56 protein-coding genes and 2 pseudogenes (2 of these 58 cut by a window edge) are annotated in these 57,671 nt (G+C 39.1%); 31 read left to right on the forward strand and 27 right to left on the reverse strand.

Features of this window, described 5'->3' with window-relative positions:
* Together ACU5DF_RS15085 and glyA are read right to left on the reverse strand one after the other, a co-directional pair.
* Positions 1 to 2,586 carry the 5' portion of an SslE/AcfD family lipoprotein zinc metalloprotease gene (locus tag ACU5DF_RS15085; protein ID WP_446713431.1) on the reverse strand. 1,809 nt of this gene lie to the left of the window's left edge, so 2,586 of the gene's 4,395 nt are visible here — the first part of the coding sequence; its start codon is at positions 2,584 to 2,586; the stop codon falls past the left edge of the window.
* A gap of 280 nt (positions 2,587 to 2,866) precedes the next feature.
* Positions 2,867 to 4,117, reverse strand: a complete 1,251-nt coding sequence (gene glyA / locus ACU5DF_RS15090) for a serine hydroxymethyltransferase (RefSeq protein ID WP_045101444.1) — start codon at positions 4,115 to 4,117, stop codon at positions 2,867 to 2,869.
* A 328-nt stretch (positions 4,118 to 4,445) separates the two neighbouring features.
* Between glyA and ACU5DF_RS15095 the strand changes: the two genes are divergently transcribed.
* A complete protein-coding gene (locus ACU5DF_RS15095; RefSeq protein WP_446713432.1) occupies positions 4,446 to 5,054 on the forward strand; it encodes a YitT family protein in 609 nt (202 codons plus the stop codon).
* A gap of 83 nt (positions 5,055 to 5,137) precedes the next feature.
* Here ACU5DF_RS15095 and ACU5DF_RS15100 read toward each other — a convergent pair whose 3' ends face one another.
* The 13 genes from ACU5DF_RS15100 to ACU5DF_RS15160 all read right to left on the reverse strand — a co-directional run bounded on the left by ACU5DF_RS15100 (position 5,138) and on the right by ACU5DF_RS15160 (position 19,498).
* Positions 5,138 to 5,464, reverse strand: a complete 327-nt coding sequence (locus ACU5DF_RS15100; RefSeq protein WP_446713433.1) for an MliC family protein — start codon at positions 5,462 to 5,464, stop codon at positions 5,138 to 5,140.
* Positions 5,465 to 5,546: 82 nt separating this feature from the next.
* Entirely contained in the window at positions 5,547 to 6,515 is a 969-nt protein-coding gene (locus ACU5DF_RS15105) for an ABC transporter ATP-binding protein (RefSeq protein WP_446713434.1), read from the reverse strand.
* A complete protein-coding gene (locus tag ACU5DF_RS15110; protein WP_446713435.1) occupies positions 6,512 to 7,519 on the reverse strand; it encodes an ABC transporter ATP-binding protein in 1,008 nt (335 codons plus the stop codon). The genes ACU5DF_RS15105 and ACU5DF_RS15110 overlap by 4 nt, the downstream gene beginning before the upstream one ends.
* Positions 7,520 to 7,605: 86 nt before the next feature.
* Positions 7,606 to 9,444: an extracellular solute-binding protein gene (locus ACU5DF_RS15115; RefSeq protein WP_446713436.1), complete on the reverse strand. Its 1,839-nt coding sequence runs from the start codon at positions 9,442 to 9,444 to the stop codon at positions 7,606 to 7,608.
* Positions 9,445 to 9,525: 81 nt separating this feature from the next.
* A complete protein-coding gene (locus ACU5DF_RS15120) occupies positions 9,526 to 10,569 on the reverse strand; it encodes an ABC transporter permease (protein WP_446714254.1) in 1,044 nt (347 codons plus the stop codon).
* 11 nt (positions 10,570 to 10,580) lie between these two features.
* Positions 10,581 to 11,609 carry an ABC transporter permease subunit gene (locus tag ACU5DF_RS15125; RefSeq protein WP_045101438.1) on the reverse strand — a complete coding sequence of 343 codons (1,029 nt, stop codon included), beginning with the start codon at positions 11,607 to 11,609 and terminating at the stop codon, positions 10,581 to 10,583.
* Between the two features lie 319 nt (positions 11,610 to 11,928).
* Positions 11,929 to 12,096 (reverse strand): hypothetical protein, encoded by a 168-nt coding sequence (locus tag ACU5DF_RS15130; RefSeq protein WP_446713437.1) that lies wholly within the window; start codon positions 12,094 to 12,096, stop codon positions 11,929 to 11,931.
* A 165-nt stretch (positions 12,097 to 12,261) separates the two neighbouring features.
* The gene (locus ACU5DF_RS15135; RefSeq protein WP_446713438.1) at positions 12,262 to 12,993 is read right to left on the reverse strand and encodes a DUF3726 domain-containing protein; all 732 of its coding nucleotides are present in this window, start codon (positions 12,991 to 12,993) and stop codon (positions 12,262 to 12,264) included.
* On the reverse strand, positions 12,990 to 14,675 hold the full coding sequence (locus ACU5DF_RS15140; protein WP_446713439.1) for a hypothetical protein: 1,686 nt from the start codon (positions 14,673 to 14,675) through the stop codon (positions 12,990 to 12,992). The genes ACU5DF_RS15135 and ACU5DF_RS15140 overlap by 4 nt, the downstream gene beginning before the upstream one ends.
* A 121-nt stretch (positions 14,676 to 14,796) precedes the next feature.
* Complete coding sequence (locus ACU5DF_RS15145) at positions 14,797 to 16,389, reverse strand: BCCT family transporter (RefSeq protein WP_446713440.1); 1,593 nt, start codon at positions 16,387 to 16,389, stop codon at positions 14,797 to 14,799.
* Between the two features lie 99 nt (positions 16,390 to 16,488).
* A complete protein-coding gene (locus ACU5DF_RS15150) occupies positions 16,489 to 17,478 on the reverse strand; it encodes a membrane dipeptidase (protein ID WP_446713441.1) in 990 nt (329 codons plus the stop codon).
* Between the two features lie 56 nt (positions 17,479 to 17,534).
* Positions 17,535 to 18,998, reverse strand: coding sequence for an aldehyde dehydrogenase family protein (locus tag ACU5DF_RS15155; RefSeq protein WP_446713442.1), 1,464 nt, complete (start codon positions 18,996 to 18,998; stop codon positions 17,535 to 17,537).
* Positions 18,999 to 19,087: 89 nt separating this feature from the next.
* Positions 19,088 to 19,498 (reverse strand): RidA family protein, encoded by a 411-nt coding sequence (locus ACU5DF_RS15160; protein WP_446713443.1) that lies wholly within the window; start codon positions 19,496 to 19,498, stop codon positions 19,088 to 19,090.
* 142 nt (positions 19,499 to 19,640) lie between these two features.
* On the opposite strand from ACU5DF_RS15160, the gene ACU5DF_RS15165 reads away from it, so the two are divergent.
* The gene (locus tag ACU5DF_RS15165) at positions 19,641 to 20,525 is read left to right on the forward strand and encodes a LysR family transcriptional regulator (RefSeq protein ID WP_060993591.1); all 885 of its coding nucleotides are present in this window, start codon (positions 19,641 to 19,643) and stop codon (positions 20,523 to 20,525) included.
* Between the two features lie 68 nt (positions 20,526 to 20,593).
* On the opposite strand, the gene gmhB is transcribed toward ACU5DF_RS15165, so the two are convergent.
* Positions 20,594 to 21,145, reverse strand: coding sequence for a D-glycero-beta-D-manno-heptose 1,7-bisphosphate 7-phosphatase (gmhB, locus tag ACU5DF_RS15170; protein ID WP_446713444.1), 552 nt, complete (start codon positions 21,143 to 21,145; stop codon positions 20,594 to 20,596).
* 241 nt (positions 21,146 to 21,386) lie between these two features.
* Between gmhB and metN the strand changes: the two genes are divergently transcribed.
* Genes metN through ACU5DF_RS15185 form a run of 3 tightly spaced genes read left to right on the forward strand, consistent with a single transcriptional unit; the run spans position 21,387 to position 23,950 of the window.
* On the forward strand, positions 21,387 to 22,421 hold the full coding sequence (metN, locus tag ACU5DF_RS15175; RefSeq protein ID WP_045101429.1) for a methionine ABC transporter ATP-binding protein MetN: 1,035 nt from the start codon (positions 21,387 to 21,389) through the stop codon (positions 22,419 to 22,421).
* Complete coding sequence (locus ACU5DF_RS15180) at positions 22,411 to 23,088, forward strand: methionine ABC transporter permease (protein WP_446713445.1); 678 nt, start codon at positions 22,411 to 22,413, stop codon at positions 23,086 to 23,088. The genes metN and ACU5DF_RS15180 overlap by 11 nt, the downstream gene beginning before the upstream one ends.
* 52 nt (positions 23,089 to 23,140) lie before the next feature.
* Positions 23,141 to 23,950 carry a MetQ/NlpA family lipoprotein gene (locus ACU5DF_RS15185; RefSeq protein WP_045101427.1) on the forward strand — a complete coding sequence of 270 codons (810 nt, stop codon included), beginning with the start codon at positions 23,141 to 23,143 and terminating at the stop codon, positions 23,948 to 23,950.
* A 59-nt stretch (positions 23,951 to 24,009) separates the two neighbouring features.
* Here ACU5DF_RS15185 and ykgO read toward each other — a convergent pair whose 3' ends face one another.
* Both ykgO and ACU5DF_RS15195 read right to left on the reverse strand, forming a co-directional pair.
* The gene (gene ykgO / locus ACU5DF_RS15190) at positions 24,010 to 24,147 is read right to left on the reverse strand and encodes a type B 50S ribosomal protein L36 (protein WP_012549672.1); all 138 of its coding nucleotides are present in this window, start codon (positions 24,145 to 24,147) and stop codon (positions 24,010 to 24,012) included.
* Complete coding sequence (locus tag ACU5DF_RS15195) at positions 24,147 to 24,404, reverse strand: type B 50S ribosomal protein L31 (protein ID WP_045101426.1); 258 nt, start codon at positions 24,402 to 24,404, stop codon at positions 24,147 to 24,149. Before ACU5DF_RS15195 ends, ykgO begins: the two co-directional genes overlap by 1 nt.
* Before the next feature lie 146 nt (positions 24,405 to 24,550).
* On the opposite strand from ACU5DF_RS15195, the gene tsaA reads away from it, so the two are divergent.
* The 18 genes and pseudogenes from tsaA (at position 24,551) to ACU5DF_RS15285 (ending at position 39,668) form a co-directional block, all read left to right on the forward strand.
* On the forward strand, positions 24,551 to 24,934 hold the full coding sequence (gene tsaA, locus ACU5DF_RS15200; protein WP_446713446.1) for a tRNA (N6-threonylcarbamoyladenosine(37)-N6)-methyltransferase TrmO: 384 nt from the start codon (positions 24,551 to 24,553) through the stop codon (positions 24,932 to 24,934).
* Entirely contained in the window at positions 24,927 to 25,250 is a 324-nt protein-coding gene (locus ACU5DF_RS15205; protein ID WP_446713447.1) for a hypothetical protein, read from the forward strand. The genes tsaA and ACU5DF_RS15205 overlap by 8 nt, the downstream gene beginning before the upstream one ends.
* A 149-nt stretch (positions 25,251 to 25,399) precedes the next feature.
* Positions 25,400 to 27,115 carry a proline--tRNA ligase gene (locus tag ACU5DF_RS15210; RefSeq protein WP_061013624.1) on the forward strand — a complete coding sequence of 572 codons (1,716 nt, stop codon included), beginning with the start codon at positions 25,400 to 25,402 and terminating at the stop codon, positions 27,113 to 27,115.
* 472 nt (positions 27,116 to 27,587) lie between these two features.
* Positions 27,588 to 29,192, forward strand: coding sequence for an ABC transporter substrate-binding protein (locus ACU5DF_RS15215; protein ID WP_446713448.1), 1,605 nt, complete (start codon positions 27,588 to 27,590; stop codon positions 29,190 to 29,192).
* A complete protein-coding gene (locus ACU5DF_RS15220; RefSeq protein ID WP_446713449.1) occupies positions 29,183 to 30,166 on the forward strand; it encodes an ABC transporter permease in 984 nt (327 codons plus the stop codon). Before ACU5DF_RS15215 ends, ACU5DF_RS15220 begins: the two co-directional genes overlap by 10 nt.
* A gap of 16 nt (positions 30,167 to 30,182) precedes the next feature.
* The gene (locus ACU5DF_RS15225; RefSeq protein WP_446713450.1) at positions 30,183 to 30,950 is read left to right on the forward strand and encodes an ABC transporter permease; all 768 of its coding nucleotides are present in this window, start codon (positions 30,183 to 30,185) and stop codon (positions 30,948 to 30,950) included.
* A 76-nt stretch (positions 30,951 to 31,026) separates the two neighbouring features.
* On the forward strand, positions 31,027 to 31,713 hold the full coding sequence (locus ACU5DF_RS15230) for an ATP-binding cassette domain-containing protein (RefSeq protein WP_446713451.1): 687 nt from the start codon (positions 31,027 to 31,029) through the stop codon (positions 31,711 to 31,713).
* Entirely contained in the window at positions 31,697 to 32,284 is a 588-nt protein-coding gene (locus tag ACU5DF_RS15235) for an ATP-binding cassette domain-containing protein (RefSeq protein ID WP_446713452.1), read from the forward strand. Before ACU5DF_RS15230 ends, ACU5DF_RS15235 begins: the two co-directional genes overlap by 17 nt.
* A gap of 372 nt (positions 32,285 to 32,656) precedes the next feature.
* The gene (locus ACU5DF_RS15240; RefSeq protein ID WP_446713453.1) at positions 32,657 to 33,520 is read left to right on the forward strand and encodes an urease accessory protein UreD; all 864 of its coding nucleotides are present in this window, start codon (positions 32,657 to 32,659) and stop codon (positions 33,518 to 33,520) included.
* 15 nt (positions 33,521 to 33,535) lie between these two features.
* Entirely contained in the window at positions 33,536 to 33,838 is a 303-nt protein-coding gene (locus ACU5DF_RS15245; protein ID WP_446713454.1) for an urease subunit gamma, read from the forward strand.
* Positions 33,839 to 33,848: 10 nt separating this feature from the next.
* A complete protein-coding gene (locus ACU5DF_RS15250) occupies positions 33,849 to 34,202 on the forward strand; it encodes an urease subunit beta (protein WP_446713455.1) in 354 nt (117 codons plus the stop codon).
* Positions 34,202 to 35,906: pseudogene (gene ureC, locus ACU5DF_RS15255) on the forward strand (urease subunit alpha). Before ACU5DF_RS15250 ends, ureC begins: the two are co-directional and overlap by 1 nt.
* A 63-nt stretch (positions 35,907 to 35,969) precedes the next feature.
* Positions 35,970 to 36,461 (forward strand): urease accessory protein UreE, encoded by a 492-nt coding sequence (gene ureE, locus ACU5DF_RS15260; protein ID WP_446713456.1) that lies wholly within the window; start codon positions 35,970 to 35,972, stop codon positions 36,459 to 36,461.
* A gap of 15 nt (positions 36,462 to 36,476) precedes the next feature.
* Complete coding sequence (locus ACU5DF_RS15265; RefSeq protein ID WP_023603686.1) at positions 36,477 to 37,142, forward strand: urease accessory protein UreF; 666 nt, start codon at positions 36,477 to 36,479, stop codon at positions 37,140 to 37,142.
* A gap of 12 nt (positions 37,143 to 37,154) precedes the next feature.
* Complete coding sequence (gene ureG, locus ACU5DF_RS15270; protein ID WP_446713457.1) at positions 37,155 to 37,775, forward strand: urease accessory protein UreG; 621 nt, start codon at positions 37,155 to 37,157, stop codon at positions 37,773 to 37,775.
* 84 nt (positions 37,776 to 37,859) lie between these two features.
* Positions 37,860 to 39,128, forward strand: coding sequence for a Rid family hydrolase (locus ACU5DF_RS15275; protein ID WP_446713458.1), 1,269 nt, complete (start codon positions 37,860 to 37,862; stop codon positions 39,126 to 39,128).
* Between the two features lie 145 nt (positions 39,129 to 39,273).
* Positions 39,274 to 39,480 carry a YaeP family protein gene (locus ACU5DF_RS15280; RefSeq protein WP_045101423.1) on the forward strand — a complete coding sequence of 69 codons (207 nt, stop codon included), beginning with the start codon at positions 39,274 to 39,276 and terminating at the stop codon, positions 39,478 to 39,480.
* A complete protein-coding gene (locus ACU5DF_RS15285; RefSeq protein WP_446713459.1) occupies positions 39,480 to 39,668 on the forward strand; it encodes a DUF4250 domain-containing protein in 189 nt (62 codons plus the stop codon). The genes ACU5DF_RS15280 and ACU5DF_RS15285 overlap by 1 nt, the downstream gene beginning before the upstream one ends.
* 77 nt (positions 39,669 to 39,745) lie before the next feature.
* On the opposite strand, the gene ACU5DF_RS15290 is transcribed toward ACU5DF_RS15285, so the two are convergent.
* Entirely contained in the window at positions 39,746 to 41,092 is a 1,347-nt protein-coding gene (locus ACU5DF_RS15290) for a sodium-dependent transporter (RefSeq protein ID WP_446713460.1), read from the reverse strand.
* Positions 41,093 to 41,585: 493 nt separating this feature from the next.
* Between ACU5DF_RS15290 and ACU5DF_RS15295 the strand changes: the two genes are divergently transcribed.
* The 3 genes from ACU5DF_RS15295 to ACU5DF_RS15305 are packed head-to-tail and all read left to right on the forward strand — an operon-like array spanning position 41,586 to position 43,985.
* Positions 41,586 to 42,026 (forward strand): ATP-dependent zinc protease family protein, encoded by a 441-nt coding sequence (locus ACU5DF_RS15295; protein ID WP_045101420.1) that lies wholly within the window; start codon positions 41,586 to 41,588, stop codon positions 42,024 to 42,026.
* On the forward strand, positions 42,026 to 42,931 hold the full coding sequence (gene rimK, locus ACU5DF_RS15300; RefSeq protein ID WP_446713461.1) for a 30S ribosomal protein S6--L-glutamate ligase: 906 nt from the start codon (positions 42,026 to 42,028) through the stop codon (positions 42,929 to 42,931). The genes ACU5DF_RS15295 and rimK overlap by 1 nt, the downstream gene beginning before the upstream one ends.
* Entirely contained in the window at positions 42,891 to 43,985 is a 1,095-nt protein-coding gene (locus ACU5DF_RS15305; protein WP_446713462.1) for a succinylglutamate desuccinylase/aspartoacylase family protein, read from the forward strand. The genes rimK and ACU5DF_RS15305 overlap by 41 nt, the downstream gene beginning before the upstream one ends.
* Positions 43,986 to 44,055: 70 nt before the next feature.
* On the opposite strand, the gene ACU5DF_RS15310 is transcribed toward ACU5DF_RS15305, so the two are convergent.
* From ACU5DF_RS15310 to purL, 4 genes and pseudogenes are all read right to left on the reverse strand, one after another.
* A complete protein-coding gene (locus tag ACU5DF_RS15310) occupies positions 44,056 to 44,541 on the reverse strand; it encodes a GreA/GreB family elongation factor (RefSeq protein ID WP_045101417.1) in 486 nt (161 codons plus the stop codon).
* A gap of 98 nt (positions 44,542 to 44,639) precedes the next feature.
* Entirely contained in the window at positions 44,640 to 44,966 is a 327-nt protein-coding gene (locus ACU5DF_RS15315) for a DUF3622 domain-containing protein (RefSeq protein WP_045101416.1), read from the reverse strand.
* A 169-nt stretch (positions 44,967 to 45,135) separates the two neighbouring features.
* Positions 45,136 to 45,645, reverse strand: coding sequence for an RNA methyltransferase (locus tag ACU5DF_RS15320; protein ID WP_045101415.1), 510 nt, complete (start codon positions 45,643 to 45,645; stop codon positions 45,136 to 45,138).
* Positions 45,646 to 45,868: 223 nt separating this feature from the next.
* Positions 45,869 to 49,782 (reverse strand): annotated as a pseudogene (gene purL / locus ACU5DF_RS15325) (phosphoribosylformylglycinamidine synthase).
* 363 nt (positions 49,783 to 50,145) lie between these two features.
* On the opposite strand from purL, the gene mltF reads away from it, so the two are divergent.
* Positions 50,146 to 51,639 (forward strand): membrane-bound lytic murein transglycosylase MltF, encoded by a 1,494-nt coding sequence (gene mltF, locus ACU5DF_RS15330; RefSeq protein ID WP_446713463.1) that lies wholly within the window; start codon positions 50,146 to 50,148, stop codon positions 51,637 to 51,639.
* A gap of 118 nt (positions 51,640 to 51,757) precedes the next feature.
* Complete coding sequence (locus tag ACU5DF_RS15335) at positions 51,758 to 51,916, forward strand: hypothetical protein (protein WP_446713464.1); 159 nt, start codon at positions 51,758 to 51,760, stop codon at positions 51,914 to 51,916.
* A gap of 84 nt (positions 51,917 to 52,000) precedes the next feature.
* Here the strand turns inward: ACU5DF_RS15335 and tadA are convergent, their stop codons facing one another.
* Together tadA and ACU5DF_RS15345 are read right to left on the reverse strand one after the other, a co-directional pair.
* Positions 52,001 to 52,522, reverse strand: coding sequence for a tRNA adenosine(34) deaminase TadA (tadA, locus tag ACU5DF_RS15340; protein ID WP_446713465.1), 522 nt, complete (start codon positions 52,520 to 52,522; stop codon positions 52,001 to 52,003).
* On the reverse strand, positions 52,523 to 53,395 hold the full coding sequence (locus ACU5DF_RS15345; RefSeq protein WP_045101411.1) for a LysR substrate-binding domain-containing protein: 873 nt from the start codon (positions 53,393 to 53,395) through the stop codon (positions 52,523 to 52,525). It lies immediately after the preceding gene.
* 186 nt (positions 53,396 to 53,581) lie between these two features.
* On the opposite strand from ACU5DF_RS15345, the gene ACU5DF_RS15350 reads away from it, so the two are divergent.
* Positions 53,582 to 54,730 carry an S-(hydroxymethyl)glutathione dehydrogenase/class III alcohol dehydrogenase gene (locus tag ACU5DF_RS15350; RefSeq protein ID WP_446713466.1) on the forward strand — a complete coding sequence of 383 codons (1,149 nt, stop codon included), beginning with the start codon at positions 53,582 to 53,584 and terminating at the stop codon, positions 54,728 to 54,730.
* 94 nt (positions 54,731 to 54,824) lie between these two features.
* On the opposite strand, the gene ACU5DF_RS15355 is transcribed toward ACU5DF_RS15350, so the two are convergent.
* Positions 54,825 to 55,421 (reverse strand): thiol:disulfide interchange protein DsbA/DsbL, encoded by a 597-nt coding sequence (locus ACU5DF_RS15355; protein WP_446713467.1) that lies wholly within the window; start codon positions 55,419 to 55,421, stop codon positions 54,825 to 54,827.
* 121 nt (positions 55,422 to 55,542) lie between these two features.
* Complete coding sequence (locus ACU5DF_RS15360) at positions 55,543 to 55,890, reverse strand: hypothetical protein (protein ID WP_446713468.1); 348 nt, start codon at positions 55,888 to 55,890, stop codon at positions 55,543 to 55,545.
* 306 nt (positions 55,891 to 56,196) lie between these two features.
* Here ACU5DF_RS15360 and ACU5DF_RS15365 point away from each other — a divergent pair, with 306 nt between their 5' ends.
* Positions 56,197 to 57,345, forward strand: a complete 1,149-nt coding sequence (locus ACU5DF_RS15365; protein ID WP_446713469.1) for an S-(hydroxymethyl)glutathione dehydrogenase/class III alcohol dehydrogenase — start codon at positions 56,197 to 56,199, stop codon at positions 57,343 to 57,345.
* Positions 57,346 to 57,565: 220 nt separating this feature from the next.
* A protein-coding gene (locus ACU5DF_RS15370) for a methyl-accepting chemotaxis protein (RefSeq protein WP_446713470.1) crosses the window boundary here: on the forward strand, positions 57,566 to 57,671 show its beginning. The gene runs 1,529 nt beyond the window's last position; 106 of the gene's 1,635 nt are visible here — the first part of the coding sequence; its start codon is at positions 57,566 to 57,568; the stop codon falls past the right edge of the window.

Here is a 57,671-nt window from a genome sequence, read left to right on the forward strand (position 1 = left end):
TGTTACTACGTCAGGGCTTACTGGGTAGCGATCAAAATCCGCTCGTAAGTAATTACCACGAACAGGAAGACCGTGCCCCTTTCTTGTTTCAATACAATTAAATTCATATTGATAGCTTTCTGTACATATAGGCGTACCAACAAACGCTGTTTTTAATTCAGCAATTGCAGCTGCTTTTTCTGCTTCATTAGTGACAAATATACGTGCTATTTTTGTTTCTATTGCAGGGCTACCATCTTCATCCATGATCGCTTTTTCATAGCTTGGGATCTCTAAATCCGACATGAACTCATCTTTGTTCCAAATCGTATTTCCTTCACTATCAACGGTAAACGGCGGCTCACCATTCACATCAGGAAAACGTTCTAATACCACCATTTCATGCTGGCTTTCTATATGAATATTTGGACGAAGAGAGTCACCGTGACAATAATATGAAGATCCACAATTACCTTGTGAGGTGGGCGTGACATTACTTCCGCCTAATGATATGCCCGCAGTGTCAGCTAAGCGTCCAATAGGTTCAGGATTAGTTTCGCCATCTATCGCATCCATGAATAAAATATTACCGCCTTGATCAACATATTTAATTAAAGCCGTAATGTCTTCTTGCGTTAAATTCGGGTTATCTAAATCCGCGATAACACGACTTGTTTGACCATCGCCTAAAATTTTTACAGGATACGCTTGCAAGACTAAAATTGGCGTGGTGTCTGCCGATATTCCATCAAATCCCCCTTTAGTTAGAGAAGTTACTGACGAAAAATTAAACGCTTTATCAAAGAAGAACGAATATTCACGTCCTTTAGACCAATTAGATCTTGCGGCATAAGCGATTTCAATATTAGTTGCAACATTTAACTGATGTTGAGAGTATGACGAAGTAAACCATGTGAATATATTGCTAAAAAATGTCTCCATGCTGCCATTATCATTACGAGCATCTGCGCTTAAATCATTATTTGTTGTACATACAGAGTTTTCACTATCTATTTGCAATTCATCATTTGCCCAATAGTTTTCAGGACACGATAAAATGCTTGGGTATAAACTGTTCCCCATGAATACAATTTTACCTTTACCTATTTCACCAGCAGTAACAAAAGGAAAGCCAAAAGTTGCATTGTCTTTAGATACTTTTGGAATTTCAGGCATGATCACATTAGGGTAAGCAGCTATATAAGGTTTACCTTCACGGGTCCACGCTTGAGGTTCTCCAAAAGCAAGTTCTTTATTAATATCGCTACGTGGCATCATAATAGGGAACGCACGATTCGATAAGTTTAATGCACGCATACCTCTTGTATAACCACTGGCTCCATAAAAGCTACTGTGATCATTAAATACATGGAATTGCGTTACATTTTTAAAAATAGATTGCAGGCTTTCTGTGACGTAACCTGTGCTATCTTCTGAAAATACATTAGGTAAGGCATTAAATGCACTAAAAGAGGCGTAGCGAGAAGTTTGCTTTAATTCATTATCGATTAATTGTGTGAGTCCTTGAGAAAATTGCGTTTCAAATTCATTAGGAAAAACAAATTCTGTCCCCTCAATCACACCACCATTTGGTAAAGAAAGGTTAATTAGCTCATTAATTACGTTAGGATATAAACTAAAGACTTCTTGTACTTTATCATTAATGATTAAATTACCATTAGAGGCAATCGCGTAACGTGTAAGTAATGACTGAATATTAGCTTTTTCTATTGAATTTTCAGTTACATCCGTAAGTTCATAATTAACTTGATTACCAATTAAGCTACCAAACTCAAACGTATCAATACCAAACGTAAGGGTATCACCCCATAAATACTCAAAATACCCGTACTCATCTGTCATACCTGTTGAATTTTCAGAAAAGAAAGCCACTCCGACTAAAGGTGTTCCATTTACGTCAGTTAGCTGGCTTTTTGTTAATACCTTCGCTGCTTGACTTGGTTGGTAAGCGTAAGTGTTCTCCGCATTAGCCGACACAAAATCACTGTTCAGATCATTGCTCGTACCTTCACTGACTTCAGGTTGAATATCACTATCCACGTGTGAGCTTGGGGCTTTACCTACGTCGTCTGTTGCTTCTTCGCCTTTCAATAGTAAGTAAGCATCAACGGCTTTGTCATCATCTAAATGCTGATAAATATCAGTAATATCTAGGCTGTTTATTTCTTCTAAACACAACTCTTCTGTGGTCGCACAGCTATTAATAGTTTGTAGCACTTTAGCCGCGTTATCACCTTCTACATTTTTTAAATCAAATGATGTAGGAATTGCCTCTGTTAAATTTGAATCAGAGAACGTCATTGGCTCTGGGGCAATAAATTGACCTAATACTACAGCGCCTAAATTACAACTGAATGAGAGCCCTTGCTTAACGGTAAATTTACCTAGCTCTAAGGCTTCACCATTACAGGTTACTTCACCTTTAATTGGTATACCTGAAGCCAATAACTCTCCGATATACGTCACATCCGGTGTTTCTGGTGGTGTAGGTTTAACTGTTTCATTTCCTGAGCCATTACCGCCATCATCCAAACAACCGGTCAGTAACGTGGCAATCAACGATGCTAATAATACTTTCTTACTCATGATTCAACCTTTTAGAAGTGCTGAAACTAATCGTTCAGTTCACTAAGATCGAAACATAGCACATTTATTTACACTAATTCTTAGAAATAACACAGAAATAGAATAGGAATCATGAAAGTGAATATGGTTTAGATTGAATTAAAGAATGATATGTAGTTACTTTCATGTCGGTAGGTAGATAAATCAAACCAACTATTAATAACTTCTAAGTTTTATCCAAAAAAAGGCCAACCTATAATAGGTTAGCCTCTTTAATGTTTATTTAAAGCAGATTTAGAGATTAAGCGTATACAGGTAAACGCTTACAAATTTCTAATACTTTTGCTTTTGTTGCTTCGATAACAGACTCATCACCCATGTTGTCTAGAATGTCACACATCCAGCCAGCAAGTTCTTTCGCATCAGCTTCAGAGAAACCACGACGAGTAATAGAAGGAGAACCAACACGGATACCAGAAGTAACAAACGGGCTACGTGGATCGTTTGGTACAGAGTTCTTGTTAACGGTAATGTTAGCTGAACCTAGTGCTGCATCTGCTTCTTTACCAGTGATGTCTTTGTCGATTAAATCAACTAGGAACAAATGGTTTTCAGTAGAGCCTGAAACGATGTTGTAACCGCGAGCAAGAAACTCTGCAACCATCGCTTTTGCGTTAGCAACAACACGTGTTTGGTATTCTTTAAACTCTGGCTCTAGTGCTTCTTTAAATGCAACCGCTTTACCAGCGATAACATGCATTAGAGGGCCACCTTGACCACCAGGGAATACTGCTGAGTTCAGTTTTTTGTAAAGATCTTCACCTTCATTAGAAAGGATAAGACCACCACGAGGACCAGCAAGTGTTTTATGAGTCGTTGTTGTAACTACGTGAGCGTGTGGTACTGGGTTAGGGTAAACACCAGCAGCAATAAGACCTGCTACGTGAGCCATATCTACGAAGAAGTAAGCGCCAACTTTGTCTGCGATTTCACGCATACGCGCCCAATCACATACTTGAGAATAAGCAGAGAAACCACCAATGATCATTTTAGGCTTATGTTCTACTGCTAGAGCTTCCATTTCTTCATAGTTAATCTGACCAGCTTCATCAATGCCGTAAGGGATGATGTTGTAAAGCTTACCAGAGAAGTTTACTGGAGAACCGTGAGTTAAGTGACCACCGTGAGCAAGGCTCATACCTAACACTGTATCACCAGCGTTTAGTAATGCCATGTAAACTGCGTTGTTCGCTTGAGAACCTGAATGTGGTTGTACGTTTGCGTACTCTGCGCCAAACAATTCACATGCGCGGTTAATCGCTAATGTTTCTACTTTATCTACAAACTCACAGCCACCGTAGTAACGCTTGCCTGGGTAACCTTCTGCGTATTTGTTTGTTAGTTGTGAACCTTGAGCTTCCATCACTCGTGGGCTAGTGTAGTTTTCAGAAGCAATCAGCTCGATATGCTCTTCTTGACGTACTGTTTCTTCCTGGATTGCTGCAAACAAGTCTGCATCGTAATCTGCAATGTTCATATCACGCTTAAGCATCTGTATCTCCTGACTCAGATAAATATAAAACCCAAAAATAGCCCAGCAACGCAAACGATTACGTCACTAGTCTTAACTGCGATGTATTCTACATAATTTGATCTGGATCAGATACCCTAAATAGTACTTTTCTTTGTTATTTTTGTTGCAGATTACTCATTATCAACATGAATGATACTAATAAACTGTCAATAGTAAGCTTTACACTCTGTAAAGTGTTTACTACAAAAACTAACCTATATTTCATTATCATCAATTGCATAAATTCATAATCACACTATTCTTGCGACCATTATTTATTTGATATTAGAAAGCAGAACCTGCCGTTATGGAAAAAATTAAACACACACACAAGGAAGATGTCATTGCTATTTTGACGGGTACTTTCTTAGTTTCTCAAGGTATTTTCTTTTTACAAGCAGCACAATTACTTACAGGTGGTACAACAGGACTTGCATTATTAATTAGCCAAATGAGTGGTATCAGCTTTGGTATTTTGTACTTTCTATGCAACCTGCCGTTTTACGCCTTAGCTTGGCAACGATTTGGGAAGCGTTTTGCATTAACCAGCTTAATTTCTGGTGGTCTTGTTTCTATTATGACTGACCACTTGAATATGATGATTTCTGTTGATCATATCAGTGACATTTATTGCGCGATTGCTGGTGGCTTATTAATGGGATTAGGCATGCTAATCTTATTTAGACATCGCTCAAGCTTAGGTGGGTTTAATGTTTTATGTTTGTGGATCCAAGAAAAATTTGGTATCTCAGTAGGTAAAGTTCAGATGGTAATCGACTTCTGTATTTTAAGTGCCTCTTTCTTCTTTATTACCCCTTGGTTGCTTGTTGTTTCCGTTCTTGGCGCTATTATATTGAATATCGTTCTAGGAATGAACCATAAACCAAATCGTTATATTGTGACTTATGGTACTTAAGTATTAGTTTAATAATAAAAATGGTCATAATATAGTTATGACCATTTTTACTTTTCTACCAATGAAACCACTTCATATTAAAGCTACTTCATAACAGTACAATTTTTTAATAATACCCGTCCTAGATCTAAACTTGCTTCATTACCTTTACCCTGAAAGATAATCGTTGTACTAATATCTGGCATCCCATCATCAGAAATGTATTTCATACCTGATGCTGATACTGCACGTTTTAGTGCGTAATCTTCTTTTGGAAGTTGTAGCAATGCTTTATCTTTATTAAACGTAATTTGAAAGTTTCTATCATTATCACACTGATAATGAATAGGTTGTGCAGTCCCCATATCTGGCATTGTTGCAGAACAACCAGCCAAAAGCCCTAATACGCTAAAAGTAAATATCTTTTCCATAACGACCTCTGGTTTTGATTAACTTATTCTTTACTCACTATAGAATAAAGCAGAACAAGTCGACTATTTCAAAAAAAGATATTTATTTATATAAATGACAAGCGACTTCATAAGCATTGTCATCAACTATCTGCCTTTGTGGTTCATCATGAAAGCAATTTTTTTCAGCTCTTGGACATCGAGTTGAGAATCGACAACCCTTTGGTGGATTAATCGGTGAAGGGACATCTCCCTTTAGAATAATCCGTTCTTTCCCTCTAAAACGAGGATGAACAACAGGTATTGCTGATAATAATGCCTCGGTATAAGGGTGCTTTGGTGAATTGTATAACGTATCAGCATTGCCATATTCAACAATTTTACCTAGGTACATTACCGCAACTTTATCGGAAATATGCTTAACCACGGATAAATCATGAGCAATAAAAATTAAGGCCAGATTCATCTCTTTTTGTAGATCCAGTAACAGATTGACTATTTGTGCTTGAACTGACACATCCAGTGCCGATACCGACTCATCACATACAATTAATTTTGGTTTTAAAGCAATCGCTCTTGCAATACCAATTCGCTGCTTTTGCCCTCCAGAAAACTCATGAGGGTAACGACTAACCGCACTTACTGGTAAGCCCACTTTAATTAATAGCTCTTCAACCCATTGTTTACGTTCTTCTTGTGTACCAACACCATGAATAACAAACGGTTCTTCCAAAATCATTTCAATCGTATGTCTTGGGTTTAGCGATTCAGTTGGGTCTTGAAAAATAATTTGCATCTCTTGACGTAAAGAGCGCATTTCTTTATTTCCAAGGTGAGTAATATCTTGACCTTCAAAGTAAATACGACCAGCAGTCGGTTCAAATAGCTTCAATAAACTACGACCAAGAGTACTCTTTCCACAGCCAGATTCACCAACTAAGCCAAGGGTTTCTCCTTTATTTACACTAAGAGATACGCCGTCAACTGCATGAACTATATATCCTTTATTAAAGATCCCTTTTCCTGAATGAAAATGTTGTTTGAGATCATCAATTCTCAATAACTCACTCATTTCATCACCTCATTGTTACTCTTTAATGCATTACTAAAATGACAACTCACTTGATGTAATAATCCAATCTCACGCATGGGCGGAACTTCAGAATCACACTTATCTTGCCTATATTTACAACGAGTTGAAAAACGGCAACCATTTGGCATTTCACTTAAAGAAGGAACAGTTCCTTGAATGGTTTCTAGCTCTGTTTTAGGTTGTAAGCTTAAACTCGGCATTGATGACATCAAACCTTGTGTATATGGGTGCTGTGGGTTATCAAATAGCTCAAAGATCCCTGCTTGTTCTGCTACTCTCCCTGCATACATAACAACAACTTCATCACATACTTCAGCAACAACACCAAGATCATGCGTTATGAAAATAATTGACATACCAGTCTCATCTTGCAGTTTTTTCATTAACTCCAAAATTTGAGCTTGAATAGTCACATCCAATGCAGTAGTTGGTTCATCACAGATCAAAATATCAGGCTCACAAGCGAGAGCGATGGCTATCATGACACGCTGTCGCATACCACCGGATAAGTTATGTGGATACTCATGGACTCGAGATTCTGGAGAGGGAATACCCACCTTTTCAAGCATTTCAAGAGAATAAGCTAAACGCTGTCTTTTATCTAAATCAGGACGGTGTAACTCTAGAACTTCATTAATTTGTTTTCCAATAGTATGGACCGGATTTAAAGCGGTCATTGGATCTTGGAAAATCATTGAAATACGATTACCACGCATCTCATACAATTTATCAGGACTTAACTGAACTAGATCCGTTTCACCATATAAAATACGTCCGCCCACCACATTGCCATAAGGTTTAGGTAAAAGCCCCATTATCGACATTGAAGTAACGCTTTTACCACAACCAGACTCGCCAACAATACCGATGGTTTTTCCTTTTGGTACTTGGAAGCTAACGCCATCTAATACTCTCACTGTGCCATCATCAGTTTGAAATTCAGTAACTAAATTTTCTACCGATAAAACAATTTCTCTATCCATATGCTTCTTCACTGTTTTTATTATTATCTTTCTCAAAGGTACAGCTAGGAGATCCCTCTCCTAGCTTTTAGTGCATGTTAATAAACCTACAGTTTATAAGTATCATCAACAATTGTGACAGGCTCAAACGTTTTACCTGACTTCATCGCAGCCTTAGTTTCTTTTTTCACCTGCTTATCAATCCAGAAAGTACTAAATGTTTGAGAGAACCCCCAACCATGGAATAAATACCCAGTTTGTTTAGTCGCCATCTGCTCTGGTAGTTTCATCCAACGCCAGTAACCTGCTCTTGCATATGGCACCATATAACCCGGAACGATAACATTTGCATCGGCGATCACTTGTTGGATGTCACGAGAGAGTGCTCGTTTTTTCTTAATATCAAATTCATTTTTAAATAAATCAATTAATCTATCTAGCTCAGGGGAGCTAAAGTTAGTGAAATGGTTTGTTTGTGGTTTATTGGCATTATCTGAATGGAAGTATTCCCAATAAGCAGGGATATCAGCGGTTCCCATATTATGAAAAGAGATGTCATGTTTTTTCTCAAGCACATATTTAAACATACTTGAACCATCAATAAGATTTAGCTCTAACTCCAAGCCAGCCAGTTTTGCTTGCTCTTTTAATACGGCTACACGAGGTGTAAAAGACTGTTGGGAATAAGTTACAGCAAAGCTTAAACGTTCCCCTTTATCATTAACACGAATACCATCAGAACCTATGGTAGCAAAGCCTCCTTTTTCAAAATATTTAATGGCTTTCTTAGCATTAAACTTTGGTGCTTGAATATCAGTATTATCATAACCAATATGACCAAACCCCATACCATTTGGTTTACGTGAATAATCACCACGAAGAACTTTCTCTATCATCATGTCAAAATCACTGGCAAACATGATGCCTTTACGAATATTAATATTATCCAACATTGGTTTTGCTGTATTCAACCATAGCCCACCAGCTCCAACTGCGGCTTGGTTAAATACCCACGCCTTTTGGATATAACCATTCTGATAATTTTTACCATCTGACTTTTCATGCCATAGATCAGGACGCACTAAATTAAATGAATCCAAATTACCTTTTTCAAAATGCTTTAAAGCGATATCTGCATCACGAATAACTTTTATATTTATTTTTTCTACATTAAAGCGATTCTGGTTATATTTATTTTCATAACCCCACCAATCTTCACCAACATGTTTAAAGGCGATATTCTTACCTTTCTTAATCTTGTCAATATAATAAGGTCCAGTAACAGGCTCTGGTTTAAAGTTGTATTTACGAACAAATTTGTCTTCAATCCCATCGTTATTTTCATCAACTTTTGGGTTGCCATAAAAGTGTGCTGGACGAGGCATTAGATTGGTGTATTCGATTAATTCATCACGATTACGTGGCTTTGCCGATACAATACCAATGGTATTCTTATCAAAGGTTACAATGTCTGCAATTTCATTGGTAAAAAAGTCGTTATACCACGGAGCAACAATGTCAGTTGAACGCATTAATTTAAGCATGAACTGATAATCATCGGCGGTAACCGGCTTGCCATCACTCCATGTCGCTTTGGGGTTTAACTTAAAATAGACGGTTTTATTATCATCACCAAATGCCCATGATTGAGCTAAACCCGGCAACCACTCTCCCGTATTTGGGTGCTTAATTAAAGGAAGAATATTAGCCTCTAGAATCCACGCTCTAAATGCACCATTTGAATCAGGTCCAACAGTTCGAAATGTTTGCGGGAAACTTAACGTATATGTACGATATGAACCTCCAAAGGTTGCTTCAGTAGAAGCAAATGTAGGTGCAGTGTCGTTGGTTTGCCATTGCAAATTATCAGGTAAATCTGCAGAAAATGCTTGCGAGCTAAATAATGCAACTGTAGATAACGCTAATGTTGTGAGTTTTTTATTCATATTCATCGAGTCCTTTCTTTTTATTATCTCTATATTCGATACTTATTTTATGATCATTTATTTATAAAAAATTTTGGATAACTAGACGTATCTAGTATGTTTTTTGGGATCAAATGCTTCACGGATGCCTTCACCAATAAATGTCACCATAATTAATACCGTAACAATAGCTGTCACCACTGACGTCGCTATCCAAGGAGAATCAAGATTTGACTTTCCTTGTTGTAATAACTCACCCCAGCTCGGTGTTGGTGGCATTAAGCCAAGGCCTAAATAATCTAAAGCGGTCAATGCCGTAATATTAGCTACAATGGTAAACGGTGCTAACGTCACGATCATGACCATGGTATTAGGTAAAATGTGATGAAATACAATACGTGAGTTAGACGCCCCTAGTGCTTTTGCTGCCATCACATACTCTCTGGATTTTTCTTTATAAGTCATGGTTCGCATATACCATGTCATTCCCATCCAACCAAACATGACATTAATTAAGGTAAAGAGCATAAAGCTTGGCTTCATTATCGAAACTAAAATCATGATGACGTATAAAAATGGCACCATAGACCAAATCTCAATAAAGCGTTGGAAAAACAGGTCGAACTTACCGCCAAAAAAGCCCATTGCACAACCAACAGATACCCCTATCGCATAAGAGATCACCAAGGTTATAAGTGCGAAGCCCATTGCAATACGGAAACCATAAGCTAAGCGGGAGACGATATCTCGACCAATAGTATCTGTTCCTAAATAATGCTGACTCTCAATACTTGGCTCTGTCGGTGGAAAATCACCAGAAAAATCTTGCTCATAAGGGTTCCAAGGCACTATTGGCATGATGACAAAGTTCCCCTCGCCTTCATTCTCAAATTGACTCTGTAAATCACGATAATTAGTCTCATGCGCGTAGCCTAGGCCAAAGGTATCTCCTGACTTTACATCTCCATAAGTTGGAAAATGCCATTGACCTTGGTAGCTCACAAGTAATGCTCGACTATTCACGAAAACTTCTGCAAAAATCGAGAGTACCAATAAAAGTGATAAAATCAAAAATGACCAGTAGCCACGCTTAATTCCTTTAAATCGTTGAATTTTCTTCTGTGTTAATGGGCTTACTTTTAAAATAGACTGCATCATTAAGCTCCAAATTTCACGCGCGGATCAACCGCTGCAACACACACATCAGACAGAATATTGCCTAACATTAACATCATGGCATTAATTGCAAATAACCCCATTACTACTGGGTAGTCTCGCTCCATGATCGCCTCGTAGCCAAGTAAGCCAATACCATCAATATTAAAAATAACTTCAATCAAAAAAGAGCCTGTCATAAAGAACATTAATGAATTACCAAAATGGCTTGCCACTGGAATTAAACTATTTCGTAGCGCATGCCGACGAACGGCTTTTTGAAAAGGAAGACCTTTTGCTATTGCCGTTCGTACATAATCAGCAGCTAAATTTTCCATTAAATTATTTTTCATCGTCATTGTCAGAAGAGCAAAATCACCAATCAGGTAACAAAATAGGGGTAACACGGCATGCCACATAATGTCTTTTATTTGCTCAAAAGTTCCAAAATCATCAAAATCATCACCAACAAATCCACCCATAGGAAACCATTCTAACTGGTAGCTAAACAAGCTGATTAAAAACACACCTATGACATAACCTGGTAAGGCAAAGCCAACGAAAATAGCAATGGAAGACGTAGAATCAAGAATAGAACCGTGCTTTAACGCTTTGAGATAACCAAGAGGAATCGAGATCATATAACTGAGTAGAAAGGTCATCCCTCCATAAAAGAGAGAAACAGGTAAGCGCTCGGCTATCATGTCCCATACGGGTTCGTAATAACGGGTAGACTCACCCAAATCAAGAACGACTAATTTAGTTAACCAGTCATAATAGGCTTCAAATACGGGTTTATCCAATCCATAAAAAGCATTGAGTTCAGCGATTTGATCTTCAGATAAAGCATTGTTACCGTCAGTAACACTACTCGTACCACCAGTTTCAGAGGAACCTTGCATTTGTAAACTCAACAACATGCGTTCAACAGGACCACCCGGAACAAAACGTGTTAATGCAAAAATAAGTAAGGTAATGCCAATAAAGGTCGGGACAACCAATAAAAGTCGTCTTAGTAGGTAAGATATCATCCGTGACTATTGCTCCAAATCCAATACGCAGACTCTACCGCGTTTAGTTTTTTATAATAATTTTATTACGTTCATTTTTATATACTGTAATTCCAAGCTTATTTTTACACTCTTAAATAACTAGTAGGAATTACAACTAAGATTATTGGTACTACCTCTGAATAGGAAGTAACCAAATAACAGTTTGCAGAATTGTACGCAGGTAGGAAAGAGAAAAGGTGTTTTCTTGACGCAAATGTTAAGAAAGTGTCACAAAATAAACCTCATTGGATTAGATTATCCACAAGGAAAAATAAAGAGCACGAACTAAGCCAATAGTTTATTGAAATGGCATCGCGGTTAAGTGAGACAATATATCTTGTTGTTGCTCATCGGTAAGTAGATCCCATGCATTTACGGTATCGTCCGTCTGAGTGGCTTGCTCACTTAATGTATTTGTTGTTTCTACTCCAGAAACGGCCTGACTAGTATTGTCTAATTTATTCATAATAGTTCACCCAATCCTTAGTACTTATTCATTAAGTGTAAGTGATTCTGCGTTATAAAAAACACCATCTCTGTTTTAATTTTGAGACAAAACAAAAACGCCCATCACTTTCATGATGAACGTTTTGTATTCAGAGCTAATCACTCCATTGAGTATTAGTAATAATTAAACCAACTCTCCCGCCCCTTTTAAAGACTGCTCACTGTTCTCAACTAAAATAGCAGTCGCGGTTTTTTTCAAGCTTTCCCAATCAACGTCATCAACGGCAATGCCATTGCGCCATGCATTTTCTTGGGTTGCATGTAATTCGGTTGAATCAATGTGAATGCTATAGCCTTCCGATAATGCCACCACATCAAAATCTCTTATCGATAATTCAATCGTCATATCATTGAGATTTATACTATTTAAATCAACTCTATCCGATAGAAATAACTCAGGAGAAACACAACCTCGATTAAGTATATACAGTGTTCTCTTAGGGCTGGTTCCATTATCCCAAAAGGCCTTACATGCAATGCCTTTCGCCGCTAGTTTTACAAGCTCACTGTACGCCAACCAACGGTTATGACATTTTTTAAGCGTGATGGAAAACTGTTTTTCTCCCACCATGTTTTCAACGGCATAATCAATGATCACAGGCAGATGACAAGCAACACTACCGCCATGTAAATCTACAACAAGGTGATTTAAATCCATGCTTTTTATATCGGCAGGGCAATCTTCTTCTACGGTTAAAAATTGAGTCGCATTATTAAAATGTTTCACCCCATTCAAACCAATCATTTGTAGATCTGCCACCATATTCGCAATCACGTCCGCTTCTCCACACGTACGTCGCATGCCTAAAAATGCTTTATTCGTCACCGCGACAAGTTCATTATGTGAAACGATCATTGGCCTTCTCCTTTACTTGGCAGTAATGGGAATAACCACTCCCCATCATGGATTTCATCTAATAATGGCGCTCCCTGAAAAAACGTGACTCGAACCCAACGTTCAGATCGAGGATCAAACTTAGTTGCCCCAAAGACGGCCAATTTACAGCGTAATAAATGCATTGGTAAAGACGACTTATGTAGTACATTCATTTGAATATCACCCATCGCCTTATGCCCTAATGTCCACACTCGACGAGCAATGGCGCGATACTGAGGGTGCTCTACTAGAAATTCAGCTAGAGACATACTCGCTTCACACTTCAATAGTTCATGATAAAGGCGATACACTTGACGACCGATGTCTAATGGCAACTCTCTGTCCTCTCCCTTCTCTTCTCCTCGAACACCTAATCGTGGCTCTTCTTTATCTTGTGAGCGATACCAAAACCAATAATTATTTTCTGCTTGAGTAAAATCGGTAGTAATGGCCCATTGATAACTATTTTCTAAGATAGCAATTAAGTCTTGGGCTTTCTTTCCACTTGGTAAGGACAAGGTCTCACTGCAATTCATTTGCTCTTCAAAGCGATCCACTAATTCTGGATGAACTTCCATCAAACAAGACAGTAATATCTCTTGTGTTTCTAGGCTCATGTCACTTGAGTTCATCATCACATCTTGCCAAGTGCGGCTCTGTGCAAGAAGAGTATCTAATGCATTAATTAAAGACGTTAATTCTGATGCTGCAATGTGATTCAAGTTATTCTGAAGCTCATTAATCGTAATAACCTGATCTAAGTGCTGCACTGCTTTTTTCAACAAGTAATTCAGAGGCGCTTTCTTATTTAATGTAACTCTATGGTGTAGGACTTCAGCCAGTGCCATTTCCCGAGCAAACATCCATTGGTCAACAATACAAGGATGGTTAATCAAATAAGGAGCCATCCCTAAGCCAGTCGCGTTGCCTACCCCAAGATAGCGCTGCAGCTGGCGATCTAAATTAACGGCTTTTTCTCCACCTTGCTCGGTTGCTAAATAGTGCACCCAATCTAAACTAAATTGGCGCAACATATAAACCGCACACATTTGGGCACTAAACGACTGATTAAAGTCAGGGTTATTTTCTAATAATTTAAAATCAGCAATGCCAAATTTACCATTACCATAAACAGCGGTAGTTCGAAGGATATAACCAACCTCCGCAAGCTCTTTTTGAGCAGGTTGTTCACCTTTAGCTAAATGAGAAACAAGATGTTCAAACACTCGTACACTTTTATTCGCTCTGGCTAACACCAATACATTATTCGGATTTCTTCCAGCTTCTTGCAATGGCACATTGGCTTTTAAGCGACTTAATAACTCAACATCCACATCTCCAAGAACTAATGCAAAGGTCACATCCCACTTTTCAGCAATAACACGATCATTACGTTCTTCATCTGCTATCTCATCACAAAATACAACTAGGTGATAAGTATGATTACTAGTAACTAATTTATAAATAACATGACCAAAACCTTGGGGGGATAATTGCCATTCATGTTTAGTTACTTGCCAATTTTGTTGGGCCATTTTTCGTATTAAGCTACGAACAAAACTGATCCTATTTTGATGCATAGCACCCAGTCTTTCCGGCGCCATTACAATTTCAGGTTTACGCAGATGAGTTTCAGCGTACGTTGAACGATGTGCATCCATGTTGCTCACCACCATTTCTAGTTATAAGTATATTGATAGGGCTCTTTATTATCTTAGTGTCTTTATTAGAGCCGACTTGAGCGGCGCATTTACCGCTCTTGCTTCACGTTATCGAGGGAGTTTAGAGGCCCTGTTCCTTTGCCATCTTCATTGCTATTTGTGGTGCGTTCCACAATGAAGGGAGCAAAATTAAAGATACGGGGACTGCGGTAATGACAATAAAGGACTGCAATGCTGAGATGCCACCAGATCCAAGGGAGATTAAGATGATTGCCGTCACCCCCATCATCACACCCCAGAAGATTCTGATAATCGCATTAGGTTCGGTCTCACCACTAACAACGACACTGATGGTGTAGGTCATTGAATCCCCGGTTGTCACAATAAAAATAGTGGTTAAGATTAAAAATAAAATAGACATAACCATTGGCATCGGTAGTTGCGAAGTTACTGCAAGTAATGCCCCTGGTAAGTTAAACCCTTCAAAGGCTTTACTAACACTACCTGGTTCTGCAATTTCGAAAGCCAACCCAGAGCCACCCACAATCGTGAACCAAAAACACGTAACAAGTGGCGCCACAATACTAATTGTCGTAACCAATTGACGAATACTGCGCCCTCTTGAGATACGAGCAATAAATATGGCCATCATCGGACCGTACCCTAAGAACCATCCCCAGAAGAAAACCGTCCACCAGCTTAACCAGCCCTCATCGCCTCGGTATGTCGCCATTGGAATGAAGTTATCAATCATGCTTCCCACACCTTGGATATAACCGTTTACAATAAAGTTTGTAGGTCCAAAAATAAGGATATAAAGCATTAATGCAGACGCTAAAATAACGTTATATCGACTCAGCATTTGCATACCACGATTCAAGCCACTCAGTGCCGATATGGTATATAAAGCGATAGCAAATAAGATGATAATAAATTGCGTAGTAAATCCATCTGGAATATCAAACAGAGCGTTTAACGCGTAGCTCACTTGCAAACCTAAAAAGCCAATAGGACCAATGGTTCCTGCTGCAACCGCAACAATACAACATGCATCAATCAGTGCTCCGGTGTGCCCTTTGAGTACTCGCTCTCCAAAAACAGGGTAAAGTAAGATCCTTGGCTTTAGTGGTAGCCCCTTATCATAATGAAGGTGCATAACAACGATAGAAGTTAGACTCCCCACAATAGACCATGCTAAGAAGCCCCAGTGCATAAAAGATTGTGATAACGCATTCACCGCCCCTTGTTGGGCATCGACTTGCGCACCATATAATGGTGGAGGATTAACAAAGTGAGCAATAGGTTCTGCAGCAGCCCAAAAAACACCGCCCCCAGCTAATAAGGTACAAAAGATAATCGCCATCCAACGAAAACCATCCATTTCTGGCTTATCAATTCCTCCTAAGATAACTCGCCCAGTACGTCCCGCAGCAAGCCCAATACCAATAAGAAAGGTAAGTAACAATAGTAATTGCCAGTAAGGGCCAAAGACTTTTACAGCCCAACCAAAACCTGTATTTACAATGGTAGACAGTAATTCACTATCAACTAAAGCGATTAAAACAAATGCGGCAATAAAACCACCGCTATACCATAAGGCAGGGTTATTAAGCCCTAATTTTTCAGCGGTTGTTTCACTATGCTGTGCTTTTTTCGTTCCCTTTTGTTCTGTACTCTTATTTGACTCTTTCACGCTATTCATTAAATCAGACATACTCTGACTCCAGGGTATTCTTTGCAGCTGCAAAGGTGTATTTACCACCGACTCTATTATTTTTATATTAAATCGGCTGCTCCATGTGTGGGTCTCGCTTTACGAAATAGGCTCTAGTCCTTGTTGTAAAAAATTAAACCAATTTTCACCCAGAACTTTCCCAGCTTCCGGTTCACTGAATCCGTGACGCATTAATCCGTTGTAAATATTTTCCATCCCTGCGCTACCGCAAAACCACGGCAGAGCATCTGGCCAACCTGAATTACTCGCTGAACCTTCACCATAATTCATCGCTTTTGACCAACGACCATTACGCATCCACTCCAACACTTCTTGTGGTTGGTTTAAGCATAAATCACTGCCAATACCTAAGTGTTCTATTCCGACCATATCAGCAGTTGTTGCTACCATTTGGCAAAAATCATCTAGGCTACATTGACTACCATTTGGCAGATGAAATGGATACAAACTAAAACCAAGTAATCCACCACGTTCTGCTAATGCTTTAATTACCGTGTCTGATTTATTACGTAATGCATCATGAGCGAAAGAAGGATTGGCATGACTAATACAAATAGGGCGTGACGATAAATCAATCGCTTCAAGGGTTGAACGCTCTGCACTGTGAGACATATCGACGATCATTCCTACGCGGTTCATCTCTTCAATCACTTGCTGACCAAAACGAGTAATGCCAGTATCATTTTTTTCATAACATCCCGTCGCGAGTAGACTTTGGTTGTTATAGGTCAATTGCATGATCAATAACCCTTGTTGACGCATAACTTCAACTAAACCAATTTCATCTTCAATGGGAGAGCAGTTTTGTGCGCCAAAGAAAATACCAACTTTTCCTTTCGCTTTTGCAGTTTCAATATCCGCCATTGAATAGACTGGCATTATAAGATCTGCATTTTGCTCAAAGCGTAAGTTCCACTCAGCAAAACGACTCAAAGTTTCTCGTGCATTTTCGTGGTACACCATGGTGGCGTGAACCGCTGTAATGCCACTGGCTTTTAGAGTCTGAAAATACTCTCTATCCCAATTGCAGTATTGCAAACCATCGATAACAATCCGTTGTTGATACATAACACACTCCTTATTTCATTTCGGTTTCATCTAGTTGAGTAGATTTTCCATCCATTTTAATAAGGACGTTGGTAAGCCGTTTTCACTACCGTATAAAATTCTTTTGCATATTGACCTTGTTCTCGTGGGCCAAAACTTGATTCTTTACGACCACCAAATGGCACATGGTAGTCTGTCCCTGCTGTTGGTAAATTGACCATGACACAGCCCGTTTGAGCTTGTTGCTTGAATAACGCACTGGTACGTAAACTTTGCGTAATAATGCCGCCAGTTAAGCCAAAACGAGTGTCATTGGTTGTCGCAATTGCTTCCTCTAAATCAGACACACGGATCACACTTGCCATTGGTGCAAACACTTCTTCTTGGTTTACTTCCCACTTATTATCCGTATTAATAAATAAAGTTGGCGACATATAATAACCATCATGCTCAAGATTTAAGCGCTCACCACCAAAGGCTAATTCAGCGCCACTTTGACGCGCATTTTCAATCCAGCCAAAGTTTGCATCCAATTGATTACCGTCAACCACTGGCCCCATAAATACGCCATCTTCCAGTGCGTGTCCGACTTTTAATTCACTCATACGCTTGATTAGTGCATCTACGTAAGCATCGTGAATGCCATCCATAACAACCAAACGAGACGACGCGGTACACTTCTGACCTGCGCCAGAAAAAGATCCTGCAATTGTTGCTTCCACCGCGGTTTGAATATCCGCATCATCAGCAATAACCAGCGCATTTTTACTGCCCATTTCTAATTGGCAACGTACAAAGTTTGGCGCGGTAGCCGTTGCAACTTTACGTCCCGTATCAACAGAACCGGTAAAGCTCACACCATTAATTTCTTTTGAATTGATTAATGCATTACCCACTTGAGAGCCATTACCGAGTACTAAGTTAAAAGTTCCTTCTGGTAGGCCTTGACGGTGAATTATCTCAGTGAGAGCAACCGCACTTGCAGGGGTTAAATTTGCAGGTTTCCAGATCACACTGTTGCCAAATGCCAATGCAGGGGCTATCTTCCAAGCGGCTGTTGCTGTTGGGAAATTCCAAGGAGAAATCACCGCAATTACACCTACCGCTTCACGCGTTACTTCAACAGAAACACCCGGTCTTACTGAATCAGCACTATCACCTATCTGGCGTAATACTTCTGCAGCAAAGTATTGAAAGAATTGACCTGCGCGATAAATCTCACCACGACCTTCCATAAAAGGTTTACCTTCTTCACTTGAAAGCAAACGCCCTAATTCATCACAACGTGCAATTAACTCATCACCAATCGCCTGCAATACCGCTTGTTTACGCTCTAGTGGAGTTTTCTCCCATTCTGGCTGTGCTTTTTTTGCTGCTGAAATCGCATCTTGAACTTGGCGCTCACTTGCTTGAGCAAAATGACCTAAATTCTGCGTGATGTCAGATGGGTTAATGTTCGTTATCGTACTGATACCAGATTGCCACTCACCACCGATGTATAATGATTTTTCTGCTTGGATAATTTGCGCTTGAACTGTCATGCCATCTTCCTTGTTCTAAGATTTATTGCTTTCAAAAATAAACAATAAATAAACTAATTCGTTAATATTAAATGAGGGGGGATTTAACGTTATTCTGATTGAACGGCTGCATAAACAACCAACTCAACTAACATTTCTTCACGAGCTAACCCTGCGACAATCATTGCTGCACGGTTTGGGTAAGGGGCGTTAAAGTATTCTGCATACACTTTATTTACAGTGGTGAGATACTCCCTGTCAGTGACATAAATCAATACTTGCAGAACAGAATCTAACGACTCTCCCGCACACTCTAATGTGTGAACTAAATTATCTAGAGTTTGACGAGTTTGTGCTTCAATCCCTCCTTCAACCACTATCCCTGATTGATCAATCGGTATCTGGGCCGTATATAAAGTGCCGTTATTTACAATTGCCCACTCAAGAGGTGCTTTTGACGCAAATAGCTCGGTTTTTACTGCATGCTTTTTCATTTTAGTCGTCACTCTCTCATTCGTCATGTAATAACAATGTTTCAACATAGTTAAATAATGCACATTGACAGATGATAAATCTAACGGTAAATTTTTTACATTCGATAAGAAAAACTAATCACTTTAGTAAGAGTTCGATAAATAAAGGGCTGACAAGGAGGGAGGATAAATGAGTATCAAACTACAACAATTGAAACACTTTACTTTAGTCGTAGAAGAAGGAGGCTTTCGCGCTGCATCAAATCGTGCAAATCGTTCTCAAGCGGCATTATCAACCTCAATTAAAGAACTTGAACGTATTTTAGAACAACCTTTATTTGAAGCCGGTAATAAATCGAAATTAACGCCTTTTGGAGAGATCTGCTTTCCTAAAATAAAACAGTTCTTAGGTGTTTATGAACAGCTAACCAACGATTTACGTGCCGATGCAGCAGGCCAACAAGGGCGAGTTCGTATCGCAAGTGTTCCCTCTGTTGCTGCAAAATTGATCCCGAGTGTACTGGGAGCGTTTAGTGAAAAGTATCCAAATGTTGAAGTCAGTTTAATTGATGATAATGCCGCTGCTGTTGAAGCTAGGTTATTATCTGGAGAAGTTGATTTAGCGTTGGGGAATTTTTCACAATTAGAAGAGGAAGCGATTCACTTTACTCCTCTTATCGCCGATCCTATTGGGGTGGTGTGCTTAAAAGATCATCCGATTGCCAATAACCTCGACGGTGTTGAATGGCAAGCATTACTCTCATATCCTTTTATTAAGAACGGAACTTGTTCTTTACTTAATTCCACTCCTGCTCACGTACTTAGTGAACAAGCCCTCTACTCTGTAGAAAATATCACTTCATTGTTTTCAATATTGGAACTCGGTATTGGAATTACGACCTTACCGAAATTAGCCTTCCCAACCAATGAAACCCGTTTAGTATGGATCCCTTTGATTGACCCACCACTAGAACGACAAATTGGAATATTTCAGTTAGCAGGAAGAACCATCTCACCACAAGCTCAGCAGTTTTATGAATTATGCGTTCAGTACTTAAATTATCAAAAAGAATAACCAATAAAAAAGCCCACAAACTAAAAGTCTGGGGGCTTTCTAAAATTACAGTCGTGTGCTTTATTTAATTAAGCAAACAGAAACTTTGGCACATCAGCAATGCTATCAAGAACAGTTGTAGCTAACGCTTCGCCTTCTTCTGTTACTGGCTTACCAGTACGAACAAGAATACGAGTGCCAACCCCCGCCGCTTGTGCTGCCATCATGTCTTCTTTCTTATCACCAATCATCACAGAGTTTTCCATGTCGATGTCTAAGAAAGTTTGAGCAGAAATAAACATACCTGGATTTGGTTTACGGCAATCACATGCTTCTTTGTATTGCTCTACCGTTGCTTCAGGATGGTGTGGGCAGTAATAGATACCATCAAAATCGATATCGTTTTCAGCAAAATTCCAATCCATCCACTCTGTCAATGTTTCAAATTGCTCTTCTGTAAACATGCCACGAGCAATGCCTGATTGGTTTGTTACCAATACCAGTAGGTAACCCATGTCTTTGCATTTTTTAACAGCATTAAATACACCATCAATGTATTCAAAGTCATCACGTTTATGAACATAGCCACGATCAACGTTAATCACGCCGTCTCTATCAAGAAATACTGCTGGTTTAGACAAGGTGAAACCCTCTATATAATCAAATCGGTTAATAAAAAATTATCGCACGCTTTTCATTTCTTAGCATCTTATTTATACGTTTAGCCGTCTAGACGTAAAAATATCTATTGACTTAACACCGTATACCCAATAGCATCACTAATACATTAAAAATGAGAGGTTGCTCAGGTTTCTTAACCTTTTCCATCTTTCTATTTACATTAGTTCCCTATTTATACAAAAATGCAGTTCAAGGCGAATCATGATTGAAATAAACCGCGTTAATAAGGTGTTTTATCAAGGTGCAAAGGAAATTAATGCCCTTAAAGATATTAACCTTCACATTGCCCAAGGCACCATCTTTGGTGTAATAGGCTCATCAGGTGCAGGGAAAAGCACACTGATACGCTGTGTAAACATGTTAGAGAAGCCTACAAATGGTGAGGTGATTGTTGATGGTGTTGATTTAACCAAACTGTCTTCAAGCGAATTGAGCAAGGCTCGTCGTAATATTGGGATGATCTTCCAACACTTTAATCTTCTCGCTTCACGAACTGTATTTGATAACGTTGCTCTACCATTAGAGTTGGCGGGCAAATCAAAACAAGAGATTCAGAAAAAAGTCACTGAGTTATTAGAACTCGTCGGATTGACTGATAAACACCACACTTACCCTGCTAACTTAAGTGGTGGTCAAAAACAACGTGTTGCGATTGCTCGTGCACTATCAACCGATCCTAAAGTGCTGTTATGTGATGAAGCGACCAGTGCGCTTGATCCTGCAACAACAAAATCGATTTTAGAACTGATTAAAGATCTAAATCGTAAATTAAATATCACGATTTTAATCATTACTCATGAAATGGAAGTGGTTAAAAATATCTGTCACCAAGTTGCAATTATCGGTGATGGTGAATTAGTTGAGAAAGGCATTGTGAGTGATATTTTTGCTCACCCTAAAACCAAACTTGCTCAAGAGTTTATTCGAGCAACGTTAGATTTATCCATTCCTGATGATTTCAAAGCTCGCCTACAAGATACGTATGTAGAAGGTAGCTATCCTCTTATTCGCCTAGAGTTTACTGGCGCGAGTGTTGATGCTCCTGTTATTAGCCAAATATCTCGCGAATTTGATATTGATATTAGTATCTTAAATGCGGATATCGATTATGCAGGTGGGGTTAAATTTGGCCTTATGTTAGCCGAGTTTTTCGGTAATCAAAAATCAACAGAGCAAGCAATTGCATTCTTACGTAATCATCACGTGAAAGTAGAGGTATTAGGTTATGTCATTTGATGTAATTTCTGCATGGTTTGATCTAAACAGCAAGCTATTATTAAACGCGACTGGCGAAACCCTTTATATGGTTGCAGTTGCAGGCATTGTTGGCTTTGCTATTGGTATTCCATTGGGCGTTATTCTTCATATCACCAAAAAAGGTGGTTTGATGGAAAACACAACGTTCAATAGTGTACTAGGTGCGATTGTAAACGTGGGGCGTTCAGTGCCTTTCTTGGTACTAATGGTTGCGATTATTCCAGTAACAAAACTGATTGTAGGTAGCTTTATTGGTACTACAGCAGCTATCGTTCCATTGACTATTGGTGCAATCCCATTTGTGGCTCGTCTTATTGAAGGCGCATTAATTGAAGTACCAAGTGGCTTGGTTGAAGCTGCACAGTCTATGGGTGCAACACCACTGCAAATTATTACGAAAGTACTGCTTCCTGAAGCATTACCAACAATCTTAAATTCGGTAACCATCACACTGGTAACACTGGTTAGTTACTCTGCAATGGCAGGTACAGTTGGTGGTGGCGGCTTAGGTGATGTCGCTATTCGATATGGTTTCCACCGTTATGATTTAACCATCATGGCTGTGACTGTTGTTATGCTGATTGTTTTAGTACAAATCATTCAATCTGTAGGTGATAATTTAGTTAAGAAAGTTGATCACCGTTAATCTAATTTAAAATTTTTTGATTCATATGGAATTCATTTTTAAGGAGTAAATAATGAAATTAAATCTAAAAACACTGGCAGCAGTTGCTGGTCTAGCATCAACACTTATTCTTACTGGTTGCGGCCAAGAAGAAGCAAACACCAATCTAATTAAAGTAGGTGTAATGGCGGGTGCTGAAGCACAGGTTGCTGAAGTTGCTGCAAAAGTTGCAAAAGAGCAATACGGTCTTGATGTTGAGCTAGTTACTTTTACAGACTACGTTACACCAAACGCAGCGTTGGATGATGGGTCTATTGACCTAAATGCTTTCCAACACAAGCCATACCTTGATCAACAAGTAACTGATCGCGGTTACAAAATTGAAGTTGCAGGTAATACGTTTGTTTACCCTATTGCTGGCTACTCTAAGAAAGTAACGTCTGTTGAGCAAATCGAAGACGGTGCACGTATTGCTGTACCAAATGATCCAACTAACCTTGGTCGTTCTCTTCTTCTTCTTCAACAACAAGGCCTAATCACACTGCGTGATGGTTCAGGTCTTGCTGCAACGGTTCGTGATATTACAGCTAACCCTAAAAATATCTCAATTGTTGAATTAGATGCAGCACAACTGCCTCGTTCACTTGATGACGTTGCACTGTCTGTAATCAACACGACTTATGCAAGCAGCATCAACTTAACACCAGAGAAAGATGGTATCTTTGTAGAAGATAAAAAATCTCCATATGTAAACTTAATTGTTGGCCGTACTGACAATGTAAACTCTGAAAATGTGAAGACTTTTGTTAAAGCTTACCAATCAGAAGAAGTTTACCAAGCCGCATTTAAAACGTTTGATGGCGGTATCGTTAAAGGTTGGTAATTCCTCTTTTGACTTAATCAAACCTAAAAGGTTGGCATAATGCCAACCTTTTTTCTATCTTACTTTTTCTTCTTTCCTTGCACTGCTTTAAATCGAGGATTTGTCTTACAAATAACAAAAACTCTCCCCTTTCGTTTTACGATTTGACAATCTTTATGTCTAGATTTAGCACTTTTCAATGAGCTTAATACTTTCATTATACTTTACCTTTTAATGCACCAAATCGACGATTGAAATTTGCCACTCGGCCTTCGCTAGACACAACTCTCTGCTCTCCCGTATAAAACGGGTGCGATTCAGAAGAAATATCCAATGTCATATAAGGGTATTCCTTACCATCTTCCCATGTCATTTTTCTGTCTGTCTGCAATGTTGAGCCTATAAGAAAATATTTATTCACACTCGTATCGTGGAAAATAACCTTTCTGTATTCTGGGTGAATGCCTTCTTTCATCTTTTTTCTCCATATCAAATTACTCATCAATTGTTATGTTATAACATAACAATTGATATTTGAGAACTATTATCATCTAAAGTAAAAAAGTGACTATTCATTAGTTATGATAAAATTCATTCATATTCACCGTTGAGCTTACATAAATGACTTATCACATCGAACCTGTTGGTTTTATCCAATCACCTTATAAAGAAAAATTTGCCGTTCCTCGTCAACCTCGCTTAGCCCCTAGCGCGACATCTCGCCTAAAATTGGTGGGAGATGCAAATTCACCAGAAGCGGTTCGTGGGATTGAACAGTTTTCTCATTTATGGTTATTATTTTTATTTGACCAAAATCTCGATGCGGGATGGAGACCGACAGTTCGTCCACCACGTTTAGGTGGCAACGAGCGCATTGGTGTTTTTGCTTCACGAGCAACCTTTCGCCCAAATGGTATTGGTATGTCGGCGGTCGAATTAAAAGGCGGTAGTTCAAGAGGGAAATCAAACGTATTTAGAATTAGGCAGTGTCGATTTAGTGGATAACACGCCAATCATAGACATTAAACCCTACATCCCCTATTCCGATTCCATTCCTGATGCTTTAGGTGGTTTTGCCGAAAAAGAACCAGATGTTCTTGATGTGTTCTTATCGATAGAGGCACAAAAATCACTTAGCTCACACTCACAGAAAACACATATTGAAGCGGTGATAAAAGAAGTCCTTGGGCAAGATCCTCGACCTGCTTATAAAAAAGGAAAGACAGATACTAAGGAATACGCGGTAAATTTGTTTGATTTGAACGTAAAATTCACTGTAGATAGCAATTCCATCACGGTAACTGCAATTGATCGCTTTTGAGATCGCTTTTAGGCTGATATCATAGAGGGCTTAATTTTAGATTTGAATCCATTCTGATTAAAGAATTGGTCCAGGCTAAAATTGACCTCTCGATTTAACGGTTTAAATCGAGGTATTCCAATATTCATAACTAACAAATGGATGAAAACATGCGCACTAGCAAATACCTTCTTTCAACACTGAAGGAGACTCCAAACGACGCAGAAGTAGTGAGCCACCAGCTCATGCTACGTGCAGGTATGATCCGCCGTCTAGCTTCAGGTTTATATACTTGGCTACCGACAGGTCTACGTGTATTGCGTAAAGTCGAAAATATCGTTCGTCAAGAGATCGACAATGCAGGTGCAATCGAAACGTTGATGCCCGTAGTTCAACCGTTTGAGCTTTGGGAAGAGACAGGTCGTTCTGAAAAGATGGGTCCTGAATTACTTCGTTTTACTGACCGTCATGCTCGTCCGTTTGTTCTTAGCCCAACTGCTGAAGAAGTTATCACTAGCCTTGTTCGTAACGAAGTTAACTCTTACAAGCAGCTTCCACTAAACTTGTACCAAATCCAGACTAAATTCCGTGATGAACGTCGTCCACGCTTTGGCGTAATGCGTGCACGTGAATTCTGCATGATGGATGCATACAGCTTTGACATCGATAAAGAAGGTCTACAAAAATCTTACGATGCAATGCACGATGCTTACTGTAAAGCATTTGACCGTATGGGTCTTGAGTACCGTCCAGTATTAGCTGACTCAGGTGCTATCGGCGGCAGTGGTTCTCAAGAATTCCACGTACTTGCAGAAAGCGGCGAAGATTTAATCGCATTCTCAACAGAATCTGATTACGCAGCAAACATCGAAAAAGCAGAAGCTCTAGCACCGACAACTGAACGTGCTGCTCCTACTCAAGAGATGACAACGGTTGATACACCAAACGCAAAAACAATTGCTGAATTGGTTGAGCAACACGGTATCGCGATTGAAAAAACAGTGAAAACATTGTTTGTTAAAGCATCTGATGAAGTTGATGCTGATATCATCGCACTTATCATCCGTGGTGATCACGAACTTAACGAAGTTAAAGCTGAAAATCTTCCACAAGTTTTATCTCCACTAGAGATGGCTGACGAAGCACAACTTCGTGACCTAATCGGCGCTGGTGCTGGTTCTCTTGGTCCTGTTGGCCTAGAACTTCCATTCATCGTTGACCGATCTGTTGCTGTAATGAGTGACTTTGGTACAGGCGCAAATATCGATGGTAAGCACTTCTTTGGTGTGAACTGGGATCGTGATGTACAGCTTGGTCAAGTTGAAGATCTACGTAACGTTGTTGAAGGCGATCTAAGCCCATGTGGTCAAGGTACTCTACAACTGAAACGCGGTATCGAAGTTGGTCACATCTTCCAATTAGGTACAGCCTACTCAGAAGCAATGAACTGTGGCGTACTTGATGCTAACGGTAAAAACTCTATCCTTGAGATGGGTTGTTACGGTATCGGTGTTTCACGTGTTGTTGCCTCAGCTATTGAGCAAAACAATGACGAATACGGCATTGTATGGCCAGAAGCGCTTGCTCCATTTACTGTAGCTATCGTTCCAATGAACATGTACAAATCTGATCGCGTTAAAGAAGCGGCAGAAAAACTGTATGCAGAATTAACAGCGATGGGTATCGACGTTCTATTTGATGATCGTAAAGAGCGCCCAGGTGTTATGTTCAAGGATATCGAACTTATCGGTATTCCACATACAGTTGTGATCGGCGATCGCAGCATGGACGAAGGTAACTTTGAATATAAGAACCGTCGTGCAAACACAAAAGAAGTGGTAGAAATTGCAAACATCGTTGAGCACATTAAAGCTCAATTAAGCTAATTTCATCACCTTTTAAATACCAAAGGCTAAGTAAATTTACTTAGCCTTTTTTATATCTATGAAATAAATTTCCATTTCCTTAATTACCCCTTGTTATGACTTAATCTACTGATAGAATTTATCTCAACAAAGCCATACTCTTTTATTACCGTTGTTCTACGGTTTTATGGCTTTATATATCTTACAGTTTTATAGTCTTGTAGCTCTTTGGTGTACCTTATCTATCTTTGTAAATTCACCAGATGCGATCTATTTTTTCTTACCAGTTAAGTCTATACATAGTGATCCTATTCTCGTTATAAATATCATTGCTTCTTTATTGATAATATTTATTACTACGTTGAATAAAACTTAATAGCCTAAATAACCCTTTCTGTGTAATTCAACTAGATCACTACTTTATTTCTAATGCAGATCGTAAATGCGCTCTTTCATTTACCTGTACTCACTTTCTTTATATTGGAAACAAGTTGTGAATATATTTTTTAATTTAATAAATAGAACATTAATACTATCCCGCTTTCTATTTATATTACCTTTATTTCTTTCAATCGGTTTTACATCTCAAGTATCTGCACATGATAATCAGCCTGATACCTTAAAAATCGCACTAGGTGGTGAACCAACAACAGGATTTGATCCTATTTTAGGTTGGGGGAAATATGGCAATCCACTATTTCAATCCACATTATTAAAAAGAGATAACAAATTAAATTTTGTTGGTGATTTAGCAACAAAGTGGCGTTTGACCAATGAAAACCTAACTTGGATCGTAACACTTAGAGATGATGTACTATTTAGTGATGGTAAGCCTCTCACCGCTGAAGATGTCGCTTTCACATACAATCAAATTCTAACTAAAAGCAGTACTCACGATCTCAGCGCATTAAAAGTAGCAGAACCTTTAACACCTTACTCTGTCGCTTTTCATTTAAAGCAACCCGACATCACTTTTTTAGACCGATTATCCTCAATTGGTATCGTACCTAAACACGTTTACGAAAAACAAAATCATAATGGCTTGCGTTATGGTGAACATCCCATCGGATCAGGCCCTTACATATTAACTCAATGGGAAAGAAATCAATTCGTTAGTATGACATTGAATCCATTTTACTACGCTAAAAAACCACAGTTTAAAAAAATTATTGCTGTATTTGGTAGTGAAGAGTCACGCTTTATGCAACTAAAGACCCATCAATTACATTTAAGCATCATACCTCAACGTTATGCTACTCAAGATATTAATGGATACAAACTCTGGGCAGTCCCAACCCTAGATAATCGCGGTATTGTTTGGCCAATGTCTTATCAAAAAGGCGCTAATATGACTTTTGTTAGCTCAGATCCTGCAATACGTAAAGCATTTGAGATCCTAGTCGATAGACAACTGATCGTAGACAAATTATTAGATGGTTATGCAACGCCTGCCTATTCCCTTGCAGACAATATGCCGTGGGGTGTAGACACAACAAAGATAAAACCAACCACTGTTGATGTGGTTCATATACGCAATTTATTAAACCAAGCGGGATGGCATGATAGTAACAACAATGGCACGATTGATAAGCAAGGCTATGAAGCGTCTTTTACCTTACTTTATAAAGCAGGAGACAGTATTAGAGAACAACTTGCCCTGGCAATAAGCTCAATGGCAAAAGAAGTCAGTATTAGTGTTGATGTCAAAGGTCTTGAATGGAATGTAATAGCTAAACAGATGACGACAACACCTGTTCTTATGGGATTTGGTAGTCACTCTGCTAGTGAAGTAAGGTATGTGTATCATTCTGATTTTGCTAATACTGATTTTTATAATTCAGGAGGATATAAAAACGCCATCGTTGATACCGCCATTAATAATGCGTTAAAAGCCGATTCTTGGAGTGCATCAATCCCATTTTGGCAGCAAGCACAGCAGCAAATGCAACAAGATCGCCCTTGGACATGGCTGGTCAATATAAATCATTTATACCTTGCTAACGACTGCTTAGATTTAGGAACTCCAATGACAGAACCTCACAATCATGGCTGGCCATTAACCGCTAATATTGAGGAGTGGCGTTGGCAATGTCAGTAATTCACATTAGCTCTAACGGTTTCTGTATTGGCCTAGCTCGCCTTGCTCTGCAATTGTGTTTAGCGTTATTAGTAATGACATTGCTCTTATCATTATCACCTATAGACCCTATCAGCGCTTATTTTGATGGAAATGCGCTTGCTGTCTTTGGTGATAGAAAAGAGCAATTAATACAACAATTAGGGTTAGATCAAACACTAATAGAGCGTGTACTAACATTTGGCAAAGCGTTATTAAATGGAGATCTTGGATATTCGCTTCATTATCAACAACCCGTCAGTGATATTATCTGGCAACGCAGCCAGTACTCTATTTATTTAATGGGATGTGCTGCACTACTATCCTTGATATTGGGTTATAGCATTGGACTACTTCTTGGTATCAGTCCAAATCATCCTTTTAGTCGAACTATGTCTCAATTGGCGCTGATGATGAACTCATTGCCAAGCTTTTGGATTGGCTTATTATTAATTGCTCTGTTTGCGATTAAGTTGTCGTGGTTACCCGTCGGAGGGATCGCTCCTATCGGAGAATCTCCTGATACTCTCAATTTTAGAGAGCAAGTCACTTATTTTATTCTGCCTTTAATTACACTATGCCTAAGCCTAATTGCTCCTATTATTCTACATACCAAAGAGAAAGTAATTGAGGTCAATAATAGCCAACACGTACGCTATGCTCGTATTCATGGCTTATCGACCTTCTCAATTATACGGTTTCATTTGATCAGGAATACCATTGTACCCGCTCTTGTTATTCAGCTGGCTGGCTTTTCTGAGCTTCTTAGTGGCTCTGTCATTGTTGAAACCGTCTTTAACTTTCCAGGAATTGGAGAAACCTTAGTAAAGGCTGGATTAAGTGGTGATACGCCACTTTTACTTGGTATTACTATGTGCTCTGCACTGTTTGTTTTTACTGGTAATGCTATGGCATCGTTGTTAAGCAGGCAGCTTTCTTTATCAACGTCTTTATGATTTAAAGGATCGATTTATGCGATACACGCATCTTCCTTTACTGCTGTTTTCTCTTTTATTAGTACTCGCGATTACATGGCAAAATAATGGGGAAGCACTCGATTTATTCAGCAAAAATCTCCAACCAAATTTACAATACTGGTTTGGCACAGATTGGCTTGGAAGAGATGTTTTTAGTCGAACATTAAAAGCTTTACTGTTTAGTTTAGCAATGGGGGGACTATCGTCATTATGCTGCGCTTTTTTATCTATGAGTTTGGCTTTAATTGGCAATATAAATAGTTCATTTAGCTATGCCGTCAATACGTTAGTTGATGCTTGGAGTGCGCTTCCACACTTACTAGTTATGATTGTCTTGTCCGTTTTAGCTGGCGGCGGATTTGAAGGGCTAGTGATTGCTATTACGTTTAGTCATTGGCCTAAATTAACTCGTCTACTAAAAATAGAAATCGAACAGTTACGCAATAAACCTTATATTTTGCACGCATTGGCGTTCGGACATTCAAAGACTAAAAGTTACATTACTCATCTGACACCACATGTTTTGCCACAGGTATTAACAGGAACCTTAATTTTATACCCTCAAGCGCTTGTCCATGGTGCTGGGCTGACTTTTTTAGGATTAGGCATAGAGCCTTCCACTCCTTCTATGGGCGGAATGCTTTCTGAAGCAAGCCAATATCTATTAAGTGGTCAATGGTGGTTAGCTCTGTTCCCTGGCATCGTATTAGTCATTAGTTCACTATTATTAATGTCCATTGGGCAAAAACTAAGAAGAGAATAGCGTGATAGCCCTACAAATAACGAATCTTACTATAAAGCAATACTCACAGATAAAACCCTTAATTTCAGGACTCTCTTTGACTATTAAAAAAGGAGAAGTTCTGGGTATTATAGGTACTAGTGGTAGTGGGAAAAGTGTATTAATTAACTCATTAATAGACTGCTTACCTTCTGTTTTTGAATTATCTGGCTCAATCAAATACGATGAAGAAACTCGAATATCATTAGTTCCTCAAAGCGTTGAAGCATTGAACCCAACCACTAAAATAGGAGATCAACTTTCACAATTCGACCCACATAAAAAATGGTACCACTCAAAAAATAAAATGCTTATAAATTCAGCATTATCACAAGCTCAGTTACCACCAGTTGTTGCAGATAGATACCCTTATCAATTATCAGGAGGGATGGCAAAACGAGTAATGTCGGCATTGGCCTTCATTCAAGATACCGACATTATCATTGCTGACGAACCTAGTTGTGGTGTGAATGATGAGTTAGCACAGCCATTGTTCCAACATTATGCATCACTCGCTCATGGTCCTAAAAAAAAGGCCATTATTATGGTGAGCCATGATTTAAAGCATGTCATTGATATTGCTGATCGCATTCTTGTTTTACAAAGCACAACTAACAGCGATTCTTTATCCATAATAGAACACACCACACCAAATGAAATCAAACAAGGAAATAGTCAATTCTATAGCCAAGCATTATGGTGTGCTTTACCTGAACATTGGAGTCATCGTGATTCACTTAACTAATGTCAGCGTCCAATATCAATCAACCACGCTTAATCTACCTAACATCGCGATTGACCAAGGCGATATTATTGGCTTAAGTGGAGAGAGTGGATCTGGTAAATCAACAATTGCGATGCTATTTGCTGGTTTTCTTCTGCCAAAAACGGGACATGTTTGTACACCTTGCTATGACAAACATACTGCGAACCCTGTGCAATGGGTTGGGCAGCACCCTGAACTTTCTTTTAATCCTAAATGGACTATTTTACGTTCATTAAAAGAGAGCTATCGAGATATAGAGTTTGAATCTCGTCTTATCGACTTTGATATTCAAAAAGAATGGCTTACTTGTTACCCAAAACAACTCTCAGGAGGGCAACTCCAACGTCTTGCACTATTTCGTGCTTTACTACCAACAACTCGCTACTTGTTGTGTGATGAAATCACTGCTCAATTAGATCCATTAGCTCAAATATCAATTTGGAAAAGCGTACTTAATTTTTCGACTCAACAAAATATTGGATTACTAGTTATATCGCATGAACCTTCATTATTAAAATCGATTTGCAAAAAAATAATCACATTAAATTAAGAACTTTTATTCAGATATAAATAGGCTTTTAAAGAATAAATTTTCACTTATAAACATGATAAAAAAAAATGGCAAAAAAAACGACTATTTAAGTTTATTTTTTCATTGCCAAGTACAAAATATAGGACTACTATCTATTTCGTAAGTCATTCACACAATCATCTCTAAAGTTAATTTATCTTCACATATTCATGTATACATAAAATAAATTACCTTTACTGTAAAACGAGTACTTTACTCAACACTGCCTAGACTTAGGCAATTACAATTTATTTAGAATTCTTATTTCTCTAGTTTTTAACTGGAGGTGTTTGCTATTTGTTTTCATTATTTCTTTTCTCAAGAAAATATGCCATATCGGCAGGGATAATTATGCCAAAAATAAATACATCGTCTTCTGGTTGGCTGGCTGATATATCCCTTTTCTATGAAAAAAGAGGCTCTAACACCAAACTGGTTCATCGTGAACAAATTGGTCCACTAATGGTTCAGCGCCCTTTTTATCCAGAACCTGGGATAGCTCATACTTATCTACTTCACCCACCAGGTGGTGTTGTAGGTGGTGACCAACTAAATATCAACATTCACGTTGCCTCTAAAGCACATTCATTAATAACAACACCTGGGGCAACTAAGTTTTATCGAAGCTCAGGAGCAACATCAACTCAAACCCAACGATTAAGTGTCGATTCCGATGGGTTCTTAGAGTGGTTACCACAAGAAAATATATTTTTCCCAAATAGCCAAGCGCATATAAATACACAAGTAAATATTCATAAGAACGCACATTTTATTGGCTGGGAAATGAATTGCTTCGGTCGTCCTGTTTTAAATGAAATATTTACACAAGGATTAATCACAGGACGAACCAATATTCAGGTTGGTGGTAAGTTATTACTTTCTGAATCGATTTATATTGATTCAATAAATGAAATTAAACACGCGGCGGGAATGCGAAATTACCCAATGCTTGGCAATCTTTATATCTACCCCGCTTCTGATGTATTAGAAGATAAATTAAGAACACTGATTAATGAACATTTCCATGAACAAACTGGGTTATTTGGCAATAGTGATCCTATTTGTGGAATTACTGAAATTGATGGCTTATTGGTTATCCGTTATTTAGGTTATCAAACAGAGCCGATGATGGCCTGCTTCAGTACTTTATGGCAACACACTCGTCAACATTGGTTAGGTACATTACCCGAGGTCCCACGCATCTGGGCCACATAATTAGCTGGAAACATCATGGAATTAACACCAAGAGAAAAAGATAAACTGCTACTTGCTTCTGCTGGAATGATTGCAGAAAGACGCAAAGCACGCGGATTAAAATTAAATTACCCAGAAGCCATTGCTTTAATTTGTTTTGAAATAATGGAAGGTGCTCGTGATGGGCGTACTGTTGCTGATTTAATGAATTATGGTCGAACCATCTTAACCGCTGATGATGTGATGGAAGGTATTCCTGAGATGATCCCAGATGTTCAAGTGGAATGTACGTTCCCTGATGGCACTAAACTTGTGTCTATCCATGAACCCATCGTTTAAGGAGTTACCCATGATCCCTGGTGAAGTGAAGATCAACAATGAACTTGGCCATATAGAGTTAAATGTAGGGCGAACAACGACCACTCTTTCCGTTGCTAATTATGGCGACCGTCCTATTCAAGTTGGTTCCCATTATCATTTTTACGAAGTTAATGAGTCGCTGCATTTTGAGCGAGAACCAACCAGAGGTTTTCGTTTAAATATTCCTGCAGGTATGGCAATTCGCTTTGAGCCTGGCCAACGTAGAACAATCGAGTTAGTTGCATTTGCAGGTAAACGTGAAATCTATGGATTCCAAGGTGCAATCATGGGGCCTTTAGATCCCATTGTCACAGAACAAACAGAACATAAAGAGGTTAACTAATGGCTCATATTTCTCGCACAGCCTATGCAAATATGTTCGGCCCCACAACTGGAGACCGATTACGCTTGGCAGATACTGAGCTGTTTTTAGAAGTCGAAAAAGATTTCACCACCTACGGTGAAGAGGTTAAATTTGGCGGTGGTAAAGTGATCCGTGATGGTATGGGTCAAAGCCAAGTATTAAATAAAGACTGTGTTGACGTTCTTATTACCAACGCATTAATTGTCGACCATTGGGGTATCGTAAAAGCAGATATCGGCATTAAAGACGGTCGCATCTCTGGTATTGGTAAAGCAGGTAATCCTGATGTTCAACCCAACATTGATATCGTTGTAGGTCCTGCAACAGAAGTCGTTGCAGGCGAAGGCAAAATAATTACCGCAGGTGGTATTGATACACATATTCACTTTATCTGTCCTCAACAAGCAGAAGAAGGACTTTCATCAGGCTTAACGACCTTTATTGGCGGCGGTACTGGCCCTGTTGCAGGATCGAATGCTACAACAGTAACGCCCGGCATTTGGAATATGCACCGCATGCTAGAAGCTGTGGACGATCTCCCAATTAACGTTGGTCTCTTTGGTAAAGGTTGTGCAAGTAAACCAGAAGCATTACGAGAACAAATTGAAGCAGGAGCAATGGGATTAAAACTTCATGAAGATTGGGGCGCAACAACCTGCAGCTATTGATACCTGCCTTACTGTTGCCGATGAAATGGATATTCAAATTGCAATTCATTCAGACACCTTGAATGAAGGTGGTTTTTACGAAGAAACAGTAAAAGCCATTGGTGATCGTGTTATTCACGTTTTCCACACAGAAGGCGCTGGCGGTGGTCACGCTCCTGATGTTATTAAATCTGTTGGTGAAGCTAATATATTACCGGCGTCAACTAATCCAACCATGCCGTATACAATTAATACCGTCGATGAGCATTTAGATATGTTAATGGTATGCCACCACTTAGATCCTTCAATTCCTGAAGATGTGGCCTTTGCAGAGTCTCGTATCCGCCGTGAAACCATTGCTGCCGAAGATATTCTTCATGATCTTGGCGCTATTTCAGTGATGTCATCGGATTCACAAGCCATGGGACGTGTTGGTGAAGTGATTATTCGTACTTGGCAATGTGCGAACAAAATGAAATTACAACGTGGCGCTTTAGAAGGTGATAATGAAAATAGTGATAACAATCGAATTAAACGATATATCGCTAAATACACCATCAACCCAGCTATTGCTCACGGTATATCACACGAAGTCGGTTCCGTTGAAGTGGGTAAGTTAGCGGATCTTGTTGTATGGAATCCTGCATTTTTTGGGGTTAAACCATCACTAATAATGAAAAGTGGTTTAGTGGCTTACGCTCCAATGGGAGATATTAATGGCGCAATTCCAACTCCGCAACCAGTACATTATCGCCCAATGTATGCGTGCTATGGCAAAGCAATGTACAAATCGTCCATGATTTTCATGTCACAAGCCAGCATCAAGGCCGGTGTACCTGAAAAATTGAATCTACAAAGCCAAATTGGTGAAGTGAAAGGTTGTCGTAATATCTCGAAAAAGTCGATGATCCATAACAGCTACACTCCACACATTGAATTAGACAGCCAAACCTATGTAGTAAAAGCCGATGGTGTTCCTCTTGTATGTGAACCAGCAACAGAGTTACCAATGGCACAGCGTTACTTTTTATTCTAATCCCCTCGCCTCGTTGGTTTTCTACCTATTTTCTGACGAGGCACCTTATTAAAGTGAACAATCATGATTAAATTTACTCATCTTGTTCATCACCATCATGATGCAGATAATCATGACAAGATGGACACCAAAAACACAGTAAAACTAACTCTGTGTTTAACCATGTTAGAGCGCACAAAGAGTCGATTAAAAATCACTTTAAATGATGGCTCTGATGCGGGGCTATTTTTACCTCGCGGTACGGTATTAAAAGAACACGATATTGTTGAAAGTGATGATGGCATTCAAGCAGTGATCACCGCCGCAGAAGAGGCAGTATCTACCGTATATAGCGATGACTTATTATTACTTGCAAAAGCGTGTTACCACCTAGGCAATCGCCATGTTCCCCTTCAGGTTGAAGCGGGATGGTGTCGCTACTTACACGATCATGTACTTGACGATATGGTGCAACGCTTAGGACTAAACGTAAAAGTTGAACAAGCTAAATATCAACCAGAGCCTGGAGCCTATGGTGGTTCAAGTGCTGGCTCACATGGTGGTCATCATCACTAAGTGAGGCCATTCATTATGCTAGAAGATTTAAGGCTCTATCAATTAATTAGTCCCTCCCTACCGGTAGGATCATTTACTTACTCACAAGGATTAGAGTGGGCAATAGAAAAAGGCTGGGTCAGTAATGTTACTGAGTTAACGCATTGGTTAAGCAATCAATTGATGGACAGCATCGCCACATTAGAGTTACCAGTTTTAGCGAAAATGACTCAATTAATAAAAGAAGAAAAATGGCAAGAAGCTCAAGAATGGTGCGATTTTATTATTGCTAGCCGAGAGACCAAAGAATTACGCCTTGAAGAGAGACAGAGAGGGTTAGCCTTCGCAAGGTTATTACCAAAAATAGGGATTGAGTTAAATAAAACCACTCTACCAATGGTAAAACAAACACAAATCGCCGCCTTTGCACTGGCTGCTAACCACTGGCAATTATCCCCTAAAAAACTCGCAGCCGCGTACGCATGGGGATGGCTTGAAAACACCGTAATTGTAGGTATTAAGTTAGTTCCATTAGGGCAAAGCGCTGGACAGCAACTGCTACTTGAAATGGCAGACGTTATTCTACAAGCAGTAGACAAATCACAATGTTGGCCCGAACACCTAATTGGTAGTTTCACTCCAGCCCAAGTATTGGCAAGTTCTCGACACGAGAGCCAATACACTCGACTATTTAGATCATGAGAAACAAATCAAATGCAAGATTATAAACAACCTCTACGTATTGGTGTTGGCGGTCCTGTTGGTTCAGGTAAAACAGCACTCTTAGAAATACTATGTAAAACACTGCGTGATACTTACCAAATTGCAGTCGTTACTAACGATATTTACACTCAAGAAGACGCAAAGATCTTAACGCAAGCAGAAGCATTAGCGGCGGATAGAATCATCGGAGTTGAGACAGGTGGTTGCCCTCATACCGCCATTCGTGAAGATGCATCAATGAACTTAGCTGCTGTTGAAGAACTAGCACGACGTCATAAAAATCTAGATGTTGTATTTGTTGAAAGTGGCGGAGACAACCTAAGCGCGACATTCAGCCCAGAATTAGCAGACTTAACAATCTATGTAATTGACGTTGCTGAAGGCGAAAAGATCCCACGTAAAGGGGGTCCAGGTATTACTAAGTCAGATCTATTGATCATCAACAAAATCGACTTAGCGCCATACGTTGGAGCCTCTCTTGAAGTGATGGAATCAGATACTGCTCGTATGCGTCCTACTCGTCCATACGTATTTGCCAATCTTAAGAAAGGTGTCGGCCTAGAAAAAATCATCGAATTTATCATTGAACGCGGCATGTTAAATGAAAAATAGTTTTCTTTAATAACTAGAGAATGATGCCTTTAAATTGTGGGCATAGTTACGAACAACATTTAAAAAATTAAATTAGGAAATAGTATGAATAATAAAATTATTAAGCTTTCAAGAAATACCCATAATGCACCCAAAAACTCTATACACTCACAAACAGTTGCGTTTTCTCACTATAATAATATTTCAGCACAGTTACCTATAGACCCAACAACCAATAAAATTGTTAGTACTGATATAAAAGAACAAATAAACCAATGTTTAATAAATCTTGAATCAATTATCAGCAGTATTGACCATGTTAAGGAAGATATTGTAAAAATAAATATTTTCCTCACTGATATTTTAAATATTGATGCTATCGATGATATTTATACTAATTTCTTCCAAAATTATTATCCTACTCGTACGGTGATTGCTGTCGAAGCCCTACCGTTAGATGGTGCTTTAGTGCAAATTGATGCTGTAATTTCAAATGGTGAAGGAACACATCCACAGCAACCTTGCAAACTAATAAAAATGGCAAGAAACACAGATAATGCACCTAAAAATGCACTATCAACCCAAACGGTCGCTTTCTCTCATTACAATAACATCACAGCACAATTACCTGTAAATCCGAAAACAGGTCTAATTATCTCTGATAATATCAACGAACAAACAGAGCAATGTCTAAACAATATTAAAGCTATTTTAGAAAGTATTAATGTTCCTCTTGATGATATTGTTAAAATAAACATTCACCTTAAAAACCTTAACGATATTGATGTTGTAAATGAAGTGTATTCTACATTTTTTCCTGATTCCGCTATCGCAAGAGCTGTCGCCTATGTTCCAGCCCGAACAGTAACTATGGCATCGTTACCGATGAATGCATTGATACAAATTGATGCAGTAGTGTCACATGGTGATGGCACTCCTCCACAAGCGGTTGAAGATAGACATGGTATTGTTATAAGAACGAACAATACCGAAAATGCACCTCAGAATTCAATGTCCACACAAACTGTTGCTTTTTCTCATTACAATCATATTTCAGCCCAATTACCAATCAATCCAACAAATTCTGAGATTAGTATTGGCAATATAGAAGAACAAGCAAAACAGTGTTTACAAAATATCAAAGCGATCGTAGAAAGCATTAATCACACAATGGATGATATTGTTAAAATAAACATTCAACTTACAAATGTTGCAGATATCAATATTGTTGATGACGTTTATGTTCAATTCTTTAACAGTGATCTTCCAGCAAGAACTGTGATTGGGGTTTCAGCGATTCCAATGGATTCACTAATACAAATAGAGGCTATTGTTTCTAATGCTGAAGGAACTCCTTTGCAAATAAAGAACTAAGAAACTACTTATAGATAATATACAAATATCCTTATCTTAAAGCTGAAAAATATCTTCCTAGGTTTTTCAGCTTTTTTTGATCTAGGTTTTCCCTTTTTCAACGTGTAAACTTCATAACAGTTATCATTTTAAAATGGAAAGTCTAATGAAAGTATATGATTGTTGTGAGATGGTTCGTGAGTTGTATTCATTAATTGGCAGTGGTGATCAGGGTTACATCCCTCAAGCAATTACTTGCGCCGTAAAATCATTAAATGATATTGCCGCTGATGAAGCGCTTCCAAAAGCCACTCGTGAAAAAGCCGCGTTTGCTGCTGCCAACTTATTAATTTCTGATTTCGAGGATGAGTAATGACACCTGAAAAGATGGTTTCGATGGATCCTATTATGCTAATGAGCATAGTTAACATGAAGATCCGCGATGAGTTTGGAGATCTAGATAGCTATGTTAAATTCTACGAATTAGATAAAGATGCGCTAATCAAAAAACTAGCAGATGCCGGTTTTGATTACTTAGAAGACGCGAAACAATTTAGATAAACATCTAATTACTGAGTAAACAAAAAAGGGCAGAACAACGTAATCATTGTTCTGCCCTTTTCTTTACTGTAATTAAATTAGAACGATGCCCAAAGAACGGTAATCACTAAGATAGGACACACAAACTTCACATACAGAGGCCAAATTTTACCAAAGAACCCTTGTTTAAATTCAGGATAACCTTGTTCAAGCTCTTTAATTTTAGAATGACGGCTCCACACCCAGCCTCCAAATACACAGAACAGCAACGCAGCGACAGGTTGTAAGTACTGAGTCGCAATCATTGCAACTAAGCCAAATAATTCACCAAAATTAAATACAATTATCACGCTGAACACAGCAATCAGAGCACCTAAAATCCAACTTGTTGGCGTTCTTTTGGTTTTGAATCGCTCACTCACTAAAGAAACTGAACACTCAAGCATTGAGATTGAAGACGTTAATGCTGCAATCGTTAATAATAAGAAGAAAACAATCGCAAATAGATCACCAAATAGCCCTAAGCTATCAAACATCATTGGTAACACAGTAAATACCAAGGTATCAGAACTGATTAGTGAACCATCTTCAGCATAGATTTGAACGCCCTTCTCCATTGCAACAAACATTGCAGGCATTACCACTAATCCAGCAATAAATGCTACCGCCGTATCCACTAAAGTAACGTTCATTGCCATCTTAGGGAGGTTTTCTTTCTTACTTAAATATGAACCATAGATAAGCATTGAACAGCCACCTATGGTTAACGAGAAAAAGCCCTGTCCCATCGCTGCCAATATCAATTTTTTATCCATTACCTTTTCAAAATCAGGGATAAGATAATGCTTTAATCCTTCAACCGCACCTTGTTGCATCATGATATAAACAAACAATAAGCCAAATAAAACAAACAAAGCAGGCATTAAACGAGTTGACCATTTCTCAATACCGTCTTTAATTCCACCTTGTACGATTAGAATAGTTAATACATAAAAGATTATCGTACCCAGTAAATTGCGCTCAATGCTAAACCCTTTAAACCATTCAGCAAGATCATGTAATCCAACGACGTTCGCCATTGCACCAAACAAGAAACAGATTAACCATCCACCAACAATGCTATAGAACATCAACACCGCACTAGGGACACTCAAACCAATCCAACCAACAAAAGCACCTACACGCTTACCAATTGGATTAGAAGTCAATGAACGCATACTATCGACTGGATTCGCTTGACCGTGTCGGCCAATCGCCATTTCAACAACAAGCATGGGAAAGGCCACCACAAGGATCATGATAAGGTAAACCAATAAGAAAGCTCCACCACCATTGCTAGCAGCTTGAGTTGGGAATCCCCAAATATTACCTAACCCAACAGCCGCGCCTGCCGCCGCTAATATAAAACCTATACGTGAACTAAAACTTTCTCTGTTATCAGTCATTCTCTGTATCACCACACTAGTACAATGCAGGCATGATAACTTCACTAATAATTAAACACCAGTTTTAAATCAAAATGTCATTTAATTATTTCTATTAAAAATAAAATAATAGCGAGTTCTGCTGTTTTAAAATAGAAATACAGCATTATATCTATTCATTAATTTTCAAAATCACCTTAAATATAGCGCTCTTTTTTTAAACAGTATTAACAGAAGCGTTTATTCTATTCACAACTAAACCGCATTAAAAAAACTAATAGTTAAAGCGACTAAATTATAATGAATATTTTATTTGACGAAAATTAAAACTGCTGATAAATTCGCGCTATTGAGTCACGGTGTACATATCCTATAACACCTCTCTACGTACTCCACCAAACTCCAGACTACTGAGTTTACAGCTCAGACAACTAGATGGTAGCCAAATGGGTTAGATATCTGCAGTCAGTATTTATTGTACTCTCTGTAGTTTTTTTCTATTTGAGAAAAATTAATGACAAATAAAATCATGGTTGGATGGCGAGAATCTCTTAGCCTTCCTGAACTTGGTATTAAATTAATTAAGGCAAAAGTTGATACTGGCGCCAAAACTTCTTGTTTACACGCATTTAAAATAGAGCCCTTCACAAAGGATAGTGAAGCTTGGGTTCGCTTCTGGATCCATCCAGAAAAAAGAAATAATGATTTCGTACAAATATGCGAAGCCAAAATTTTTGATCAGCGAATAGTAAAAAGCTCAAGCGGACAAGAAGAAATGCGCTACGTCATCAAAACAATGATCCGACTAGCAGGTCAAGAGTGGCCAATACAAATAACATTAAGTAACCGAGAAACAATGGTGTTTCGTATGTTACTTGGCAGAACATCAATGCAAGATCGTATTGTTGTTGATCCATCATCGTCTTACCTAGTTGATTTTGAGGAAAATTTATAATGAAAATCGGTATTTTATCGCGTAACCAAGACCTTTACTCTACTCGCCGTTTAATTGAAGCTGCGGAAAGTCGTGGCCATGAAGTAAAAGTCATTGATGCATTACGTTGTTATATGAATATCAATTCAGAAAAACCTCAGATCCACTTTAAAGGTGAAGAGCTTGTTGATTACGATGCAATCATTCCTCGTATTGGTGCATCAGTAACGTTCTACGGAACAGCAGTATTACGTCAATTTGAAATGATGGGTGTATACCCTGTAAATGAATCAGTTGCGATCACTCGTTCTCGTGACAAACTGCGTTCAATGCAATTACTTTCTCGCAAAGGCATTGGTATGCCTATCACAGGTTTTGCAAGTAAACCTGATGATGTAAAAGATTTATTAGACATGGTTGGCGGCGCGCCAGTTGTGATCAAGCTATTAGAAGGCACTCAAGGTATTGGTGTTGTTCTTGCCGAAACGCGTAAAGCAGCAGAAAGTGTTGTTGAAGCATTCATGGGCTTAAAAGCGAACATCATGGTTCAAGAGTTCATCAAAGAAGCTGGCGGTGCAGATATCCGTTGTTTCGTTATTGGTGGCAAAGTAATAGCAGCAATGAAACGTCAAGGTGCAGAAGGTGAATTCCGTTCTAATCTACACCGTGGTGGTTCAGCGTCACTCGTTAAATTAACTCCAGAAGAGCGTAAGACAGCAGTAGCTGCAGCAAATATCATGGGGCTAAATGTAGCGGGTGTAGATTTACTTCGCTCTGAGCGTGGTCCACTAGTTATGGAAGTGAACTCATCTCCGGGCTTAGAAGGCATTGAAAAAGCAACAGGCAAAGACGTTGCTGGCCTAATCATTGATTTTATTGAGAAAAATGCAGCGACAAAAGGGACTAAAACTCGTGGCAAAGGCTAAAAAAAATCAAGCGTTTGAAATATTAACGCACTCGGTTGCACCTGGTGAAAGAAAGGTTATTGAGATTGAAGCCGCAAAGCTTTATACCCACTCACCTTTATCTATCCCTGTAGAAATCATTAATGGTCAGCATACTGGCCCAATCTTGATGGTCAATGCGGCCATTCATGGTGATGAGCTCAATGGGGTTGAAATTGTTCGACAACTGATCAACAACGTTGATCCAAAAACATTGAAAGGGACTCTTATTGCAGTCCCTATCGTTAACGTTTTCGGATTCATTCATAAATCACGCTATCTTCCTGATCGTCGCGATTTAAATCGTTGCTTCCCTGGTTCTGAAAAAGGGTCGTTGGCATCTCGTATGGCACATACCTTTTTCACCCAAATAGCAAAGCGTTGTGATTATATTGTCGACCTACATACTGGGGCTATTCACAGAACGAATTTACCTCAACTTAGAGCGGATCTAAGCAATCCTGAAACGTTACGAATTGCACACGCTTTCGGCACGCCAGTGATTGTGGATTCGCCATTAAGGGATGGTTCTCTTCGTAGTGAAGCTGAGAAATGTAATATCCCGGTATTAACTTATGAAGCAGGTGAAGCATTACGCTTTGAACCTATCGCAATTAATGCGGGATATGTGGGGGTACAACGTGTAATGCAAGCCATTGGCATGCTAAAAGCAAGCAGAAAACGCCTGCCTGAAGCTGTCATTGCTAAGTCAACAAGTTGGTTACGTGCAGAAAGCGACGGTATCTTACGTACTGTTGTTACTCTGGGTGAGCAAGTTGAGAAAGGTCAAGTTTTGGCTTATATCAGCGCACCATTAGGTCATAGTGAAATCGAACTTCGAGCTCATAAAGGCGGCATCGTTATTGGTCAACAAACCTTACCTTTAGTTAATGAAGGTGATGCTGTTTTCCATCTTGCTTACTTTACCGAAGACGATGAAATGGTTGGTCAAACAGTTGAAACGTATATCGATGAAATTATCGAAGCGGATACTGACCAATTAACTAACGGTCAAATCACGACATCTACACTTTAGTATTTTTTACTAGCATGACTTATTAATAAGAGAGGTTCGCCTCTCTTATTTTATAACGAATTATCTATTATTACTGCACGTCTATAATTTCATATTGCTGCTTCTTGCCAGCTAAATTCAATTCAAATTCATCACCAAGTTGCTGCCCTATCATGGCTTTTCCTAGTGGAGCTGACGGCGTTATTAGTGAAAATGTCATCTTGTTATGAGTTACTTTTACTCCACCCGCTGACGGGCCGATAAAAAATATACTCTCGATATCATCTTGATTTACAAGCGTCACTAAAGCGCATTGGTTAATCGCACTCTCTTCGCTATATTCTAAACGCGGTAATTTACGATAAGCAAGAATATCAGCCTCACACTCAGCAACTCGTAGTGCTTGTCCATGCGCTAAATAAGAGGCTTCTAAGCCAAAGGTTTCATACTTACTACGTGCAATCGCTTCTTTATCTGTTGCTTGATCAATCGCTCGCTGCGTGGCTTCTACTGCCATTTGGTGGACTTGGCGCAACTCTTGGATGATTGACTCTAACAATGCTTCTTTTTCTATCATGAGATGAATTTACTTTATTGAGAATATAAAAAATGGCAGTTACGAATAACTGCCATTTCATGGTATCTATTTTTATCTCACATTACTGTGATAACGAATTACTCTTCGTCGTAATCGTATTCGTCTTCATCGTTTGCTGCATCACGAGCGGCTTCATATTCCGCTTTTTGTGCTGCTGATTTCTCTTTTTTACGAGCAATCATTTCTTCTTTTTCAGTGCGTTGCTCAGACTTACGATCATTACGTACAGCTTGAGTTTTTGCAAATTCAACAAGCTCTTTTTGAGCCCATTCAACTGCTTCTGCTTCGCTTTCAAAACCAAGCTGACGCTTAGATACAACCGTTCTGCGAGAAGTTACTTGGCGCGTAATTTCAGCAGCCCAAGCGTTACGTTTTTCTACAATACGGTAATCAAATTTTGCCATTTTTATTTCCTAGAATTCGATAGTTAAGGGATAGATCATTACTAAAAAATCCATCTATAACTGCAGTACAATAACTACATTCCCTTTAATGCCCGCTATTAGAACACATCTAGCCAAAAATGCACCAAAAAGATGTCAATCTACTCAGGCTTTAAAGGAGATATTGATCTTACTTTTTTACCACTAAATGATTGCGATTATCTCGACTACTGCGAATAAGTTCTTCGCTCTCGTCCATCTCTTCAGATTTTGCTAAGCGATCATATAAAAGAACATTCACCGTAGCGGCTAAGTTCATGCAACCTACCGTTGGAACATAAACTACATGATCAGCACAATCAGCGACTTGCTGTGTGATCGAGCCATCTTCAGGACCAAACACATACAAGGCTTTTTCTGGGTGCTTAAATCTAGGTAACGGTGTTGCTCCTTCAGCAAGCTCTACACAGACGATTTCTAAATCATCGGGTAAATCATCCAATAAAGATTCAACACTAGTTAATGGGATTTTATTCGCCACTTTCTTGGTATCCGTTTGAAACTTTGCAGCGCGATCATATCGTTCGCCAGTATAACGAACAGCATCAACTTGATAACACCCTGCAGCACGCATCACTGCACCAACATTCGTTGGGCTTTTCGGGTTGCTCAAACCAATCGTAACGTGCGTATTTTTCATTGTTTCTTCCAACAGATAAAAATAAAACGCTATTCTAACAAAAAAACCGCTGAAGCCTAAGCTTCAGCGGTTTTTTTTAAAAGAGCCGTCTTTACCCAACTCTTTTATTTATTATAGAACAGTGCTTTGATTATAGAAAAGCGCTTTGATAAAAATTTTAATACTTATCACAATTTTTTATTCATCCTGAAAATACTTTTTTATCATTAACCCGCCCATCTAATTAGCCGATATTTTTACGGGCATTTTGGAACATACGCATCCAAGCACCATTTTCGCCCCAAGTCTCAGGAGCCCAAGAGTTAGCAACCGTACGGAATACACGCTCTGGGTGAGGCATCATGATCGTTACACGACCGTCCGTTGTTGTTAAACCTGTGATAGCGTTTGGCGAACCGTTCGGGTTATTTGGGTATTGCTGCGTTTGATTACCGTTGTTATCAACGTAACGTAGAGCAACAGTACCTGAGTTTTCAATCGCGTTTAGGTGGTCGTTATCACGAACTTCTACGCGGCCTTCACCGTGAGAAACCGCGATAGGCATACGAGAACCTTCCATTCCATTGAAGAATACAGAATCAGACTTCTGAACTTCAACTAGGCTGAAACGCGCTTCAAAACGCTCCGATTCATTACGTACGAAACGAGGCCAGTACTCTGCACCAGGAATTAGTTCACGTAGGTTAGACAACATCTGACAACCATTACAAACACCTAGAGAGAAGGTATCTTCACGTTTGAAGAAGTTTTCAAATTGGTCACGCGTAGAGTCGTTAAATAGAACCGACTTAGCCCAACCTTCACCAGCGCCTAATACGTCACCGTAAGAAAAACCACCACATGCTACAAGGCCGTTGTATTCTTCTAGTACCGCTTGACCCGTTAGGATGTCGCTCATATGAATATCAGTCGCTTCGAAGCCTGCACGGTCGAATGCTGCAGCCATTTCAACATGAGAGTTAACACCTTGCTCACGTAAAATTGCCATCTTAGGCTTAGCGCCTTTATTGATCATTGCCGCTTCAATAATTGGAGCTGCAATATCTTCGTTTACATCAAAGCTTAGGCTAACGTTTAGGCCAGGGTCTGAGTTGTCTTTCTTCGCTTCGTGTTCTTGGTCTGCACATACAGGGTTATCACGTAAACCTTGCATTTTATGCGTAGTTTCAGCCCAGATAGTACGTAATTCAGTACGGTTACGTTCTACTATAACTTGCTCACCAGACTTAATAACCACTTCGTCAGACGCTTCAACAGAGCCAATTACGTGTGAGCAGTCACCTAGCTCATTCGCAGCTAATGTTGATAACACTGAATCTAAATCGTTATTGCGAACCTGGATTACCGCACCTAACTCTTCGTTAAATAGTGCCGCTAACGTATCTTCACCTAAGGCTTCAATGTTTGCACTAACACCACAGTGACCAGCAAATGCCATTTCAGCAAGCGTTACGAATAAACCGCCATCGCCTTTATCGTGGTAAGCCACTACTTGATCGTTTGCTACTAAAGTTTGAACGCCTTCGTAGAAACCTTTTAGCTGTGCTGCATTATCAACATCCGCTGGTTTATCACCCAATTGCTTATAAACCTGAGCAAGTGCTGTTGCACCCATACGGTTTTTACCATTACCTAAATCGATAAGAACTAGGCTTGTATTGCCTTTGTCAGTGCGAAGCTGAGGAGTAATTGTTTTACGAACATCTTCAATACGAGCAAATGCAGTAATAAGCTAGAGATAGAGGAGACGTAACTTCTTTTTGCTCGCCGTTCTCTTCCCATTTAGTCTTCATCGACATTGAATCTTTGCCCACTGGGATAGTTAGACCAAGTGCAGGACAAAGTTCTTCACCTACTGCTTTAACCGCTTCGTAAAGACCTGCATCTTCACCAGGGTGACCCGCCGGAGACATCCAGTTTGCCGATAATTTAATATTCTTAATATCGCCAATATTTGTTGCTGCAATATTGGTAATAGCTTCACCAACCGCTAAACGAGCTGATGCTCCAAAGTCTAATAGAGCAACCGGAGTACGCTCACCAAGAGACATTGCTTCACCGTGGTAAGTATCATAACTTGCTGCTGTTACTGCACAGTTGGCTACAGGAACCTGCCATGGACCTACCATTTGGTCACGAGCAACAAGACCTGTCACTGAACGGTCACCAATCGTGATTAAGAATGTTTTCTCTGCAACCGTTGGCAAACGAAGAACACGCTCAATCGCCTCGTTCATCTCAATGCCTGAGCAATCAAGCGCCGAGTTATTTGCTTTTAATGTCTTAGCATCACGGTGCATCTTAGGCGTTTTACCTAAAAGGATGTCCATTGGCATATCAATTGGCGTATTGTCGAAATGAGAATCTTCTAATTTCAAATCACGCTCTTCAGTTGCTTTACCAACGACCGCATATGGTGCACGTTCACGCTTACAAATAGCTTCAAATGTTGCTAAATCTTTATCCGCAACCGCCATTACATAACGTTCTTGAGATTCATTACACCAAATTTCAAGTGGGCTCATGCCCGGCTCATCATTTGGAACATCACGTAAGTTAAAGATACCGCCACGTTCACCATCATCAACAAGCTCAGGTAATGCGTTTGAAATACCGCCGGCACCTACATCATGGATAAATGCAATTGGGTTTGCATCACCAAGCTGCCAACAACGGTCGATAACTTCCTGACAACGACGCTCCATTTCTGGGTTTTCACGTTGTACTGAAGCAAAAATCAAGATCTTCAGAAGAAGAACCAGAATCCATTGAAGATGCCGCACCACCACCAAGACCGATGTTCATTGCTGGACCACCAAGTACGATTAAGCTTGCGCCAACTGGGATCTCTTTTTTCTGAACATGATCATCACGAATATTACCTAAACCACCAGCAAGCATAATTGGCTTGTGGTAACCACGTACTTCTTCACCATTGTGTGAATTTACTTTTTCTTCGTATGTACGGAAATAACCTAATAGGTTTGGGCGACCAAATTCATTGTTAAATGCTGCGCCACCTAGAGGGCCTTCAAGCATAATATCAAGCGCGGTTACGATACGACTTGGCTTACCAAAATCAGTTTCCCACGGTTGCACAAAATTAGGGATTTTAAGGTTAGATACTGAGAAGGCAACCAAGCCTGCTTTTGGTTTACCACCGATGCCAGTTGCGCCTTCATCACGGATTTCACCGCCAGAACCTGTTGACGCACCCGGCCAAGGAGAGATAGCGGTTGGGTGGTTATGCGTTTCTACTTTCATCAAGATGTGTGTTTTTTCTTGATGGTAGTTATATTGACGAGTTTCTGGATCAGGGAAGAAACGACCAACAGTAGAACCTGTCATTACTGCGGCGTTATCTTTATAAGCAGATAAAACGTTTTCAGGAGTTACTTCGAAGGTGTTTTTAATCATTTTGAATAATGATTTATCTTGTTTAACTCCATCGATAGTCCAATCTGCATTAAAGATTTTATGACGACAGTGTTCAGAGTTCGCTTGTGCAAACATCATTAATTCGATATCAGTTGGATTTCGACCTAATTTTTCAGTAAAACTTTCTAGTAGGTAGTCAATCTCATCTTCAGCCAGTGCAAGACCTAGGGTAACGTTTGCGTTTTCTAGCGCTTTACGACCACCGACAAGTAGATCAACTTCTGCATACGGTGCTGGTTCAGCAACGGTAAATAATGCAGCAGCTGAATCAAAATCAGTAAAGACAACTTCCATCATGCGATCATGAAGAATTGCTTTTAGTTCAACTAATTGAAGTTCAGACAGTGTTTCAGAGGTTTCTATATAATAAGCAATACCGCGCTCTAAACGTGCAATTTTAGCTAAACCACAATTATGAGCGATATCAGTTGATTTTGAAGACCAAGGAGAGATGGTACCTGGACGAGGAGCAGAAAGAAGCAATAAACCCTCAGGCTTATGTTCTTCAATTGTTGGACCGTAAGTCAGTAATTTTTCTAACTTCGCAACCTCAGACGCATCAAGGTCTGCCGTTACATCAGCAAAATGGGTAAATTCAGCATAAATACCAGTGACAGGTAAATTTAGCTCGCAACAAAGCTCAAGTAGCTTGTTAACACGAAATTCAGATAAAGCAGGTGAACCACGCAAAATTCTCATGTACTTAGGTCTCTTTGGCAATGAATTAAAGGTAATATTGGAATAGTTTCATGACTTTATAAGTAATTAACTCAATTAATCACCTATATTACATAGCAACTATGCCGATGTTACCTCTGCTATTGCGAGCGCATTATAAAGGATTTTGTTATGTGAAGTAACAGCAAAAGCAACCGTTTGCGTATTTTTTTAAAAAAAAGGGAAAATCCTCTTCTAATTTGACATTTTTGGGCAAAAAAACATCAAAGATAAAAATAAACTGTCCCAAACTCTAATTATTGTTGTAATTTGTTACCGCCCTTTTGCCTCTTTTTACCCCATTTGATATAACTACGCTTCAAATAATAAAAAGAGCATTCCGACTTGAGCCACATTCAATATCACCGTCTTTTACAATCTTGTTTAGTTATTTCTACATTGATGTTTGCCTTAACTGGTTGCCAAGTAGAATCTGAACCTAAAACTAAATTAGAGCAAATCAGAGAACGTGGCACATTACGAGTCAGTACATTAAACAATCAACTTTCTTATTATATTGGTTCAGATGGTCCAACTGGACTCGATTATGATTTAGCCAAAGCGTTTGCTGAAAAATTAGAAGTTAAATTAGAGATAACGCCTGCCTATACTTATTCAGGATTATTTCCAGCCCTGTCTCGCAATGAGGTTGACCTTATTGCTGCAAATATGACAATAACCCCTGAGCGACTTTCCCAATTTAATCCTGGCCCTGTCTATTACTACGTTAGCCAACAAATAGTATATAAAAAAGGAAGCTGGCGCCCTCGCAATATCAAAAATCTCACTGAACTTGATGAAAATGTAACTATCGTTAAAGATTCAAGTTTTGAAGGTACACTCACTAAACTAAAAGAGAAACACCCTAAACTTGAGTGGCATACCGAAGCCGATACAGACGTTAGTGAGTTATTGAAAAAAGTAGCAAATGGAGAAGTTCACTACACGCTAGCTGACTCTGTTGAATTATCACTCACGCAACGTATTCACCCTGAACTAGCAGTTGCTTTTGAGTTAACCGAAGATCAACCTGTCGCGTGGTTCTTACAAAAAACAGAAGATGATAGCTTACAAGCGTTATTAATTGAGTTTTTTGGTGAACTAAAAGAAAGTGGCCAGTTAGCGCTTTTAGAAGAGAAATATTTTGGCCATGTTGAATCGTTTGATTATGTCGATACTCGTGCTTTTATTCGAGCTCTAGAAAGTAAACTACCAAAGTGGGAACCTCTATTTAAAAAATACGCAGGAGATTTTGATTGGCGTTTTCTAGCAGCACTCTCTTATCAAGAGTCTCACTGGAACCCATTAGCAAAATCTCCTACTGGAGTACGGGGCATGATGATGCTAACGCTTCCTACAGCTCAATCTGTTGGTGTAAAAAATCGTCTCAGTCCAGAACAAAGCATCCGTGGTGGTGCTGAATATTTACGCCGAATTGTAAAACGAGTGCCAGATTCAATCACCGAGCATGAAAAAATTTGGTTTGCTCTAGCCTCTTATAACATTGGTTTTGGCCATATGATGGACGCCCGCCGTTTAACTAAACGTTTAGGGGGTGATCCGGACTCATGGACAGATGTAAAAGATAACCTTCCCCTACTACGTCAGCAACGTTATTACAAATACCTTCGCTATGGTTTTGCTCGTGGTGATGAGGCTCAAGGATACGTAGAAAATATTCGTCGTTATTACCAAAGTATTATTGGCTATGAGCAAGAGCAAGCCAATAAACTTAAGCTAGAAGATACAACTATTGAGGACTTACAGGTTATTGATGTCCCTTTATCGTCTGCTACTTCTACCACTAGCAATGCAGGTTCAGAGACCACCATTAAGTAGGTTCATATAATCGTAACAATGAGCCCATATTCTAGATGAATTCGCTCATCGTATTATTCGAAATAAGGCTAAATATCTTAGCCTTATTTTTTATTTATTAAACCAAAAGGGGGAGTTTATGCTCTCTAATAGAAGAAAAATTAAAGCACAAACGTCTTTAAAAGGAAGTACTCAACGCCGACGTAAGTTATTAAATAATCATAAGAAAGTACTTCATCGCCAACGTCTTTATTCACTATCACTGTTTGATGAAGGCGAAGCATTCTCTTGTCGTTAATATCTCCTCCCCTAATTTTTATTAACACGCATTAAAAAAGGCAAATTGACGTTCAATTTGCCTTTTTCATTTAAGATAAATTACCTATTTATTCTTCAACTCTTCTGTTCTTTGCTGTTTTCGCTCTTCTTTTTTCTCTTTACGTCTGCGTTTAAAAAAAGCTTGTAGCTGTGCTCTACACTCTTCTTCCATCACTCCAGATTCACACTCTACAAAATGAAATGCGGTGGCTGAGGTAAATAAATTAATTACACTGCCTGACGCCCCAGTCTTCATGTCAGAAGCACCAAAAATAACTTTTTTAATTCTACTATGGACAATAGCACCGGCACACATAGGGCAAGGTTCAAGAGTAACGTATAAGGTAGCATCAATAAGTCGGTAGTTTTCTACCTTCTGCCCTGCTTGCTTAATTGCCATCATCTCAGCATGAGCCGTTGCATCATGAGAACCAATAGAACGGTTCCACCCTTCTCCGATAATTTCACCATCTAAGACAATCACAGCACCAACTGGAACTTCACCTTCTTCTTCAGCAATCGCAGCCAGTTCCATTGCTCGTTGCATATAGAAGTTCGCATCTTTATTTTCTTTTTCAACACTCATTTATTCAGCTAACTCTTGTGCTAGAAACTCAACGAGTAAACGTACCTTAGTGGAAAGGTGGCGGTTATTTGGATATACCGCCCAAATCCCTTCTTTGGGTTCACGATAAGGTACTAGTATCTCTACAAGCTCACCTTTATCCATCGACTCTTGAACATAAAAATCAGGCAGTTGAACAATACCTAAACCCTTTAATGCCGCATTCGTTAAAGCAGCACCGCTATTACAGTGAACGGACCCTTTCACTCTTACGCTTTTCTCTTTTTTATTTTCGATAAAGCGCCAAATAGGTAAGCTACCAACCAAGCAATTGTGTTGCGACAGTTCAGATAAGGTATGAGGCTCACCATGTTTTTCAATATAACTAGGAGAGGCGCATACTCGAACTTGTCTGCTTGATAAACGCTTTGCCATCATGGTTGAATCGGTTAATCGACCCAATCGAATAGCGAGGTCAAAATCTTGTTCAACGAGATCTAACGTTTGGTTTGATAAAATTAATTCAAGTTCAAGCTGTGGATACATCAGCATAAACTCACTGAGTAATGGCGCGATTAACTGCTCACCATAAGTCACTGACGAAGTGATCTTTAAACGACCTTGAGGTGTCGCATTTAGTTCAGTGATAGCTCTATCTGCTTGCTTTAACCCTTCAACCAAATGACGGCAGTGTTGGTAATAAGTTTGACCCGCTTCAGTTACCGATACCTTTCTGGTTGTTCTAATCAATAATTTTATTGAAAGACGATCTTCTAATGCCGCAACTTTACGGCTAATTTGAGCTACTGATGTATCAAGAGTTCGAGCTGCTCCTGTAAAGCTTTGCGCTTCAGTAACAGCAACAAATTCAGTTACTCCTTCCCAATCAATCACAGATTATTCCCCACAATTATTATTACATATCCGTAAAAATTATTTACTATTCTACCGTATTATCAATTGATGAGAAATATTTATAATGGCACCCAACAAGACGACGAGCACAGAAACATAGTGCAAACTTAAAATTAAATAGTTTATTAATGTCGTCAATTAAATTATTCCAATAAGGAAAATCCAATGGCTCTTGATATTAAACCTGGTCAAACATCAATTAAATCTAAAGCAATGGTAGCTTGGGCTGCTGGCGAACCTCTTAAAATGGAAGAAGTAGATGTACAACTTCCTAAAGCGGGCGAAGTTTTAGTTCGTATCGTTGCAACTGGTGTTTGTCACACTGATTTATTCACTCTATCTGGTGATGATCCAGAAGGTATCTTCCCATCTATCTTAGGTCACGAAGGTGGCGGTATTGTTGAGATGATTGGTGAAGGCGTAACAAGCGTTGAAGTTGGCGACCATGTTATCCCTCTTTACACTGCTGAATGTGGTGAGTGTAAATTCTGTAAATCTGGCAAAACTAACCTTTGCCAAGCCGTTCGTGAAACTCAAGGTCAAGGTCTTATGCCTGATGGAACAAGTCGTTTCTCTATTAATGGCGAAACTATCTTCCATTACATGGGCTGCTCTACGTTCTCTGAATTCACAGTGCTTCCTGAAATCTCTTTAGCAAAAGTATCTAAAGAAGCACCACTTGAAGAAGTTTGTCTTCTAGGTTGTGGCGTAACAACAGGTATGGGCGCAGTACTTAACACGGCTAAAGTTGAAAAAGGCGACACAGTTGCTGTATTCGGTCTTGGCGGTATTGGTCTTTCAGCTATCATCGGCGCGAAAATGGCAGGTGCAAGCCGCATCATCGGTGTTGACTTGAACGAAAGCAAATACGAACTTGCTAAAAAATTAGGTGCGACTGATTGCATCAACCCAACAAATTTCGACAAGCCAATTCAAGAAGTGATTGTTGAAATGACTGATGGCGGCGTGGATTACTCTTTTGAGTGTATCGGTAACGTAAACGTTATGCGTGCTGCACTTGAGTCTTGTCACAAAGGTTGGGGTGAATCAATCATCATCGGTGTTGCAGGAGCTGGTCAAGAGATCTCAACTCGTCCGTTCCAACTTGTGACTGGTCGTGTATGGCGTGGCTCTGCATTCGGTGGCGTTAAAGGTCGTACTGAACTTCCAGGTATCGTTGACCGTTACATGCAAGGTGAGTTCGCTCTTGATGACTTCATCACTCACACAATGGGTCTTGCTGATGTAAACGCAGCGTTCGATCTAATGCACGAAGGTAAATCTATCCGTACTGTTCTACATATGGATAAATAAGTTTTAACATTTAAAACTTAACGATCATTAACTAAATGTAAAGCCCGTTAGATAACATCTAGCGGGCTTTTTCATATCTAGCGCTTATTCAACACTATAACGTCAATAAGTAATTCACTAATTGGTTGTACTCATCATAACTACGGATCTCTCCTGGTTTAACAATGTATTTATTATTCACTAATACACCAGGAACTCCTGTTAAAGTACTTGCTTCAAATTGTTTATCGAAATTACGCTGCATCGAGTTCACAACAAAATTGTTATAAGTTGCATCGTACTTCTTAGCATCAACACCATTATTAATAAATATTTGACGTAGTTCTGCTTCATCTTTTGGTCGCAGACCAAGCTCATGAATTTGCTTAAACATAGCCGGAACCATTGTTTCTTCAACGCCTAAAACAACCATAGTTGCATAAGACTTTGCCATTGGAACTGCCATTTCACCCATAAACGCTACATGTATTTTTTCAAACTTTACGCTCTTTGGTAATGCAGGCTTTAAACTTTTTACTATAGCTTCAAATTTATAACAATGAGGACAATAAAAAGAGAAAAACTCCGTTACTTTAGGGGTTTCTGATTTCTCAACATCGAGGATCTTATAATGCTTACCTTCTTCAAATGAAGCTGCTTGAACTGAAAACACCAACATAAGCGCAGAGAATAGCGTTACTATTTTTTTCATTTTGAATAATTCCTAAATATATACTGTTATACCTTTAGTCAGCGTTAAATGAATAAACATATAACCTGCTAAATTGATCGATTTGGTCGTGTACAAAACACGTAATTGTAATGATTAGAAATTAAACGATGGGAGGGCGGAATAATGTCTTACTTCGTACAATAGCTTTATCAACTCTGTCTTCTAAAATTAAAGACCTAGTAGTTAAAATAGTAAGACCTACCGAAATAGATTGCCCGCAAGGCACTTTCAATAAACACATTGAAGCACAACAATGATGCTTATCTAGTTCATATTTTCCTGAAACAGAATGATCTTGTTGAGGGCAACCAGAGGTAACTTCGCTGACTGAAAAAGGGTTATTTGTTCTAAGAGAAGAGCTTAACTGAGACGTAAGTAAAAGACTTGCAATAAAAAATGCAAATACAGTAACAAATGGTATCCAAATTTTATGACTAAAATGATACATAACAACTGCAAATCCCTACCAGAAGTGCACATCATAACTGAATTAAGTTTAACTTTCCTGACATAATCTTCATTTTTTATTGCCTCCTCCCTTTTAATTTTAGAGCTACTAAACACATATTTTAATCAGTTCGATATCAAAATACCCCTTATTATTACAGTTACGTAAAAATCATTTTCATTTTAAGGGGATTATCAATTCTTATGAAACACCTATACTAGCCACATCAAAACGAGACAGCAGAAAAAAAAATTTCAACTAGGCTTTAGTTGACTGCTTATCTAAATATATTAAAAGGAAAAACCAATGGCTCTTGATATTAAACCAGGTCAAACATCAATTAAATCTAAAGCAATGGTAGCTTGGGCTGCTGGCGAACCTCTTAAAATGGAAGAAGTAGATGTACAACTTCCTAAAGCGGGCGAAGTTTTAGTTCGTATCGTTGCAACTGGTGTTTGTCACACTGATTTATTCACTCTATCTGGTGATGATCCAGAAGGTATCTTCCCATCTATCTTAGGTCACGAAGGTGGCGGTATTGTTGAGATGATTGGTGAAGGCGTAACAAGCGTTGAAGTTGGCGACCATGTTATCCCTCTTTACACTGCTGAATGTGGTGAGTGTAAATTCTGTAAATCTGGCAAAACTAACCTTTGCCAAGCCGTTCGTGAAACTCAAGGTCAAGGTCTTATGCCTGATGGCACTAGCCGTTTCTCTATTAATGGCGAAACTATCTTCCATTACATGGGCTGCTCTACGTTCTCTGAATTCACAGTACTTCCTGAAATCTCTTTAGCAAAAGTATCTAAAGAAGCACCGCTTGAAGAAGTTTGTCTTCTAGGTTGTGGCGTAACTACTGGTATGGGTGCGGTTCTTAATACGGCCAAAGTTGAAAAAGGCGACACAGTTGCTGTATTCGGTCTTGGCGGTATTGGTCTTTCAGCTATCATCGGCGCGAAAATGGCAGGTGCAAGCCGCATCATCGGTGTTGACTTGAACGAAAGCAAATACGAACTTGCTAAAAAATTAGGTGCGACTGATTGCATCAACCCAACAAATTTCGACAAGCCAATTCAAGAAGTGATTGTTGAAATGACTGACGGCGGCGTGGATTACTCTTTTGAGTGTATCGGTAACGTAAACGTTATGCGTGCTGCACTTGAGTGTTGTCATAAAGGTTGGGGTGAATCAATCATCATCGGTGTTGCTGGTGCTGGCCAAGAGATCTCAACTCGTCCGTTCCAACTTGTGACTGGTCGTGTATGGCGTGGCTCTGCATTCGGTGGTGTTAAAGGTCGTACAGAGCTTCCAGGCATCGTTGACCGTTACATGCAAGGTGAGTTTGCTCTTGATGACTTCATCACTCACACAATGGGTCTTGAGGATGTAAACGCAGCGTTCGATTTAATGCACGAAGGTAAATCTATCCGTACTGTTCTACATATGGATAAATAACCAATATTATCTTATATAAAACAAACAACTACATAAGATAACACTGTTTAAACCTGCTCACTCGTAGCAGGTTTTTTCATTTTCACCTCCTTACTATTAGTAAGATTTTATCTAGATCGCAAAGATCAAAAAAAATCGTATTTTCTCACAATTAGTAATACTGATAAGCTATATACATTAAGGCACCCTAAAAATTATTTTCTATTAATAGGTTGGCCTTATGTTTAATCAATTAACTATCAAACACAAACTCTCATTTCCCATTGTGATACTTGCCCTCATTATCGCAGTGATAACTGTTATCAATGTTCTTCAAGCAAGGCATC

The organism is Aliivibrio wodanis (assembly GCF_052920805.1).

Excerpts from the sequence above, each read along its gene's own strand:
- rimK (WP_446713461.1), top strand. The coding sequence starts at position 42,026 with ATGAAAATCGGTATTTTATCGCGTAACCAAGACCTTTACTCTACTCGC.
- ACU5DF_RS15305 (WP_446713462.1), top strand. The coding sequence starts at position 42,891 with ATGCAGCGACAAAAGGGACTAAAACTCGTGGCAAAGGCTAAAAAAAAT.
- ACU5DF_RS15335 (WP_446713464.1), top strand. The coding sequence starts at position 51,758 with ATGCTCTCTAATAGAAGAAAAATTAAAGCACAAACGTCTTTAAAAGGA.
- tsaA (WP_446713446.1), top strand. The coding sequence starts at position 24,551 with ATGACTTATCACATCGAACCTGTTGGTTTTATCCAATCACCTTATAAA.
- ACU5DF_RS15220 (WP_446713449.1), top strand. The coding sequence starts at position 29,183 with ATGTCAGTAATTCACATTAGCTCTAACGGTTTCTGTATTGGCCTAGCT.
- ACU5DF_RS15310 (WP_045101417.1), bottom strand. The coding sequence starts at position 44,541 with ATGATAGAAAAAGAAGCATTGTTAGAGTCAATCATCCAAGAGTTGCGC.
- ACU5DF_RS15165 (WP_060993591.1), top strand. The coding sequence starts at position 19,641 with ATGAGTATCAAACTACAACAATTGAAACACTTTACTTTAGTCGTAGAA.
- ACU5DF_RS15135 (WP_446713438.1), bottom strand. The coding sequence starts at position 12,993 with ATGATCGTTTCACATAATGAACTTGTCGCGGTGACGAATAAAGCATTT.
- ureG (WP_446713457.1), top strand. The coding sequence starts at position 37,155 with ATGCAAGATTATAAACAACCTCTACGTATTGGTGTTGGCGGTCCTGTT.
- ACU5DF_RS15365 (WP_446713469.1), top strand. The coding sequence starts at position 56,197 with ATGGCTCTTGATATTAAACCAGGTCAAACATCAATTAAATCTAAAGCA.
- tadA (WP_446713465.1), bottom strand. The coding sequence starts at position 52,522 with ATGAGTGTTGAAAAAGAAAATAAAGATGCGAACTTCTATATGCAACGA.
- ACU5DF_RS15105 (WP_446713434.1), bottom strand. The coding sequence starts at position 6,515 with ATGAGTGAGTTATTGAGAATTGATGATCTCAAACAACATTTTCATTCA.
- ACU5DF_RS15115 (WP_446713436.1), bottom strand. The coding sequence starts at position 9,444 with ATGAATAAAAAACTCACAACATTAGCGTTATCTACAGTTGCATTATTT.
- ACU5DF_RS15360 (WP_446713468.1), bottom strand. The coding sequence starts at position 55,890 with ATGTATCATTTTAGTCATAAAATTTGGATACCATTTGTTACTGTATTT.
- ACU5DF_RS15245 (WP_446713454.1), top strand. The coding sequence starts at position 33,536 with ATGGAATTAACACCAAGAGAAAAAGATAAACTGCTACTTGCTTCTGCT.
- ykgO (WP_012549672.1), bottom strand. The coding sequence starts at position 24,147 with ATGAAAGTATTAAGCTCATTGAAAAGTGCTAAATCTAGACATAAAGAT.
- ACU5DF_RS15140 (WP_446713439.1), bottom strand. The coding sequence starts at position 14,675 with ATGGATGCACATCGTTCAACGTACGCTGAAACTCATCTGCGTAAACCT.
- ACU5DF_RS15240 (WP_446713453.1), top strand. The coding sequence starts at position 32,657 with ATGCCAAAAATAAATACATCGTCTTCTGGTTGGCTGGCTGATATATCC.
- ACU5DF_RS15095 (WP_446713432.1), top strand. The coding sequence starts at position 4,446 with ATGGAAAAAATTAAACACACACACAAGGAAGATGTCATTGCTATTTTG.
- ACU5DF_RS15225 (WP_446713450.1), top strand. The coding sequence starts at position 30,183 with ATGCGATACACGCATCTTCCTTTACTGCTGTTTTCTCTTTTATTAGTA.
- ACU5DF_RS15160 (WP_446713443.1), bottom strand. The coding sequence starts at position 19,498 with ATGACGAATGAGAGAGTGACGACTAAAATGAAAAAGCATGCAGTAAAA.
- ACU5DF_RS15290 (WP_446713460.1), bottom strand. The coding sequence starts at position 41,092 with ATGACTGATAACAGAGAAAGTTTTAGTTCACGTATAGGTTTTATATTA.
- ACU5DF_RS15280 (WP_045101423.1), top strand. The coding sequence starts at position 39,274 with ATGAAAGTATATGATTGTTGTGAGATGGTTCGTGAGTTGTATTCATTA.
- ACU5DF_RS15265 (WP_023603686.1), top strand. The coding sequence starts at position 36,477 with ATGCTAGAAGATTTAAGGCTCTATCAATTAATTAGTCCCTCCCTACCG.
- metN (WP_045101429.1), top strand. The coding sequence starts at position 21,387 with ATGATTGAAATAAACCGCGTTAATAAGGTGTTTTATCAAGGTGCAAAG.
- ACU5DF_RS15275 (WP_446713458.1), top strand. The coding sequence starts at position 37,860 with ATGAATAATAAAATTATTAAGCTTTCAAGAAATACCCATAATGCACCC.
- ACU5DF_RS15125 (WP_045101438.1), bottom strand. The coding sequence starts at position 11,609 with ATGATATCTTACCTACTAAGACGACTTTTATTGGTTGTCCCGACCTTT.
- ACU5DF_RS15320 (WP_045101415.1), bottom strand. The coding sequence starts at position 45,645 with ATGAAAAATACGCACGTTACGATTGGTTTGAGCAACCCGAAAAGCCCA.
- ACU5DF_RS15250 (WP_446713455.1), top strand. The coding sequence starts at position 33,849 with ATGATCCCTGGTGAAGTGAAGATCAACAATGAACTTGGCCATATAGAG.
- ACU5DF_RS15350 (WP_446713466.1), top strand. The coding sequence starts at position 53,582 with ATGGCTCTTGATATTAAACCTGGTCAAACATCAATTAAATCTAAAGCA.
- glyA (WP_045101444.1), bottom strand. The coding sequence starts at position 4,117 with ATGCTTAAGCGTGATATGAACATTGCAGATTACGATGCAGACTTGTTT.
- ACU5DF_RS15185 (WP_045101427.1), top strand. The coding sequence starts at position 23,141 with ATGAAATTAAATCTAAAAACACTGGCAGCAGTTGCTGGTCTAGCATCA.
- ACU5DF_RS15130 (WP_446713437.1), bottom strand. The coding sequence starts at position 12,096 with ATGAATAAATTAGACAATACTAGTCAGGCCGTTTCTGGAGTAGAAACA.
- ACU5DF_RS15315 (WP_045101416.1), bottom strand. The coding sequence starts at position 44,966 with ATGGCAAAATTTGATTACCGTATTGTAGAAAAACGTAACGCTTGGGCT.
- ACU5DF_RS15145 (WP_446713440.1), bottom strand. The coding sequence starts at position 16,389 with ATGTCTGATTTAATGAATAGCGTGAAAGAGTCAAATAAGAGTACAGAA.
- ACU5DF_RS15155 (WP_446713442.1), bottom strand. The coding sequence starts at position 18,998 with ATGACAGTTCAAGCGCAAATTATCCAAGCAGAAAAATCATTATACATC.
- ACU5DF_RS15100 (WP_446713433.1), bottom strand. The coding sequence starts at position 5,464 with ATGGAAAAGATATTTACTTTTAGCGTATTAGGGCTTTTGGCTGGTTGT.
- ACU5DF_RS15110 (WP_446713435.1), bottom strand. The coding sequence starts at position 7,519 with ATGGATAGAGAAATTGTTTTATCGGTAGAAAATTTAGTTACTGAATTT.
- ureE (WP_446713456.1), top strand. The coding sequence starts at position 35,970 with ATGATTAAATTTACTCATCTTGTTCATCACCATCATGATGCAGATAAT.
- ACU5DF_RS15285 (WP_446713459.1), top strand. The coding sequence starts at position 39,480 with ATGACACCTGAAAAGATGGTTTCGATGGATCCTATTATGCTAATGAGC.
- ACU5DF_RS15180 (WP_446713445.1), top strand. The coding sequence starts at position 22,411 with ATGTCATTTGATGTAATTTCTGCATGGTTTGATCTAAACAGCAAGCTA.
- ACU5DF_RS15150 (WP_446713441.1), bottom strand. The coding sequence starts at position 17,478 with ATGTATCAACAACGGATTGTTATCGATGGTTTGCAATACTGCAATTGG.
- ACU5DF_RS15295 (WP_045101420.1), top strand. The coding sequence starts at position 41,586 with ATGACAAATAAAATCATGGTTGGATGGCGAGAATCTCTTAGCCTTCCT.
- ACU5DF_RS15195 (WP_045101426.1), bottom strand. The coding sequence starts at position 24,404 with ATGAAAGAAGGCATTCACCCAGAATACAGAAAGGTTATTTTCCACGAT.
- ACU5DF_RS15355 (WP_446713467.1), bottom strand. The coding sequence starts at position 55,421 with ATGAAAAAAATAGTAACGCTATTCTCTGCGCTTATGTTGGTGTTTTCA.
- ACU5DF_RS15210 (WP_061013624.1), top strand. The coding sequence starts at position 25,400 with ATGCGCACTAGCAAATACCTTCTTTCAACACTGAAGGAGACTCCAAAC.